At 64.9% G+C, this 53,843-nt stretch carries 62 protein-coding genes, 2 tRNA genes and 4 pseudogenes (2 of these 68 running past the window's edge); 25 read left to right on the top strand and 43 right to left on the bottom strand.

The window, feature by feature from the left end; all coding sequences use genetic code 11:
* A protein-coding gene (locus IT41_RS08140; RefSeq protein ID WP_231564716.1) for a group III truncated hemoglobin crosses the window boundary here: on the bottom strand, positions 1–210 show its 5' end (the start). Its footprint begins 222 nt before the window's first position; 210 of the gene's 432 nt are visible here — the first part of the coding sequence; it begins with the start codon at positions 208–210; its stop codon lies beyond the left edge, outside the window.
* 213 nt (positions 211–423) lie between these two features.
* On the opposite strand from IT41_RS08140, the gene ileS reads away from it, so the two are divergent.
* Positions 424–3,390 (top strand): isoleucine--tRNA ligase, encoded by a 2,967-nt coding sequence (ileS, locus tag IT41_RS08135; protein WP_036740162.1) that lies wholly within the window; start codon positions 424–426, stop codon positions 3,388–3,390.
* A 148-nt stretch (positions 3,391–3,538) separates the two neighbouring features.
* Here the strand turns inward: ileS and IT41_RS08130 are convergent, their stop codons facing one another.
* The gene (locus IT41_RS08130) at positions 3,539–4,840 is read right to left on the bottom strand and encodes an NCS2 family permease (RefSeq protein ID WP_036740161.1); all 1,302 of its coding nucleotides are present in this window, start codon (positions 4,838–4,840) and stop codon (positions 3,539–3,541) included.
* A 219-nt stretch (positions 4,841–5,059) separates the two neighbouring features.
* Here IT41_RS08130 and puuE point away from each other — a divergent pair, with 219 nt between their 5' ends.
* Both puuE and IT41_RS08120 read left to right on the top strand, forming a co-directional pair.
* Entirely contained in the window at positions 5,060–6,466 is a 1,407-nt protein-coding gene (gene puuE, locus IT41_RS08125) for an allantoinase PuuE (RefSeq protein WP_036740160.1), read from the top strand.
* A complete protein-coding gene (locus IT41_RS08120; protein WP_081967498.1) occupies positions 6,463–7,350 on the top strand; it encodes a bifunctional allantoicase/(S)-ureidoglycine aminohydrolase in 888 nt (295 codons plus the stop codon). Before puuE ends, IT41_RS08120 begins: the two co-directional genes overlap by 4 nt.
* A 178-nt stretch (positions 7,351–7,528) precedes the next feature.
* On the opposite strand, the gene IT41_RS21865 is transcribed toward IT41_RS08120, so the two are convergent.
* Both IT41_RS21865 and IT41_RS19430 read right to left on the bottom strand, forming a co-directional pair.
* Entirely contained in the window at positions 7,529–7,660 is a 132-nt protein-coding gene (locus IT41_RS21865) for a hypothetical protein (protein ID WP_269429304.1), read from the bottom strand.
* 314 nt (positions 7,661–7,974) lie between these two features.
* Positions 7,975–8,277 carry a hypothetical protein gene (locus tag IT41_RS19430; RefSeq protein ID WP_052081345.1) on the bottom strand — a complete coding sequence of 101 codons (303 nt, stop codon included), beginning with the start codon at positions 8,275–8,277 and terminating at the stop codon, positions 7,975–7,977.
* Between IT41_RS19430 and IT41_RS08110 the strand changes: the two genes are divergently transcribed.
* The 3 genes from IT41_RS08110 (at position 8,276) to IT41_RS08105 (ending at position 9,944) form a co-directional block, all read left to right on the top strand.
* On the top strand, positions 8,276–8,833 hold the full coding sequence (locus tag IT41_RS08110; RefSeq protein WP_036740158.1) for an aldehyde dehydrogenase family protein: 558 nt from the start codon (positions 8,276–8,278) through the stop codon (positions 8,831–8,833). The two genes, IT41_RS19430 and IT41_RS08110, sit on opposite strands and share 2 nt — an antisense overlap.
* 154 nt (positions 8,834–8,987) lie before the next feature.
* A complete protein-coding gene (locus IT41_RS20670; RefSeq protein ID WP_139221587.1) occupies positions 8,988–9,185 on the top strand; it encodes a hypothetical protein in 198 nt (65 codons plus the stop codon).
* Complete coding sequence (locus IT41_RS08105; protein ID WP_081967497.1) at positions 9,186–9,944, top strand: sodium:solute symporter family transporter; 759 nt, start codon at positions 9,186–9,188, stop codon at positions 9,942–9,944.
* Positions 9,945–10,135: 191 nt separating this feature from the next.
* On the opposite strand, the gene IT41_RS08100 is transcribed toward IT41_RS08105, so the two are convergent.
* Positions 10,136–11,014 carry a LysR family transcriptional regulator gene (locus IT41_RS08100; protein WP_036740222.1) on the bottom strand — a complete coding sequence of 293 codons (879 nt, stop codon included), beginning with the start codon at positions 11,012–11,014 and terminating at the stop codon, positions 10,136–10,138.
* Between the two features lie 97 nt (positions 11,015–11,111).
* Here IT41_RS08100 and IT41_RS08095 point away from each other — a divergent pair, with 97 nt between their 5' ends.
* Positions 11,112–12,095: an aldo/keto reductase gene (locus tag IT41_RS08095; protein WP_036740156.1), complete on the top strand. Its 984-nt coding sequence runs from the start codon at positions 11,112–11,114 to the stop codon at positions 12,093–12,095.
* A 112-nt stretch (positions 12,096–12,207) separates the two neighbouring features.
* Here IT41_RS08095 and IT41_RS08090 read toward each other — a convergent pair whose 3' ends face one another.
* From IT41_RS08090 to IT41_RS08075, 4 genes and pseudogenes are all read right to left on the bottom strand, one after another.
* Complete coding sequence (locus IT41_RS08090; RefSeq protein WP_036740155.1) at positions 12,208–13,428, bottom strand: phenylacetate--CoA ligase family protein; 1,221 nt, start codon at positions 13,426–13,428, stop codon at positions 12,208–12,210.
* A gap of 11 nt (positions 13,429–13,439) precedes the next feature.
* On the bottom strand, positions 13,440–14,261 hold the full coding sequence (locus IT41_RS08085) for an ABC transporter ATP-binding protein (RefSeq protein ID WP_036740154.1): 822 nt from the start codon (positions 14,259–14,261) through the stop codon (positions 13,440–13,442).
* 57 nt (positions 14,262–14,318) lie between these two features.
* Complete coding sequence (locus IT41_RS08080; RefSeq protein WP_036740153.1) at positions 14,319–14,666, bottom strand: hypothetical protein; 348 nt, start codon at positions 14,664–14,666, stop codon at positions 14,319–14,321.
* A gap of 71 nt (positions 14,667–14,737) precedes the next feature.
* A pseudogene (locus IT41_RS08075) lies at positions 14,738–15,901 on the bottom strand (IS3 family transposase).
* Between the two features lie 391 nt (positions 15,902–16,292).
* Between IT41_RS08075 and IT41_RS08065 the strand changes: the two are divergent.
* Both IT41_RS08065 and IT41_RS08060 read left to right on the top strand, forming a co-directional pair.
* Positions 16,293–18,170, top strand: coding sequence for a hybrid sensor histidine kinase/response regulator (locus IT41_RS08065; RefSeq protein ID WP_036740151.1), 1,878 nt, complete (start codon positions 16,293–16,295; stop codon positions 18,168–18,170).
* Positions 18,167–18,868: pseudogene (locus IT41_RS08060) on the top strand (response regulator transcription factor). The gene IT41_RS08065 and the pseudogene IT41_RS08060 overlap by 4 nt, the downstream one beginning before the upstream one ends.
* Before the next feature lie 49 nt (positions 18,869–18,917).
* Here the strand turns inward: IT41_RS08060 and IT41_RS21280 are convergent.
* Positions 18,918–19,082, bottom strand: a complete 165-nt coding sequence (locus IT41_RS21280; protein ID WP_175496369.1) for a hypothetical protein — start codon at positions 19,080–19,082, stop codon at positions 18,918–18,920.
* Positions 19,083–19,188: 106 nt separating this feature from the next.
* Between IT41_RS21280 and IT41_RS08055 the strand changes: the two genes are divergently transcribed.
* Together IT41_RS08055 and IT41_RS08050 are read left to right on the top strand one after the other, a co-directional pair.
* Positions 19,189–20,313 (top strand): Ppx/GppA phosphatase family protein, encoded by a 1,125-nt coding sequence (locus IT41_RS08055; RefSeq protein WP_036740150.1) that lies wholly within the window; start codon positions 19,189–19,191, stop codon positions 20,311–20,313.
* Between the two features lies 1 nt (position 20,314).
* A complete protein-coding gene (locus IT41_RS08050) occupies positions 20,315–21,091 on the top strand; it encodes an RlmE family RNA methyltransferase (protein WP_036740149.1) in 777 nt (258 codons plus the stop codon).
* 123 nt (positions 21,092–21,214) lie between these two features.
* Here the strand turns inward: IT41_RS08050 and IT41_RS08045 are convergent, their stop codons facing one another.
* The gene (locus tag IT41_RS08045; RefSeq protein WP_036740148.1) at positions 21,215–22,555 is read right to left on the bottom strand and encodes an ATP-binding protein; all 1,341 of its coding nucleotides are present in this window, start codon (positions 22,553–22,555) and stop codon (positions 21,215–21,217) included.
* Positions 22,556–22,613: 58 nt separating this feature from the next.
* Here IT41_RS08045 and IT41_RS08040 point away from each other — a divergent pair, with 58 nt between their 5' ends.
* A complete protein-coding gene (locus IT41_RS08040) occupies positions 22,614–23,480 on the top strand; it encodes an MBL fold metallo-hydrolase (protein ID WP_036740147.1) in 867 nt (288 codons plus the stop codon).
* Between the two features lie 113 nt (positions 23,481–23,593).
* A tRNA-Asn gene (locus IT41_RS08035) sits at positions 23,594–23,668 on the top strand.
* A gap of 98 nt (positions 23,669–23,766) precedes the next feature.
* On the opposite strand, the gene IT41_RS08030 is transcribed toward IT41_RS08035, so the two are convergent.
* The 13 genes from IT41_RS08030 to IT41_RS07980 all read right to left on the bottom strand — a co-directional run bounded on the left by IT41_RS08030 (position 23,767) and on the right by IT41_RS07980 (position 31,789).
* Positions 23,767–24,000 carry a hypothetical protein gene (locus IT41_RS08030; protein WP_036740146.1) on the bottom strand — a complete coding sequence of 78 codons (234 nt, stop codon included), beginning with the start codon at positions 23,998–24,000 and terminating at the stop codon, positions 23,767–23,769.
* Positions 23,997–24,341 (bottom strand): hypothetical protein, encoded by a 345-nt coding sequence (locus tag IT41_RS08025; RefSeq protein WP_036740145.1) that lies wholly within the window; start codon positions 24,339–24,341, stop codon positions 23,997–23,999. The genes IT41_RS08030 and IT41_RS08025 overlap by 4 nt, the downstream gene beginning before the upstream one ends.
* Complete coding sequence (locus IT41_RS08020) at positions 24,338–24,562, bottom strand: hypothetical protein (protein ID WP_139221586.1); 225 nt, start codon at positions 24,560–24,562, stop codon at positions 24,338–24,340. The genes IT41_RS08025 and IT41_RS08020 overlap by 4 nt, the downstream gene beginning before the upstream one ends.
* A gap of 1,095 nt (positions 24,563–25,657) precedes the next feature.
* Positions 25,658–25,891 (bottom strand): hypothetical protein, encoded by a 234-nt coding sequence (locus IT41_RS08015; protein ID WP_036740142.1) that lies wholly within the window; start codon positions 25,889–25,891, stop codon positions 25,658–25,660.
* Between the two features lie 272 nt (positions 25,892–26,163).
* Entirely contained in the window at positions 26,164–26,361 is a 198-nt protein-coding gene (locus tag IT41_RS08010) for a hypothetical protein (RefSeq protein ID WP_036740141.1), read from the bottom strand.
* Positions 26,348–27,064, bottom strand: a complete 717-nt coding sequence (locus IT41_RS19425) for an HK97 family phage prohead protease (RefSeq protein WP_052081344.1) — start codon at positions 27,062–27,064, stop codon at positions 26,348–26,350. Before IT41_RS19425 ends, IT41_RS08010 begins: the two co-directional genes overlap by 14 nt.
* Before the next feature lie 4 nt (positions 27,065–27,068).
* Positions 27,069–28,037, bottom strand: a complete 969-nt coding sequence (locus tag IT41_RS08000; protein ID WP_036740140.1) for a phage major capsid family protein — start codon at positions 28,035–28,037, stop codon at positions 27,069–27,071.
* A gap of 86 nt (positions 28,038–28,123) precedes the next feature.
* Complete coding sequence (locus IT41_RS07995; RefSeq protein ID WP_036740138.1) at positions 28,124–28,471, bottom strand: hypothetical protein; 348 nt, start codon at positions 28,469–28,471, stop codon at positions 28,124–28,126.
* Entirely contained in the window at positions 28,468–28,776 is a 309-nt protein-coding gene (locus IT41_RS20665; protein ID WP_139221584.1) for a hypothetical protein, read from the bottom strand. The genes IT41_RS07995 and IT41_RS20665 overlap by 4 nt, the downstream gene beginning before the upstream one ends.
* Positions 28,766–30,265 (bottom strand): YfjI family protein, encoded by a 1,500-nt coding sequence (locus IT41_RS07990; protein WP_036740137.1) that lies wholly within the window; start codon positions 30,263–30,265, stop codon positions 28,766–28,768. Before IT41_RS07990 ends, IT41_RS20665 begins: the two co-directional genes overlap by 11 nt.
* Positions 30,262–31,140: a DUF7146 domain-containing protein gene (locus IT41_RS07985; protein WP_036740136.1), complete on the bottom strand. Its 879-nt coding sequence runs from the start codon at positions 31,138–31,140 to the stop codon at positions 30,262–30,264. Before IT41_RS07985 ends, IT41_RS07990 begins: the two co-directional genes overlap by 4 nt.
* A 10-nt stretch (positions 31,141–31,150) precedes the next feature.
* Complete coding sequence (locus tag IT41_RS19885; protein WP_074948000.1) at positions 31,151–31,336, bottom strand: helix-turn-helix transcriptional regulator; 186 nt, start codon at positions 31,334–31,336, stop codon at positions 31,151–31,153.
* Between the two features lie 81 nt (positions 31,337–31,417).
* Entirely contained in the window at positions 31,418–31,789 is a 372-nt protein-coding gene (locus IT41_RS07980; RefSeq protein WP_036740134.1) for a hypothetical protein, read from the bottom strand.
* 69 nt (positions 31,790–31,858) lie between these two features.
* Here IT41_RS07980 and IT41_RS07975 point away from each other — a divergent pair, with 69 nt between their 5' ends.
* Positions 31,859–32,080: a hypothetical protein gene (locus tag IT41_RS07975; protein WP_036740132.1), complete on the top strand. Its 222-nt coding sequence runs from the start codon at positions 31,859–31,861 to the stop codon at positions 32,078–32,080.
* 118 nt (positions 32,081–32,198) lie between these two features.
* Here IT41_RS07975 and IT41_RS07970 read toward each other — a convergent pair whose 3' ends face one another.
* A complete protein-coding gene (locus IT41_RS07970; protein ID WP_036740131.1) occupies positions 32,199–33,434 on the bottom strand; it encodes a tyrosine-type recombinase/integrase in 1,236 nt (411 codons plus the stop codon).
* 412 nt (positions 33,435–33,846) lie between these two features.
* Between IT41_RS07970 and IT41_RS07960 the strand changes: the two genes are divergently transcribed.
* On the top strand, positions 33,847–34,278 hold the full coding sequence (locus IT41_RS07960) for a hypothetical protein (protein WP_139221583.1): 432 nt from the start codon (positions 33,847–33,849) through the stop codon (positions 34,276–34,278).
* A 41-nt stretch (positions 34,279–34,319) separates the two neighbouring features.
* Here IT41_RS07960 and IT41_RS07955 read toward each other — a convergent pair whose 3' ends face one another.
* The 10 genes and pseudogenes from IT41_RS07955 to IT41_RS19870 all read right to left on the bottom strand — a co-directional run bounded on the left by IT41_RS07955 (position 34,320) and on the right by IT41_RS19870 (position 40,831).
* On the bottom strand, positions 34,320–34,586 hold the full coding sequence (locus IT41_RS07955) for a hypothetical protein (protein ID WP_036740128.1): 267 nt from the start codon (positions 34,584–34,586) through the stop codon (positions 34,320–34,322).
* Positions 34,587–34,715: 129 nt separating this feature from the next.
* A pseudogene (locus IT41_RS20660) lies at positions 34,716–34,814 on the bottom strand (IS5/IS1182 family transposase); the annotation flags it as partial.
* A 14-nt stretch (positions 34,815–34,828) separates the two neighbouring features.
* Positions 34,829–35,387, bottom strand: a pseudogene (locus IT41_RS22170) (transposase); the annotation flags it as partial.
* Positions 35,388–35,831: 444 nt separating this feature from the next.
* Positions 35,832–36,356, bottom strand: a complete 525-nt coding sequence (locus tag IT41_RS07945) for a PAS domain-containing protein (RefSeq protein ID WP_052081343.1) — start codon at positions 36,354–36,356, stop codon at positions 35,832–35,834.
* Positions 36,357–36,422: 66 nt separating this feature from the next.
* Positions 36,423–36,881: an arsenate-mycothiol transferase ArsC gene (locus IT41_RS07940; RefSeq protein WP_036740126.1), complete on the bottom strand. Its 459-nt coding sequence runs from the start codon at positions 36,879–36,881 to the stop codon at positions 36,423–36,425.
* Between the two features lie 3 nt (positions 36,882–36,884).
* Positions 36,885–37,373 (bottom strand): UPF0262 family protein, encoded by a 489-nt coding sequence (locus IT41_RS07935; RefSeq protein ID WP_036740125.1) that lies wholly within the window; start codon positions 37,371–37,373, stop codon positions 36,885–36,887.
* The gene (gene hisD, locus IT41_RS07930; RefSeq protein WP_036740124.1) at positions 37,374–38,681 is read right to left on the bottom strand and encodes a histidinol dehydrogenase; all 1,308 of its coding nucleotides are present in this window, start codon (positions 38,679–38,681) and stop codon (positions 37,374–37,376) included.
* A gap of 208 nt (positions 38,682–38,889) precedes the next feature.
* On the bottom strand, positions 38,890–39,369 hold the full coding sequence (locus IT41_RS07925) for a DUF2948 family protein (RefSeq protein WP_036740123.1): 480 nt from the start codon (positions 39,367–39,369) through the stop codon (positions 38,890–38,892).
* Positions 39,362–40,645, bottom strand: a complete 1,284-nt coding sequence (gene murA, locus IT41_RS07920; RefSeq protein WP_036740122.1) for a UDP-N-acetylglucosamine 1-carboxyvinyltransferase — start codon at positions 40,643–40,645, stop codon at positions 39,362–39,364. Before murA ends, IT41_RS07925 begins: the two co-directional genes overlap by 8 nt.
* Positions 40,646–40,831 carry a hypothetical protein gene (locus tag IT41_RS19870; protein ID WP_074947995.1) on the bottom strand — a complete coding sequence of 62 codons (186 nt, stop codon included), beginning with the start codon at positions 40,829–40,831 and terminating at the stop codon, positions 40,646–40,648.
* 273 nt (positions 40,832–41,104) lie between these two features.
* Here IT41_RS19870 and IT41_RS07915 point away from each other — a divergent pair.
* A tRNA-Thr gene (locus IT41_RS07915) sits at positions 41,105–41,179 on the top strand.
* Between the two features lie 188 nt (positions 41,180–41,367).
* On the opposite strand, the gene IT41_RS07910 is transcribed toward IT41_RS07915, so the two are convergent.
* Entirely contained in the window at positions 41,368–41,619 is a 252-nt protein-coding gene (locus IT41_RS07910) for a DUF2312 domain-containing protein (RefSeq protein ID WP_036740121.1), read from the bottom strand.
* 127 nt (positions 41,620–41,746) lie between these two features.
* Between IT41_RS07910 and IT41_RS07905 the strand changes: the two genes are divergently transcribed.
* The 4 genes from IT41_RS07905 (at position 41,747) to IT41_RS07890 (ending at position 44,719) form a co-directional block, all read left to right on the top strand.
* The gene (locus tag IT41_RS07905) at positions 41,747–41,974 is read left to right on the top strand and encodes a hypothetical protein (protein WP_175496368.1); all 228 of its coding nucleotides are present in this window, start codon (positions 41,747–41,749) and stop codon (positions 41,972–41,974) included.
* Position 41,975: 1 nt separating this feature from the next.
* Positions 41,976–42,425, top strand: a complete 450-nt coding sequence (gene dtd / locus IT41_RS07900) for a D-aminoacyl-tRNA deacylase (protein WP_036740120.1) — start codon at positions 41,976–41,978, stop codon at positions 42,423–42,425.
* A 201-nt stretch (positions 42,426–42,626) separates the two neighbouring features.
* The gene (locus IT41_RS07895; RefSeq protein ID WP_036740218.1) at positions 42,627–44,066 is read left to right on the top strand and encodes a DEAD/DEAH box helicase; all 1,440 of its coding nucleotides are present in this window, start codon (positions 42,627–42,629) and stop codon (positions 44,064–44,066) included.
* 74 nt (positions 44,067–44,140) lie between these two features.
* Complete coding sequence (locus IT41_RS07890; RefSeq protein ID WP_036740119.1) at positions 44,141–44,719, top strand: thymidine kinase; 579 nt, start codon at positions 44,141–44,143, stop codon at positions 44,717–44,719.
* Between the two features lie 102 nt (positions 44,720–44,821).
* Here the strand turns inward: IT41_RS07890 and ndk are convergent, their stop codons facing one another.
* Both ndk and IT41_RS07880 read right to left on the bottom strand, forming a co-directional pair.
* Entirely contained in the window at positions 44,822–45,244 is a 423-nt protein-coding gene (ndk, locus tag IT41_RS07885) for a nucleoside-diphosphate kinase (RefSeq protein ID WP_036740118.1), read from the bottom strand.
* A 114-nt stretch (positions 45,245–45,358) separates the two neighbouring features.
* Positions 45,359–46,132, bottom strand: coding sequence for a hypothetical protein (locus IT41_RS07880; RefSeq protein ID WP_036740117.1), 774 nt, complete (start codon positions 46,130–46,132; stop codon positions 45,359–45,361).
* 92 nt (positions 46,133–46,224) lie between these two features.
* Between IT41_RS07880 and IT41_RS07875 the strand changes: the two genes are divergently transcribed.
* The 3 genes from IT41_RS07875 to IT41_RS07865 all read left to right on the top strand — a co-directional run bounded on the left by IT41_RS07875 (position 46,225) and on the right by IT41_RS07865 (position 49,349).
* On the top strand, positions 46,225–48,075 hold the full coding sequence (locus tag IT41_RS07875; protein WP_036740116.1) for an ABC-F family ATP-binding cassette domain-containing protein: 1,851 nt from the start codon (positions 46,225–46,227) through the stop codon (positions 48,073–48,075).
* Positions 48,076–48,175: 100 nt separating this feature from the next.
* The gene (locus tag IT41_RS07870; RefSeq protein ID WP_036740115.1) at positions 48,176–48,919 is read left to right on the top strand and encodes a MipA/OmpV family protein; all 744 of its coding nucleotides are present in this window, start codon (positions 48,176–48,178) and stop codon (positions 48,917–48,919) included.
* Between the two features lie 70 nt (positions 48,920–48,989).
* Positions 48,990–49,349 carry an SUF system Fe-S cluster assembly protein gene (locus tag IT41_RS07865; protein WP_036740114.1) on the top strand — a complete coding sequence of 120 codons (360 nt, stop codon included), beginning with the start codon at positions 48,990–48,992 and terminating at the stop codon, positions 49,347–49,349.
* A gap of 13 nt (positions 49,350–49,362) precedes the next feature.
* On the opposite strand, the gene IT41_RS07860 is transcribed toward IT41_RS07865, so the two are convergent.
* Both IT41_RS07860 and hemF read right to left on the bottom strand, forming a co-directional pair.
* Positions 49,363–49,920, bottom strand: coding sequence for a histidine phosphatase family protein (locus IT41_RS07860; RefSeq protein ID WP_036740113.1), 558 nt, complete (start codon positions 49,918–49,920; stop codon positions 49,363–49,365).
* Positions 49,921–49,922: 2 nt separating this feature from the next.
* Complete coding sequence (gene hemF / locus IT41_RS07855) at positions 49,923–50,783, bottom strand: oxygen-dependent coproporphyrinogen oxidase (protein WP_036740112.1); 861 nt, start codon at positions 50,781–50,783, stop codon at positions 49,923–49,925.
* Positions 50,784–50,865: 82 nt separating this feature from the next.
* On the opposite strand from hemF, the gene IT41_RS07850 reads away from it, so the two are divergent.
* Entirely contained in the window at positions 50,866–51,285 is a 420-nt protein-coding gene (locus IT41_RS07850) for a hypothetical protein (protein WP_036740111.1), read from the top strand.
* Here the strand turns inward: IT41_RS07850 and IT41_RS07845 are convergent.
* The 3 genes from IT41_RS07845 to clpS are packed head-to-tail and all read right to left on the bottom strand — an operon-like array spanning position 51,282 to position 53,431.
* Positions 51,282–52,094, bottom strand: coding sequence for an SDR family NAD(P)-dependent oxidoreductase (locus IT41_RS07845; RefSeq protein ID WP_036740110.1), 813 nt, complete (start codon positions 52,092–52,094; stop codon positions 51,282–51,284). The genes IT41_RS07850 and IT41_RS07845 overlap by 4 nt on opposite strands.
* Positions 52,091–53,110, bottom strand: a complete 1,020-nt coding sequence (locus tag IT41_RS07840) for a class I SAM-dependent methyltransferase (protein ID WP_036740109.1) — start codon at positions 53,108–53,110, stop codon at positions 52,091–52,093. Before IT41_RS07840 ends, IT41_RS07845 begins: the two co-directional genes overlap by 4 nt.
* A gap of 3 nt (positions 53,111–53,113) precedes the next feature.
* Positions 53,114–53,431 (bottom strand): ATP-dependent Clp protease adapter ClpS, encoded by a 318-nt coding sequence (clpS, locus tag IT41_RS07835; protein WP_036740108.1) that lies wholly within the window; start codon positions 53,429–53,431, stop codon positions 53,114–53,116.
* A gap of 308 nt (positions 53,432–53,739) precedes the next feature.
* Here clpS and IT41_RS07830 point away from each other — a divergent pair, with 308 nt between their 5' ends.
* On the top strand, positions 53,740–53,843 hold the 5' portion of the coding sequence (locus IT41_RS07830) for a D-alanyl-D-alanine carboxypeptidase family protein (protein WP_052081350.1). Its footprint extends 1,501 nt past the window's final position; the window shows 104 of its 1,605 coding nt (coding positions 1–104); its start codon is at positions 53,740–53,742; its stop codon lies off the right edge, out of view.

Below are 53,843 nucleotides of genomic sequence, written 5' to 3'. Positions count from 1 at the left end.
ACGCTCGTACAGGATCGCGTTCTTCCAGAAACGGGCGATCTTGTCCTCATGCTCGGGCCAGTCGGTGACGTGATTGGCGAATACCGGGCCAAGCACCTCGTGCCGGCGGATCGCGGCGTAGAACACCGCGACGACGCGGTCGATCTGAGCGGGCGTAACGGGAAAGCGGGGGGGCATCATGCCAAGAATATGGGGTGCCAGCGGCGCCATGGCAATGCCGCAGCCTGCCCCTTGTGATCCCGTCTCGGGCCGGCACCCGCCCGGACAGGCGCAAGCGCGCTTGCAGCCCTTGTCGCCGTTTCCTATAAACCGGCGCATGTTCAGCACGGGCCGGATCATTCGAATTACCCGCCCGGCGGCGTAGGGCCTTTCCTCGCCGCCGGGTTACGCATGCCTGCCCTGCCACCGAAGGATCCCCGCCCGATGAGCGACACGACCCGGACCGCGCCCGATTACCGCGACACCGTTTTCCTGCCCAAGACCGATTTCCCGATGCGCGCCGGCCTGCCCGCGCGCGAACCCGAATGGCTGGCCCGCTGGGAGCGGCTGGGCATCTATGACCGGCTGCGCGCCGGGGCCGGGGACCGCAAGCCCTTTATCCTGCATGACGGACCGCCCTATGCGAACGGGCATCTGCATATCGGCCACGCGCTGAACAAGGTGCTCAAGGATTTCATCACCCGTTCGCAGCAGATGATGGGCCGCGACGCGCGCTATGTACCGGGCTGGGACTGCCACGGTCTGCCCATCGAATGGAAGATCGAAGAGGAATACCGCAGCAAGGGCCAGGACAAGGACGCCGTCGACACGGTCGAGTTCCGCCAGGAATGCCGCCGTTTCGCCGAAGGCTGGATCGACATCCAGCGCGAGGAGTTCAAGCGCCTGGGCGTCACCGGCAAATGGGACGCGCCCTATCTGACCATGGATTACCATGCCGAGGCGGTGATCGCGGCCGAGTTCATGAAGCTTTTGATGAATGGCAGCCTTTATCAGGGGTCCAAGCCGGTGATGTGGTCGCCGGTCGAGAAGACCGCGCTGGCCGAGGCCGAGGTCGAATATCACGACCATACCAGTCATACGATCTGGGTGCGGTTTCCGGTGGTAGGCAGCGATATTAAACCGCTTGTTCGTAGGTCTGGCGATGAACAGGGCGCACTAGATCGACGCGGAGAGCTTCAAGACGCGTCAATCGTGATCTGGACGACGACACCATGGACAATTCCCCAGAACCGTGCGGTAGCCTTCAATCACCAAATTCCCTATGGACTTTACAAGGTTAAAGCTGTTGCAGAGGGAGCATCTGCCGTTCCCGATGAGACGCTTGTGCTAGCGAATGCCTTGGCTGCTTCGGTAATGCAGTCGGCTAAGGTCGAAGAATTTGATAAGCTTCGTGATATTGCGGGACATGAGCTTTTGGGGCTGGTTTTAGCCCACCCCCTGCGCGGCGTCGAAGGCGCCAAGGGCGAATGGGATTACGACGTCCCCATGCTGCCCGGCGATCACGTCACCGACGATGCCGGCACGGGCTTTGTCCATACCGCCCCCAGCCATGGCGATGACGATTACAAGCTGGGCCTCGAACACGGTCTGCCGATGACCTATAACGTCGAGCCGGACGGCACCTATCGCCCCGACCTGCCAATCTTTGGCGGCGAGGCGATCATCCTGCCCGATGGCAAGGATGGCCCCGCCAATGTCAGCGTCATCAAGAACCTGGCCTGGGCCGGGGCGCTTCTGGCCAAGGGCAAGATCAAGCACAGCTACCCGCATAGCTGGCGCTCCAAGGCGCCGCTGATCTATCGCAACACGCCGCAATGGTTCGCCGCCATCGACCGCGATCTGAATGATGGCATGGACGATTACGGCAAGACGATCCGCGCCCGCGCCCTGACCTCAATCGACAAGCTGGTCAAGTGGACGCCGCAGACCGGGCGCAACCGGCTGTTCTCGATGGTGGAAAACCGTCCCGACTGGGTGCTGTCGCGGCAACGCGCCTGGGGCGTGCCGCTGACCGTCTTTGTCAGGAAGGGCGCGCGTCCCGACGACCCCGAGTTCCTGCTGCGCGACCAGCGCGTGAACGACCGTATCATCGAGGCATTCGAGGAAAGCGGCGCAGATATCTGGTATCAGGACGATTTCAAGGCCCGCGCCCTGGACGGCGTCGCCAATCCCGACGATTACGAACAGGTGATGGATGTGCTGGATGTGTGGTTCGACAGCGGCTCAACCCATGCTTTCGTGATCCGCGACCGCGAAGACGGCGCGCCCGACGGAATCGCGGATCTGTATCTCGAGGGCACCGACCAGCATCGCGGCTGGTTCCATTCCTCGCTCTTGCAGGCTTGCGCGACCAGGGGGCGCGCGCCCTATCGCGGCGTGCTGACCCACGGCTTCACGCTGGACGAAAAGGGCATGAAAATGTCCAAATCTCTGGGCAATACCGTGGCGCCTGCCGATGTGATCAAGGATTACGGTGCCGATATCCTGCGGCTGTGGGTGGCGCAGTCGGATTACACGGTCGATCTGCGCATCGGCAAGGAAATCCTGAAAGGCACCGCCGACAGCTATCGCCGGCTGCGCAATACGCTGCGCTTCGTACTCGGCAATCTGGACGGCTTCTCGGATGCCGAACGGCTTGCGCCCGAGGACATGCCCGAACTGGAACAATGGGTGTTGCACCGCCTTGCCCAGATCGACCATATCCTGCGCAAGGGCTATGACGCCTATGATTTCCAGGGCGTGTTCCAGGCGGTGTTCCAGTTCGCGACCGTGGATCTGTCGGCCTTCTATTTCGACATCCGCAAGGACGCGCTTTACTGCGACGCGCCCGACAGCCGGCGCAGGCGGGCGGCGCGGACCATTCTGGACATCCTGTTCCACCGGCTGGTCACCTGGCTCGCCCCGATCCTGCCCTTCACCATGGAGGATGTCTGGCTCAGCCGCTTCCCCTCGGACGAGGACAGCGTGCATCTGCACGATTTCCCCGCCACCCCCGCCGACTGGCTGAACGAGCCGCTGGCCGGCAAATGGGAGGGCATCCGCCGCGCCCGCCGCGTGGTCACCGCCGCGCTTGAGATCAAGCGCAGCGACAAGGTGATCGGCGCCAGCCTCGAGGCCGCGCCCGTGGTCCATATCCGCGACGAACAGCTGCTCAAGGCGCTGAAATCGGTGGATTTTGCCGATATCTGCATCACCTCGGACCTGTCACTGACCGCCGATCCGATCCCGGCCGAGGCCTTCCGCCTGCCCGACATCACCGGCATCGGCGTCGTGTTTGAGTCGGCCGAGGGCGAAAAATGCCAGCGCTGCTGGAAGATCCTGCCCGATGTGGGCACACATGACCATCCGGGCAGCTGCGCCCGCTGCAACGAGGTGCTGAGCCAGGGTTAGGCCCCGGCCCCGCACTCGCCCCCTTCGCCCGCGTCACCACGGGCATCCTCCAATCCCGACGGGAAAGGGCCCGCCAAACGGCAGGCCCTTTCTTCTTCATGCAAATATCCCGCGGGGGTCCGGGGGCGCGAAGCCCCCGGCGCCTCGTTCACTCCACGAAGAAGGCAAAGCGGATCACGAACAGCGCCGCCACGATCCATGTCGCCAGATGCACTTCGCGGCCGCGGCCGGTCAGCAGCTTGATCGCGGCATAGCTGATGAAACCGAATGCCAGCCCGTTCGCGATGGAATAGGTGAAAGGCATCATCAGCGCCGTCAGAACCGCCGGCGCGGACTCGGTCACGTCGCTCCAGCTGATTTCCTCGAATTCGCGCACCATCAGACAGGCGACATAAAGCAGCGCCGGCGCGGTGGCATAGGCCGGAACCGAACCCGCCAGCGGCGCAAAGAACATCGCCAGCAGGAACAGCACCGCGACGACCAGGGCGGTCAGCCCCGTGCGCCCGCCCGCCTGCACGCCCGAGGCGCTTTCGACATAGGCGGTCGTGGACGAGGTTCCCAGCACCGAGCCGGCCAGAATCGCGGTCGAATCCGCCATCAGCGCGCGGCTCAGGCCCTTGTTGGTATGCGCCGGCCCCTCGGTCAGCAGACCGGCGCGCTTGGCTACGCCGATCAGCGTGCCGGTTGCATCGAACACCTCGACCAGCACCATGACCAGAATGACATGGAAAATCCCGACCGTCAGCATCCCCGCCAGATCAAGCTGCATGAAGGTCGGCGCGATCGACGGCGGCATCGACAGCACGCCTCCAAAGGCACTGGCGCCAATGGCGATCGAGATCACCGTCACCACCAGAATACCGATCAGGATCGCGCCGCGCACCTTCAGCGCATCCAGCGCCGCAATGATGAAAAAGCCCAGAATGGCCAGCAGCGCGCCGACCTGGGTCAGATCGCCCATCCCGACCAGTGTCGCGGGGTTGTCCACCACGATGCCCGCATTCTTCAGCGCGATCAGCCCCAGGAACATGCCGATCCCCGCCGCGATCGCGCTGCGCATGGATGTCGGGATGCCCGCGATCAGCCAGCGCCGGATACCGGTCGCCGACAGGAACAGGAACACAAGGCCGGAAATGAAGACCGCGCCAAGCGCCTGTTGCCATGTGAAGCCCAGCTGGCCCACAACGGTAAAGGCGAAAAAGGCGTTCAGCCCCATGCCGGGCGCCATGCCGATCGGCCAGTTCGCCCAGATCGCCATGATCGCCGACCCGAGCGCCGCGGCGAGACAGGTCGCGACGAAGACCGCGTCCCGGTCCATGCCGGTCACCGACAGGATATCGGGGTTCACGAAGATGATGTAAGCCATCGTAAGGAAAGTGGTAATCCCTGCGATCACCTCGGTTCTCACGCTGGTGCCATGGGCCGTCAGCCCGAATTGCTTGTCTAGCATATGTCCTCCCTTGGACGGAACCTCCGCCGCGGCGGCCAGAATAGAATCCCGGGCACAAGACGACCATGCAAGCATTAATGACAGAGTTTCAAAGCATTATTTAAAGAATTGGTCAATTATCAACAAAATCTTGTTTCAGATTATAGAAATACAGGATTGTCTGGCGGACGTCAAAATGGTGACTCTTGGTCTGGCCTGATAATCGAAAGGATGCCAGCGATGCGATACAGCCGCGACATGATCGGATACGGTGAGAACACGCCCGATCCAGAATGGCCGGGCGGCGCGAAGATCGCGGTGCAGATCGTCATCAATTACGAGGAAGGCGGCGAAAACAGCATCGAGCATGGCGATGCCGCATCCGAGGCGTTCCTGTCGGAAATCATTGGCGCCCAGCCCTGGCCCGGCAAGCGCCACTGGAACATGGAATCGATCTATGAATATGGCGCGCGCGCGGGTTTCTGGCGGCTGCACCGGCTGCTGAAGGACACGCCCGTCACCATCTATGGCGTCGCCACCGCGCTGGAGCGCAGCCCCGAACAGGTCGCCGCGATGAAATCCGCCGGCTGGGAAATCGCCACCCACGGGCTGAAATGGATCGAATACAAGGATGTCCCGCGCGAGATCGAGGCCGAGCATATCGCGCGGGCGGTCGAACTGCATACCCGCGTCACCGGCCAGCGCCCCTACGGCTTCTACCAGGGCCGCACCTCGATGAACACGGTCGAGCTGGGCTGCGAGGAGGGCGGCTTCGAATATCTGGCCGATACCATCGCCGACGACCTGCCCTATTGGCACGTCCATCACGGCCGGCCGCAGCTGATGGTGCCCTATACGATGGACGCCAATGACATGCGCTTTTCCAGCGGTCAGGGCTTCGGCACCGGGGTCGAGTTCTTCGACTATCTGCGCGACAGTTTCGACATGCTCTATGCCGAGGGTCAGGCCGGCGCGCCCAAGATGATGTCCATCGGCCTGCATTGCCGACTGGCCGGCCGCCCCGGCCGCGCCATGGCGATCAGGCGCTTTCTGGATCATGCCCGCGCGCATGAGGGCGTGTGGTTCGCCACCCGGCTCGATATCGCGCGCCACTGGGCAAAAACGCATCCCTGGCAGCCCCGCCCGCGCCCCAGCCAGATGGAGCGCGACGAATTCGTCGAAAAGTTCGGCAGCATCTACGAGCACTCTCCCTGGATCGCGGAACGGGTCTGGGACGCCGAGATGGGCCCCGTGCACGACACCGCCGGCGGCCTGGCCGGGCGCATGGCGCAGATCTTCCGCGCCGCCAGCGATCAGGAACGGCTGGGCGTTCTGGTGGCCCACCCCGATCTGGCCGGCAAGCTGGCCGAGGCCAAGCGTCTGACCGCCGAAAGCACCTCCGAGCAGTCCAGCGCCGGGCTGGACGCGCTGACCGATGCCGAAAAGGCCGAGTTCACCCGCCTGAACGAGGCCTATACCTCGAAACACGGCTTTCCGTTCATCATCGCGGTCCGCGATCACGACAAGCCGGGCATCCAGCGCGCCATGCAGGCGCGCGTGGACAACGACACCGCCACCGAGCGTGACGAGGCCGAGCGCCAGGTCATGCGCATTGCCGAACTTCGCCTGAAAGAGGCCCTGAAATGAACGATCTTCCGCCCAAGGGCGCCCCCACCGGCGAGGTTCCCGTGATCCCGGAATCCCAGGCCCGCGCCACCCCCTATGCCGGTCCGGTCGCCGGCCTGCCGCCGCAGACCGGCCTGACCACCGACACGGCGGTATTCACCAGCGCCTATGCGGTCATCCCGCGCACGGTGATGCGCGATATCGTCACCTCCTACCTGCCCGGATGGGAAGGCATGCGGATGTGGATGCTGGCGCGGCCGCTGTCCGGCTTTGCCGAGACCTTCAGCCAGTATGTGGTCGAACTGGCCGAGGGCGGCGGCAGCGACCGGCCCGATGACGACCCGGAAATCCAGCATGCGATCTTTGTCACCGGCGGCGACCTGCAGGTGGTGATCGACGGGCAGGAGCATCTGCTGACCCCCGGCGGTTTCGCCTATATCCCGGCCGGCATGGACTGGCAGGTTCGCAACCGCACCGCCGGCCCGGCCGGTTTCCACTGGTGGCGCAAGCGCTGGCAGCCCTGCAACGGGGTCGATCGCCCCGATCCGATCGTGGTGCAGGAACAGGACATCGCGCCCTCGCCCATGCCTGACACGGATGGCGCCTGGGCCACGACGCGCTTCATGGATCCGGCCGATCTGCGCCACGACATGCATATCACCGTGGTCACCTTCAAGCCCGGCGGCTCGATCCCCTTTGCCGAGACCCATGTCATGGAGCACGGGCTTTTCGTGCTGGAGGGCAAAGCCGTCTATCGCCTGAACCGCGACTGGGTCGAGGTGGGACCAGGCGATTTCATGTGGCTGCGCGCCTTTTGCCCGCAGGCCTGCTATGCCGGCGGGCCGGGGAATTTCCGCTATCTGCTCTACAAGGACGTGAACCGTCACGCGCCGATCTGGCGCTAGCTGCTCGGTCCCGGCAGTTGGTGGATCGGGCCGGGGATGGAGCTTTCCGGCCCGGAGCGGCGTTGTTGCGCAAATCCGTGGGGGGATTCATCTTGTGGATCCAGCATGAGCAGACCCCCGAAGACGACCTGCAAGACCACCAACTGGCGCGCGTATAATCAGCCGCTTATCTGCCCGATCACATCGCCGCGCAATGGGTCAGCAGCAGCCCGCTGCGCGCCATCCGCCCCGCCAGGCGATCCTCGAGGCGCATGCCGCCGGCTGAGATCAGGACAGCGGAAAGCCCATCGCCCGGACCAGCCGCAGCCATGCCTTGCGCCAGCCGCCCTTCTCGTCGGCGGTATCCAGCGCATAAAGCGTGATCCGCGAGCCCAGCCAGCGGAACGGCTGGTCGAAATTCCGAAACCGGAATAGCCGCCCGCCCAGATCATGTCGCCCGCCCTATATTCCTGAAAATGCACCGCCATACGCGTGGTCAGGGCGATCGGCCCCGACCTGCCATGGCTGAAGCGGATGTCGTCAAGCTGCGGGAAGGTGCGGAAAAACGCCTCGGCCAGCCGGATATAGGGGTCGAGCACCCGCTTGCCGCCGGGTCGGTATTGCTGGTGCCGTCGTGATAATAGGTCAGCCCCCGCCAAAGGTGATGCGGTTTTCCCGGGTCATGCGCATGTAGTTCAGTTGCGTGCGGGTGTCGTAGATGCCCTGCCGGTTCTTCCAGCCGATCCGGTGCAGTTCCTCGTCGCTCGGCGGCTCGGTTGCGATGATGCGGTCGCGAATGCCGGCGACGCGCTGCTTGATCCGCGCATGTTTTTCTGGCCCAGCCGCTCCAGCTCGGCGATATCCGTCGATGAAAGACATCGCGTCTTTGTAATTCTTTCCGCTGCGCTCGTGCCGGATTCTGGCGCAAAGCAGGACGGGGGCGCACATGTGCGAGGCATTGCTGGAGCGCGAGCATACGATCTTTCTGGCCGGGGAATGGCGGCATGGACACGGCGCCGGGCCGCTGGAGGTAATCGACCCCGGCACCGGCGCGGTCCTGTCGCGACTGCGGCACGGCAGCGCCGCGGATGTGGACAAGTCGGCGCGCGCGACCTATCTGCGCGACTTTGCCCGTGGGCTGGAGGCGCGCAGGGATTATCTGGTCGGCGTCCAGATGCACAGCAATGGCAAGCCCCGGGCCGAGGCGCCGGTCGCGAAAACACGCGCGCTCAGGATCGGCTCGCCCGTCGAGGAAGGCACCGAGATCGGGCCGATCACCACCAGCGCGCAATGCCACAAGGTCCTGTGGATGGTCGAGGAAGCGAAATCCGACGGGCTGGACTGCCTGACCGGCGGCGCCATCGACCGCGACGGCCAGTTCGTCAAACCGACGATATTCCGCGACGTGCCGCGCGATCACATGATCTGGCACACCGTGCCTTTCATGACCGTCTTTGAGGAAATCAACAGAAATTCTCCTATCACATTGAAATATAATCAATGAACACCAGATACGGTCGCACAAATTTACCCCTATTTTTCCAGAGGTTAACATTTCGGTTTCCGTGATTTTTCAGAACACCCCTCTCCTTCAAGGCTGAAGACCGGACAGCGCCGCTGTCCGGAAGGGGAGCCTGCCAGGCGAATAGGGAGAGGATATGGAACAGGTTTATCAGAACGAAGGCTGGGTCACCGCCGGCCTCATCATATATCATTCTGCTGGTCGTCGGCTGGTGGGCGTCGAAAAAGGTTTCCGACGAAACCGACTTTCTCGTGGCGGGCCGCTGATGGCGGGAGCGCTGGTCGCCACCTGGTTCGTCGCGGGCACCACGATGGGGGCCGCGGGGGCTACCTAGCTGTTCGGTTTTCAGGGCGTGGTCTTCGATCCGTTCGGCGCGGCGCTGTGCCTGATCCTGCTGGGGCTGTTCTTTGCCCGCGTCATCCGCCGCTCGAAATACATGACGCTGGTGGATTTCTTCGACAGCCGCTATGGCGGCAAGGTCGCCGGCCTTTCGGCCTTTATCATGCTGATCGCGGAAATGGGCTGGATCGGCGCATTGCTGTTCGGCTTCGGCGCGATCGTCAATTTCTTTACCGGCGTTTCCTTGGGCTGGGGCATCGGCATCTCGACACTGGTGCTGATCCTCTACACCCATATGGGCGGGATGTATGCGGTCACGCTGACCGACTCGGTACATATCGCGGTGGTGACGGTGTCGATGATCGCCGCCTTCAAACTGTATCCCGGCATGGATTTCGACAAGGTGCAGAACCAGATGCTGCTGTATCTGGCGGCCGATTACCTGCCGTCATTCTTCGTGATCATCTTTGCCTGCGGGCTGGTCGCCGCGCCGATGTCCTCGGCCGCCGCCGCGTCGCTGGTCGTGGCGCTGAAATTCACCACCATCTACAACCTGATGGTCGTCGCATGGACGCTGCTGGTGTCCAACTTCCTTCCCTATGCTGCCGGATCTTTCTGGGAAAAGGCCAATACACCGGGATCTCTGGCGGCGATGATCGGCGGTTTCATGGGCTGGACCGCAGACTATTTCCACTATCTGCCGCTGACCTCGCGCGCCAATACCGGGATCGTGCCCGATGTCGAAGGCGTCTAAAAGGACCGGGCGAATTGGGACGCGGTCTGTATCGGTTCGGTCTGGGGCGTCATTGCGTCGGTCACGCTGCTGGTCGTGGTGTCGCTGGCGTCGCAGAATGCGCACCCGGCCCGTCCGCTACATCTTTCCCTGCGGTCGGGCTTTCCGAACATTGCCGGCGCCAGTGCCGAAAGCACAGGGAGCGCCCCCGGTCAGGACGCGGGCGCTTCCAGAACCGCCTTTGAGCGGTGGATCAGCCCGGCCAGAAATTCGCCCACCGCCCGGACCCGGCGCGACCGGGCGAGATCGGAATGGATGGCCAGCCAGATCTCCTGATCGATGCCGATATCCGTCTGCAGGCAAACGAGCCCGTTCCTCTGGCCCAGGAAATGCGGCAGGACCGCCAGGCCGAGCCCGGCGATGGCAGCCGACACCTGCGCCGAGAGAGTCGTCGTCACCAGCGCCGGCGGGCGGCCGTGCGACACCCGCTCGATCCACTGCGCGGCGGGCAGATGCGAACATGTCTCGCACCATGTGATGAAGCGATCCTGCCCGTCCCGTTGCCGGGTCTGCCGCTCGCGCGCATGCTCTGGCGCGGCGTAAACGCCAAAGCCCAGCGTGCCAAGACGCCGGATCGTCACATTGCCGCGCTGCGGCTTGGCCATGCGCAGCGCAAGATCGGCGTCGCGCCGGTGCAGGTTCACCGACTGCACCCCCGTCACGATTTCCAGCGTCAGATCGGGATACTGACCGCTCAGCACCGGCAAGGCGGGAATGATGATGTGATTCGCCAGCATCTCGGCCGTGGCAAGACGCACCCGGCCGGCGATCTCGGTCTGCGCCGCCGAGCCCTCGGCAAAGGCCTCGGCCGCCTGCTCCAGCGCTTCGGCACGTGGCAGCAGGGCGGCGCCGTCATCGGTCAGGCGATAGCCGGTCTGATGGCGGCTGAACAGGGTCAGGCCAAGCGCCGCCTCAAGCCGCGCGATCTGGCGCGACACGGTGGCCAGACCCGTGCCACGCAGGGCGGCGGCGCCGCTCAGCGATCCGCTGCGGGCAATGGCCAGAAAGACCCGGGCATCATCCCATCGCAACCCATTTCCGTTTTCGGAAATCGGATTGCGATTCTTTGCGATACTTTTCATCACAAAAGGAAAGCACCTTTGCCCGCGACAAACAAGGAGCAAGGCAATGCAGCGACGAACTCTTGGCGACGGACTTTCAGTTTCGGCAATCGGTCTTGGATGCATGGGCATGAGCGAGTTCTACGGCCCCCGCGACGACGCGGAATCGCGGGCGGTTCTGGCGCGCGCGCTCGATCTGGGGATCGATTTCCTCGACACGGCCGACATGTACGGCCCGCATCACAATGAGGAGTTGATCGGCGCTTTCCTTGCCGGCAACAAGACAGGCGTCAAGGTCGCGACCAAATTCGGCATTGTGCGCAAGCCCGGGGAATACGCGCGCAGCATCGACAACAGCGCCGGGTACATGCGCCGCGCCTGCGAAGGATCGCTCAAGCGGCTGGGGATCGAGCGCATCGATCTGTATTATGTCCATCGGGTCGATCGCGAGCAGCCCATCGAAGAGACGATGGAGGCGCTGGCCGACCTGCGCCGCGCCGGAAAGATCGACCATATCGGGCTGTGCGAGGTCAGCGCCGCAACCCTGCGCCGCGCCCATGCCATCCATCCGGTGACGGCGGTCCAGACCGAATATTCGCTGTGGACCCGCGATGTCGAGGCCGGGATCCTGCCCACCTGCCGCGAGCTGGGCATCGGATTCGTGCCCTATTCGCCGCTTGGCCGTGGCTTTCTGACCGGCCGGTTTCAGGCGGGCACATCCTTCGCGGAGGGCGATTTTCGCGCCAGCCTGCCCCGTTTCTTGCCCGAGAACGCAAAGCTCAATGGCAGCATGGTCGAGGTGCTGCGCGCCATGGCCGCACACAAGGGCTGCACCCCCGCCCAGATCGCGCTGGCATGGCTGCTGGCCAAGGGCGAGGACATCGTGCCGATCCCGGGCACCCGGCGGATCGGCTATCTCGAGGAAAACACCGCCGCGACGACGATGCCATTGAGCCACGAGGAGATGGCGGCGCTGGAGCGGGCCATCGCCGGGATTCCCGTCGCGGGAGAGCGCTATACCGATGAGGGGCTGAAGGGGGTCAATGCCTGAAGGCGGCGCCGCTTCCTTGCCGGCGGGCCGGCGCGATTATTCCCGGCCTGCCGCAAGGCGGTATCACGGGCGGAAGCCGGGCGCGCGGCAATGCCCGACCGGCACGCCATGATCAGTCATAGCTGCGGCGATCCTCGATGACCTTGCCGTCATTGGGCAAACTGCCCGGCGGGACGATCTGCACCCTGCCCCGGAGCTTCAGCATATCGACCACCGAGGCGGCATAGGCCTCGGCCCCGCCGGTCGCCGATTCCAGCTGCACGGTCATCACATCCACCTCGCCATCACGCTCGGCGATGACGCGGGCGCGGGCGATCTCGGGGTGGCGGGCGACCAGTGCGGCGACCTGTTCGGGGCGCACGAACATGCCCTTGATCTTGGTGGTCTGGTCCGCCCGGCCCATCCAGCCCTTGATGCGCATGTTCGTGCGCCCGCAGGGGCTGGTGCCGGGGATCACTGCGGACAGGTCGCCGGTGGCGAAGCGGATCAGCGGATAGTCCGGGTTCAGCGTCGTGACCAGCACCTCGCCGACCTCGCCCTCGGGGACCGGATCGCCGGTGCCGGGGCGGACGATTTCCACGATCACGCCCTCGTCCACGACCAGCCCCTCCAGAGTCTCGGTCTCGTAGGCGATCAGGCCCAGATCGGCGGTGGCATAGCATTGCCGCGTGACGATGCCGCGATCCGCATAGCCCTGCCGCAACGATGGAAACAGCGCGCCGCCGCTGACCACGGCACGGGTAATGGCCAGGGTTTCGCCCATCTCGTCGGCGCGGTCCAGGATCACCTTCAGGAAATCGGGCGTGCCGGCATAACAGGTCGTGCGGACATCGACGGCGGCGCGGACCTGCAATTCGCTCTGCCCGGTTCCGGCGGGCAGCACCGTCGCACCGACCGCACGGGCGGCGGAATCGAACATCATCCCCGCCGGCGTCAGATGGTAGCCGAAGCAGTTCTGCACGATGTCACCGCGGCCGACACCCGACGCGTGAAGAAAGCGGCCCAGCCGCCACCAGTCGGGCGCGCGCCGGCCGGGCTCGTAGATCGGGCCGGGGCTCTGGAAGACATGATCGAACTCGGCCGCGGACCTGGAGGTGTAGCCTCCGAAGGGCGGCGATTTCGCCTGCCCCTCGGACAGGGCCGCCTTGCGGATGACCGGCAGCCGGGCCAGCGCGGCGCGATCCGTCACCGCCCCGGCATCGACATCGCGCAGAAGCCGGGCCAGCGCCGGGGCCGTCCGGGCGCGGGCGATCGCCGAGGGCAGGGCCGAGGCCAGATCGGCGGCGCGGCGATCGGCACTGCGGGTTTCAAGGTCGTCGTAATGGCTTGTCATGGCAGAGCTCCTCAGGCCAGCCAGCGCTTGCGGCGGCGATAGCTGCGCACGTCGCGGAAGGATTTGCGCCCCTCGTCCGACATGCCCAGGTAGAATTCCTTGACATCGGGATTCTCGCGCAGCTGCGCGGCGGGTCCGTCCATCACCACCCGGCCATTTTCGAGGATATAGCCGTAATGGGCATAGCGCAGCGCGACATTCGTGTTCTGTTCGGCCAGCAGGAAGGTCACGCCCTCGCCCTCGTTCACGGCCTTGACGATCTCGAAGATCTGCTCGACCAGTTGCGGCGCAAGGCCCATGCTGGGCTCGTCCAGCAGGATCGTCTCGGGACGCGACATCAGCGCGCGGCCCATCGCCACCATCTGCTGCTCGCCACCCGAGGTATAACCGGCCTGGCTCTTGCGGCGCTCTTTCAGGCGCGGGAAATAGTCATAGACCATGTCGAGATCGCGCCTGACCGCCGCCGCGCCGTCGCGCCGCGTATAGGCTCCGGTCAGAAGGTTTTCTTCGACCGTCAGATGCTCGAAACAGTGCCGCCCCTCCATCACCTGGATGACGCCCTTCCTGACCAGCGCGGCGGGGTTCAGATCGGCCACCCTTTCTCCGCGATAGGTGATGCTGCCCTTGGTCACCTCGCCGCGTTCGCTGGCCAGCAGGTTCGAGATCGCCTTGAGCGTCGTGGTCTTGCCGGCGCCGTTGCCGCCCAGCAGCGCGGTGATCCCGCCCTTGGGCACCGACAGGCTGACACCCTTCAGCACCAGGATGACGTGGTTGTAGATCACCTCGATATTGTTGACTTCCAGCAGGCCTTCGTCGTTCGCGGCATCCAGCATGTCGGTTCTCCGGTTCGGAAGAACCCGGCGGCGCGAAAGGCCGCCGGGCGCAGGGGATCAGCAGTCGCGCGGGGTGATGCCGGCTTCCTTGGCATAGGCCTCGCTGTCCTCGGCGATCAGCGGCGCGAGGATGTCCTGATCGGGTTCGGTGAACTCGGTGATCAGGGTCCATTTCTGCGCGTCCGCGTCCCATTGCTGGACGCGGGCCATGCCGTTGCCGCCGTGGTTCTCGCAGCTCATCGCGAAGGCCGGGCCGAAATCGGGCAAGCCGATCTCGGTCAGTCGCTCGGCGGTGATCTCCAGCTGCTCGAAGCCGTCGCGCAGCTGTTCGGGATTGATGGCCGAGGTGCCGGCCAGGTCCTGCGCCTTGCGGATCGCCTCGGCGATGACGACGGCGGCATACATGCCGCGCGAATAGACCGCCGAGCCGAGATGCTGGCCGTGATCGGCCCCGCTTTAGTGGTCCAATTTGAAAGTTAGTGCATGACCGGCCTTTGGTCCATCGGGACGATGGTTTCGGGGGCCGGTGGGCGGTAGCCCAGAGCGCTGTGTGGCCGTTGTGTGTTGTAGTGCTTTCTCCATGCTTCGATGATGATTTGCGCCTCGCTGAGGCTGTAGAAGACCTCTCCGTTCAGCAACTCGTCGCGGAAACGGGCCTTGAAGCTCTCGCATTGAGCGTGTGAACGCCACTGGTCCGAGTGAGCACGCGAAACCGTTCTCGCAGGGTGAGCCGGGTTCGATACAGGCCGTCTTCGCCCCGACGGCTGCGATCCAATCGCGGACGGCCTGGGCGATGAATTCCGGGCCGTTGTCTGAGCGGATGAAGGCAGGGACGCCGCGCAAAATGAACAGGTCGCTCAACGCATCTATCACGTCGGTTGAGTTCAACCTGCGCCTGACCCGGATCGTCAGGCATTCGCGGCTGTGTTCATCCGGGATGTTCAGCGTCCTGAACGCTTTGCCATCGTCGGTCCGGCAATGGACGAAATCATAGGACCAGGCATGGTCGCGGTATTCCGGCCGGAGCCGGACGCAGGGTCCGTCATTCAGCCATAGCCGACCTTTCTTCGGTTGTTTTGTTGGCACTTTCAGCCCCCCACGACGCCATAAGCGCTCAACACGCTTGTCGTTCACCCGCCAGCCGGCATCGCGCAACAGCGCCGCAATCCTGCGATAACCATAGCGGCCGTATTGCCGCGCCAGTTCGATCATGTCCGCGACCAGCCGGTCTTCGTCTGCCCGACCTCTCGGCAGCTTGCGCTGCGTTGAACGATGCTGCCGAAGCACCCGGCAGGCCCGGCGTTCGGAAATGCCCAGCTCACCACGAACATGATCGATGCACGCCCGGCGGCGCGAGGGGCTCAGTAGTTTCCCCGTGCAGCTTCCGTCAAGATCAGCTTGTCCAGCGTCAGGTCCGACACCGCACGTCGAAGTCGATCATTTTCCTGCTGTAGCCGCTTCAGTTCCTTAAGCTGGTCCACGCCCATCCCACCATACTTCTGGCGCCAGCGGTAATAGGTCTGTTCGACAACGCCAATCCTCCTGATCGCATCCAGACGAGACATCCCTTGCCCCATCAGAACCTCAACTTGCCGCAACTTCGAAACAATCTCTTCCGGCTTCGGTCGCTTGTTTGCCATCTCTGATCCTCCGTTTCCTCATAATAACGGCGGACCACTTCAACGGGGGAGGATCAAGATGCCGAACTCCTTTTCACGCCAGGCGGGCCGGTTGCCAAAGCGGCTGGCATTCCGCACCAGCAGCGCCGGAATCGAATGCAATTCGCCCTGCGGCGCCTGCCGATCCGTCATAACCCCTCCCATATCGCACGGCTTTCGGGCCGCGGCGTCCGGCCCCCCGTGCCGGACGCGGCCACTGTTGCCGGCAATCCTTGCGGCAGTTTTTCAGCAATCCAACGAAATGTTACAAGGCTTTCGCGCCCCCCCTGCACAATGGTATCGCTGCCTGCGGGAGGATGAGGATGGCCGCTGGTGACAGGCAGGAAAGCGCGATCGCGGGTCGGTGCCGCCCGTGACCCCCGAGGAATTGCGCGCCGATCTGACCCGCTCTGGCCTCAACCTCATCGGTCAGGCGCTGTCGATCTTTGACGCCGATCTGCGCCTTGCCGTATCGAACCGGCAATACCGGACCATGTTCGCCCTGCCCGACCACCTGACCCAGCCCGGCACCAGCTTCGAGGATACCATCCGCTACATGGTCGGGCGCGGCGAATACGGCCCGCAGGACGATCCCGAGGCCGCCGTCCGGATGCGGGTCGAGCAGGCGCGCGCCTTCCAGCCGCATTATTTCGAACGCGCCCGCCCGGACGGCAGCTGGATCGCGGTCGAGGGCGCGCCGCTGGATCAGGGCGGCTGGATCGCCGTCTATACCGACATCACCGGCACCAAGCGACAGGAGGCGCTGCTGCGCGCGCGTTCGGAAAAGCTTAGCGGTCAGGTGCTGGACCATGCCGAGCGGCTGGCCGCCGCCAACCGCCAGATGGCCGCCGCCAACGCCGCCCTGCAAGAGGCGCAGCACATCCTGACCCGGACCGAGGCGCGCACCCGGCAGGTCACCGAAATGTTGCCCGCCCATATCGCCCATGTGGATGCGGATTACCGCTACAGCTTCTCGAACCGGCGGCAGCCCTCGATCTTTCCGGGCGCCGCCGAGCGGATCATCGGCCGGACGGTCGAGGAGGCCCTGGGCGCCGAGACCTTCACCGCGCTGAAACCCCATATCGACCGCGCCCTGGCAGGCGATCCGCAGGTTTTCGAGATCACGCATCCGGTCTCGGGGCGGCGCATCCGCATCGCGCTCACCCCCGATTCGGCCGGCAATGGCGTCTATGTCCTGTCCACCGATGTCAGTGACGAGGTACAGGCCCGCGAGGCCCTGTCCCATGCCAGCAAGCGCAGCATCGCCGCGCAACTGACCTCGGGGCTGGCGCATGATTTCGGCAACCTGCTGACCATTATCCTGGGGCTGCAGGGCCGGCTGGCGGCCATGGATCTGCCCCAAGACGCGGCTGACGATGTGCAGGCGACGCTGGCCGCCGCGCGGCGCGGCGCGACACTGCTGGGTCGGCTGTCACGAATCAGCCTGCCGCGCGAGGTCAGCCTGCAGCCGGTCGACCTGCCGCGGCTGCTCGCGGAGGTGGTGGCGCTGGCCACCCCGTCGCTGGACGAGGGGACGCGCCTGACGGTCAGCACCGACCTGCCCGCATTGCCGCTGCTTCTGGACCCCGAGGGGCTGCAGGACTCGTTGCTGAACCTGATCCTGAACGCCAATGCGGCAATGGCCGGGCCGGGCCAGATCGAGATTCTCGCCCGCGCGCGTGGTGACTGGATCGGCATCTCGGTGGGCGATACCGGCCCCGGTTTCTCGGACGAAGCCCTGCGGCGCGGCACCGAACCCTTCTTCTCGACCAAGAAAGCTGGCGGCGGCTCGGGGCTTGGCCTGTCGATGGTCTATGACCAGACCAAGCTGGCCGGCGGTACGATGCGGCTGAGCAATACCGCACAGGGCGCCCGCGTGACGCTGCGCCTGCCGCTGCGCCCGGTCACGCGCCAGATGCTGCTGCTGGTCGAGGATGACGACGCGGTCCGCCATGGCATCCGCAGTCAGCTGACCGGCCTCGGACATGCGGTGATCGAGGCGGCCAGCCTGACCGAGGCGCGCGGCATGACCGACCTGCCCGGCCTGACCATGATTCTGTCGGATATCCAGCTGGGCGATGGCATGGGGTTCGACCTTGCCGGGCCGCTGCCGCTGGTGCTGATGACCTCGCTGCCGCCGGGCGATCCGCTGCGCGCGCGCGCGCCGGGGCCGGTGCTGACCAAACCCTTCACCCCGGCCCGCCTTGCCGCCGCGCTTGCCGAGGCCGCAGCAGCCACGGACCGCCCATGACCGACGCGCCCCTGATCGCCATTCTCGACGACGAGCCGGAGATTCGCCGGCTGCTGGCCGCCGCCCTCCAGGAAGCCGGATTCCGCACGGCGGGTTTTGCCCGCGCCACCGAGTTCGAGGCGGCGCTGCGCCGCATCACCCCCGATGCCTGCCTGATCGATCTGGGCCTGCCCGACCGCGACGGGCTGGCGCTGGTCCACCGGCTGGCGACCGAATCCGGTGCCGCGATCATCATCATCTCGGGGCGGGCGCAGGTGCAGGACAGGGTGACCGGGCTGGAACTGGGCGCCGACGATTACATCATCAAGCCCTTCGAGCCGGCCGAGGTGGTGGCCCGGATCCGCGCCCGCCTGCGCTAGCCCGCGCAGCCGCAGGGTCGCGCCGGCGGGACGGTCCGTTTTGCCGGCTGGACCGCCGATTTCGACCGCTACGCGCTGACCGCCCCCGACGGCGCCGAGACCCCGCTGAGCCATGCCGAGGCCGAGGTGCTGCGCATGTTCACCGACAACCCGCGCCGCCTGATCACCCGCAACCAGATGCTTGAAACCCTGGGCGGCGCCGCCGGCGACAGTTTCGACCGGGCCATGGATGTCCGAATCTCACGGCTGCGCACCAAGCTGGGCGAGGATCCGAAAAACCCCCGCCTGATCAAGACCATCTACGGCGCGGGCTATATCTTTCTCGCCGAGATCGGGTGAATCGGGCCGCAGGTTGCGGCCGGCCAGCCTTGGGGAAAGCGCCGGAACCTCAGCCCAGCCGGCTGACGAGAACGGTCAGGAACAGGCCCAGCACGGCCAGAGCCATGCCATGGGCGAGGGCATATTGCAGCTTGTCGGCCCGGTTGCCGCCGCGCTTCGCGGCCCGTCCCCAGCCGACCGCTGCGCCAAGAATGAAGGCGGCGATCATGATCATGGCGCATGGCATAGCCCCGCCGTGCCGCGGTGTCGAGAGCCAGCCCCTTGAACGCGCCCCGGCCCCACGTTAGTTTGAAGGCAACTTGTAATCGGAGGGCGTGACCATGGCGCCCAGGCGTCCTGCGGGTGCGGACGCGTTCCCGAAAAAGACGGTCGAGCCTTTCGTCACCCGCACGGCCGAGGACGGGCCGCTTTATGCGGCCTTGGATCTTGGCACCAACAGTTGCCGGATGCTGATCGCCCGTCCCTCGGGCGGGCAGTTTCAGGTCGTGGACAGTTTCTCGAAGCCGGTCCAGCTGGGCCACGGCCTCGAGGCGTCCGGCAGGCTGTCGCGCCCCTCGATGGCGCGGACGGTGCATGCCCTGCAGGTGTGCCGGCGCAAGCTGGAATCGCATAAGGTCACGCGCATGCGCCTGGTCGCGACCGAGGCCTGTCGCCGTGCCCGCAACAGCCGCGACTTTCTGCGCATGATCCGGCGCGAAACCGGCCTGCCGGTGGAAATCATCGGCGCCGAGGAAGAGGCGCGGCTGGCGGTGATTTCCTGCGCGCCGCTGGTCAGCCAGCGCACGGAACAGCTGCTGATCGTCGATATCGGTGGCGGGTCGACCGAACTGGTCTGGATCGATCTGGAAGAGGTCGATCCCAAGGACCGCCCGCGCGCCATCATGCGGCTGGGCGAAGGCTTCGGCGATCCGCGACCGGGCGGCGCGCGGGTCGTGGACTGGATCAGCGTGCCGCTCGGCGTGGCGACGCTGCGCGACCAGTTCGAGGATGTCGAGGACGACCAGGGCCGCTTTGCCCTGATGTCCTGGCATTTCGAGGAAATGCTGGCCGATTTCTCGCCCTATTCGCTGATCCAGGAGGTCGAGGAAAACTTCCAGATCATCGGCACTTCGGGCACCGTCACCACGGTTGCCGCCAGCCATCTGGGCCTGCGCCGCTATGACCGGACCAAGGTGGACGGGCTGACCATGACCACGGCCCAGATCGACCGGGTGATCCGCGACTATCTGGCACTGGGCCCCGAGGGGCGCCGCACCGATCCGCGCATCGGGCGGGAACGTCACGCGCTGATCATGTCCGGCGCGGCGATCCTGCAGACCTTGATGCGGGTCTGGCCGACGCGGCGGCTCTCGGTCGCCGATCGCGGCCTGCGCGAGGGGCTGCTATATGCGCAAATGGTCAAGGATGGGGTGCTGGCCCCGGACGATATGAACGGGGTTGCATGAGATGACTGAGGGCAGAAAGCCGGGCGCGGGGCGGAAAAGCTCGGGCCGGGGGCAGCGCGATCTGCGCGTGCGGGTGAAATCGGCCAAGGGGCGCAAGCTATCTAGCACATTGTGGCTTGAGCGGCAGCTGAACGACCCCTATGTCGCGCGCGCCCGGCGCGAGGGCTATCGCGGCCGCGCCGCCTACAAGATCCTCGAGCTTGACGACAAGTACCGATTTCTCGTGCCCGGCGCGCGGGTGGTCGATCTGGGCTGCGCGCCGGGTGGCTGGTGCCAGGTGGCGGTGGCGCGGGTAAACGCGCTTGGCGAGAAATCCGGCAAGAAGATCGGCCGGGTGCTGGGCATCGACCTGCAGGAGGTCGATCCCATCGCCGGGGCCGAGATCCATCAGCTGGATTTCCTCACCGAAGGCGCCGACGATCAGGTCAAGGCATGGCTCGGCGGCCGCGCGGATGTGGTGATGTCGGACATGGCGGCGGCGTCCTCGGGGCATAAGGGCACCGATCACCTGCGCATCGTCGCGCTGGTCGAGGCGGCCGCACAGCTGGCCTTTGACGTGCTGGAACCCGGCGGCACCTTTGTCGCCAAGGTGCTCGCCGGAGGTGCCGAGAATGACATGCAGGCGCTGCTCAAGCGCAATTTCCGCAAGGTCGCGAATGTGAAACCGCCGGCGAGCCGCGCGGATTCCTCGGAGAAATTCATCGTGGCGCAGGGCTTTCGCGACCGCTCCGGCGAAGAGACCGCGATGGAGGGCGGCGGAGACGACAGCCAGGACTGACCGCCCCGGCGCCGGAACCCGGAAAACGCAGAGCGGGCGGCGGCTGCGAGGACCAGCCATGTTCGCCGGGCGCGTGGCACCCGGCCCGAGTCCTGCGCGACATGCTCTGCGACCGGATCAGTCTTAACGCGGAATCACGATCTCGGCGCGCAGGCCGCCCAGGCGCTTGCCGTCGCCCAGCCGCAGCTGACCGCCATGGGCGCGTGCGATATCGGCGGCAATGGCCAGGCCCAACCCGACGCCCTGCCCGCGATTCTGGTTCCGCGCGGGGTCGAGCCGGGTAAATGGCCTGACCGCCTCTTCCCGCCGCTCGGGCGGGATGCCCGGTCCGTCATCCTCGACCGAGACCCGGAACCAGCCCGGCCCCAGGGCGCCCTCGATCTCGGCCCGCTCGCCATAGCTGACGGCATTGCCGATCAGGTTCTCGATCGCGCGCCGCAGACTGTCGCGGCTGAAGATCGCAAGCTCGCTTTCATCACCTTCGATGGTCAGCAATTGCACCTGCTGCCCGCCACGCCGCGCATCCGCAACAATGCCGCGCAGGAATTCCAGCGCAGCCACGGGCTCGGGCGGATTGTCCTGCGCGGCTTCGCGCGCATGGTCCAGAAATGCGTCGATCATCGTCGCCATGGCCGCGACATCGCTTTCCAGCGCCGCCACCTCGTCGCGCTCGGGCGGGGCATCGGCGCTCAGCATCGACAGGCCCAGCCGCAGCCGCGTCAGCGGCGTGCGCAGATCGTGGCTGACGCCGGACAGCAGCTGATTGCGCTGCTCGATCTGGCGCTCGATCCGGGCGCGCATCTCCAGAAAGGCGGTGCCGGCGCTGCGGATCTCGATCGCGCCGGCGGGGCGATAGGGGACGATCCGGCCCTTGCCATATTCCTCGGCCGCGCGGGCAAGCCTGCGAATCGGGCGCAGCTGATTGCGCAGAAAGATCGTCGCGATCGCCGTCATCAGCAGCGAGGTCCCGATCATCAGCACCAGCAACTGATGCGGATTCGAGGCGCTGACCCGCGTGCGCGGCACGATCAGCCGGTATTCGCCCCATTTGCCGGCCAGCGTGATGCGCACCTCGCGCAACTCGCTCAGGTCGATGGCGCGCAGTTCCGGCACGCGCTCGTAAAGCTCGGCCGAGACGATCCGGCCCGACAGATCGTAAAACACCCGCGCATCCCGCCCCGCCTGCGCGGCCGGCAATTCCAGCGTCAGGCCCAGAGGCCCGGTCAGCCGCTCGGCCGCGATCCGGGCCGCGACGAGATCGGGGGCGGTCTCGATCCGCTCGGCGACCAGCGCCACCTCGGCCGCGACGCCCCGGGTCAGTTGCCGCGTCACATCCTCGAAGTGGCGCTGCAGGAACATGACCGTCACCACGATGGTGATGACCACCACCGGCAGAAACAGGATCAGCGCCGCGCGCCCGTAAAGCCCGCGCGGCATGATCTGTTTCAGCCACTCGAAATTCATTTGCCTGCGCCCTGTTGCGACCGTGGATTTCCGGCCGGTCGGCGGCTAGGTTAGCCCCATGACCAGCGCCGCGAAAGCCCTGCGGGTGATTACCGCCGACAATCCGTCGCCCCTGACCGGGCGCGGCACCAATAGCTTTCTGCTGGGCCGCGAGCGGATCGCGGTGATCGACCCCGGCCCCGATCTGCCCGCGCATCGCGCCGCCTTGCTTGCTGCGGCAGATGGGGGACGCATCACGCATATTTTCGTGACCCATGCCCATCTGGACCATTCCGGCGGCGCGCGGGCGCTGGCGCAGGCGACCGGAGCGCCGATCCTTGGCTTCGGCCCGGCCGAGGCCGGCCGCTCGCCGGTGATGGCGCAGCTCGCGCGCGAGGGCGGCATTGCCGGAGGCGAAGGGCTGGATCGCGATTTCGCACCCGATATCGCGCTGACCGACGGCGCGACCGTCGCCACGGATGAATGGTCGCTGACCGCCCTGCATACGCCCGGCCATTTCGCCGGCCATCTGAGCTTTCAGCACGAGGACCGGATTTTTTGCGGCGATCTGGTGATGGGCTGGTCCTCGACCCTGATCTCGCCGCCGGATGGCGATCTGGGCGATTATTTCCGCAGCCTCGCGCGGCTTGATTCGCTGGCGGCGCGCGAGTTTCTGCCCGCGCATGGCGACCCGATTCGCGACCCGGCCAGCCGGATCGCCGAGCTTGCGGCGCATCGCCGCGATCGCACCGCGCAGATCCTGGCCGCCCTGCGCAACGGACCCGCGACAGCCGAGTCCCTGGCCCGCGGCATCTATGAGATCAGCCCGGCCCTGATCCCCGCCGCGACGCGAAACGTGCTGGCGCATCTGATAGCGCTGGTCGAGCTTGGCGCGATATATGGCGAACGCCCGATCGCTACGGATACCGTCTTTGCCATGGCCTGATGATCCCCGACAATCGCGGCGCCGTGTCATCCACAGGTATTTTCATCAGGATGTAAAAAAACCGTAAAGGTCTCTGGACGACCTCGGATCGGGTTGCTATATGCGCCCCGTGTTCCGGCGTAGCTCAGCGGTAGAGCAGTTGACTGTTAATCAATTGGTCGTAGGTTCGATCCCTACCGCCGGAGCCATAAAAACAAGGGCTTAGCCAAATAGGCTAGGCCCTGTTTTCATTCCGGGGAACGCTGGGGGAACACGACGCCCCCGACCTAAGCCGGGCGCGCTCTGGTCAGGCTCTCCGGCTCAAGCCCTCGGTGCCCTCGATAATCGTCGCCATCAGCGCCTCGGCGACTGCAAGCGTTTCCTCGACAGACGCGATTGATATGCTGTCGTGCGGCCTGCACTCGTTTTCCAGTGATCGCCGGGCCGTGCGGATCAGTGACGCGACGGCATAGGAAAGCTGATAGGCGCAGCTTTGCGGATCGTCTGTTTTGATGATCGCTTCTATGGTTTCTCTGGTCATGCTGCACCCCTGATTAGCGCGCGGACCTCGGCTTCAAGGCGTTCCCGATAAGGGTTGCCGTAAAGCGCCTCGTAATCCATCGTCACGACAAGAAACTTGATCGCGGTATCCGCAGGACGTTCCGGCGGGATCGCCACCAGATCACGCAGCATTTCCTCGGCTTTGACGTTTGATGCGTCTATTTCATCATCGGACAGATCGGTGGCTTCCGCCCATTCCCGGTGAGCGATGAAGGCGCGATAGGCCTTTTCAACCCCGGTTTCGCCAGCCGCAGCCGGTAGCGGCACGCAGGCCGCAAGAGCAACGGCCGGGCCGGATTTCAGAACGGCGCGGCGGTTCATTTTCCACCTCCGTTCATCAGATCCATGCGGCGATGGCTGGCGCGCAGGGCTTCGCGCTGGAAACTGACGGCATTGCGGATCGACACATAGTCGTCCGCGCCAGTCTCGATCTCGTCCAGAGCGAGGCGCAACTTTTCGGCGATCATGGCCCGTTCGGTGGCCGGGGCGATATTCGGGATTTGTCCGGGCAAGCCGGGGGTGTTATGGCAAGTGTCAGCCATTCGCTTAACTCCATAGGTTAGCGTTTCGGTTAGGGCCGGGGGTTTGGGTGGTGCCTTCCCCCGGCCCGAATACTGTGTTAACAGGGTTAATAGTGCTTCGCAAGGAAAAACTGTGATAACACGAACAGGCAAACGCGGACCTGCGCCCACCGGCAAGGGCACGTTGATAGGCGTTCGCCTTCAACCCGACATGCTGGCATGGCTTGACGATCTCCGCGGGCAGCAGGACGATCAGCCCAGCAGGCCGGAAATGATCCGGCGGGTGCTGGAAGAGCGGAAAGGTTGACGAATCTTCCAGTTGCGTTAAAGTTCGGAGTGTGGCCGGGGACTTTCGCCCCCGACCTTTCTTCACTTCCTGCGGCTGGCGTTTATCAGAATGGCTACCGATACTGCCAGTTGCAGGACTTGAAGCGCTAATCCGATGTAATCCATTCTGATCGGCGTTTGCGGCGGCCCACATGGCTGCGGCGCGTTCCATCTTGTCGTTCTCGCTCAGTCGCAAGTCGCTACTCACGACCCATTCGCCACACCACGCGCGCGCGGGCGAGACTGATCTTAGCCAAGTTGGCCAAGATCGCCACACCACGCGCGTGCGGGCGAAGGTCAAAGGGCCAATTTGATCTTTTGATTCAGGGCCGCCACCCCACGCGCGCGCTTCACTGTCGCTTCGCTGACGCCGTGTTCCGTGGCTAGCTTCGCGGCGGTATTGGTTGGCGCAGATGGGTCATTTTGACCTATCTGCTTGTGCTGATTTGCGCCGGTCCCACCCTGAGTTTTTTTACCCGATTATACCGCCGCCCCAGCAGCAGCTTGAACGCATCCGGCGTCAGGTTCCGGCGGCCAAGCTGGTTGTAGCCGGTCCCTGCGCAGATGCTGGCCATGGCTACAACCAGTCGGATATCCTAAATGCGCGCGAACCATACTGCGCACCTTTGATTTTTGCGACGATCAAAAAGCCCAACAATTGCGGGATTTTCTCGCAAGTGCGCAGCCTAGTGCGCACCCTCCAAGTCCCCATCTGGGGAAAAAATCTGCGGATGAGAGGGCGGCGGGTTGCCGGAAGCCGACCGGCATTTTCTCGCAAGGTGCCCCCCCTCAATGCACATCGAAAGCCGCGAAGGGATCGGCCCGATCATCTGGTTCAGCCGGGGCAATTTTGTGGCGATCAGTCGGAGTTGCCCCAAGGCTCGATAGCGCCTGCTTGTAGGCCCGCAGGAATGCCATGTTCTGCCCCATGCCGTCGGTCATCAGTGCCGCACGCTGGCAGGCCGTCGCCTCAACAATCCCGCGATCCGCGAATGTCAGCCAGGGCAGTTCCTCGGCCAGCAACGCCCATGCCCGCTTGGCCAGGGGCGACAGGTAAGCAGGTGGCCGCCCCAGCGGCCGGGCAATGACAGGTTCAGACCTGCCCCGGTAGCGTTGGGGGTTCTTTCGATCAGCGCCGGTCAGGCGGGCTTTAGCAAGCGGTGTTCTATGCCTGGGCATCACGACCTCGAATGTTTGAATTGGGGATGCGTGAAAAGAGCGGGGCCGCGGGTTCCCAGAGCCGACCGGCACTTCCTGCAATAGCCCCCCTCCGGGGCTGGGCAGGTCAAGGCGGGCTATTGGCACGCCCTCCGCCAATGCACCGCTGGCAGCGGCAAGGTGGCGATATAGACTTCATCGGGATGAGCCGTGTAGCCGTATAGCACGACGCTTTCGCCCTCATCGCAGATTACGGCATCGACCTGCTCTATCCCCAGCAGATCCTTTGCCAGCGCCCGCTGGAACGCCGCCTTGATCTGCTCAAGCTGATCCATCGGCCTTGCCCTCCAACTCCTCGACCCGCTCGGCCAACCAACGCTGCTGGACTAACAGTTGAGCAAAGGACTTGAACAACAGTTCGCTGGCGGTGTCGATCTTCACGCCCGCCTTGGCCGCTCCGGCCAGAACGTTGCCAGCCCATTGATCGGCCGCGCCTTGCGCCAAAAGGCTGCGATCTGCTTTTGACAGGCTGCGCGGAAAGGCGGGGAGTACATTTTCGCCTCCGGGGATTGGCGCGTTGTCCTGCACTTGATCCAGTCGCTTCACCTCAAGGATTGCCGCCTCGGCATTTGCTGGCACCGTGACAGCGCTTAGCTCTATAACTTCCCATTCCGTAAACCGCCGGCCGCCGCCTTGCAGCGTGTCCCATTCCTTGCCGATGAACCCGACGCTCAGCCCTCGTATCAACCCGGAGCGGATTGCTCGCCAGCCCTCATCCGCCTTTGCGGTCGTGCCCTCCGGTGCGATCTGGCAGGTGACATAGATACCTTGCGGCGTCGCCCGTGCCTCGATGACTTCACCAATGGGCGCGTTGTGGTCGTGGCCCAGCAGTAGCGGCAGCGGCAACCTGAACCGGGCGCCCATGGGGTCAAGCTGGTCGCCTTGGCGATCTGTTGCCGGCGTGCTGGCGATTCCGGTAATGCGGCGGGCCTCTGCGTTGGCCCGCTTGATCTGTATGAACGCATGTGCTCGCTGCATCAGCCTACTCCGTCAGGGTCAGCCGGGCGGCGACTGTGGCGCGCATCGGCTCAAGGCCAAAACCCACGATAACGCGACTGGCGATAGAATGAGTCTGGAACAACGAGATTAGCGGTGCGCCGGCCAGTGCGACCGCGCCCTCACTGCTCGTGTCGATCCGCACATCCGTCATGTTCGCCGCAACGTCGCTTGCGGATACCAGCAGCAGATCGCCGGCCGGCAGGGCGTTGGAAACGGCAACCGGCGCGCCGAAAATTTGGCCAGTGCCGTCCAGGTTGACGGTTATCCGATCATCGGCCGGTGTGGGGGCCAGGAACGCGACCGCCCTGGGCGACAGCACCCAGCGCAGGCGCTGGCCAGCCTCGCGGATCAGCAATTCGGCCATGGATTGAAACCCGGCACGGATCGCTGCGATATCGTCCTTCGGGGCGGTGAAGCCGGGAATCGTGCCCAGGCCGGCAACCATCTGCGCATCGACCGCCTGCCCGACCGCTTTACGCAGCAGCGCATTTATGTAGGCCTGACCCTCGGAAGAAATATCGCCCCACGCTTGTTCAGTGGCAACGATGATCGCTGCCGCCTTGCGCAGGGTCAACTTTGCCCCGTCAAGATCAACGTCCATCGCCGGAATGGGCGCGCCGTCCTCGACCAGTGCCGCCGACCCGTCAGCCGTCGCATGGATTAGCGGCTTGTCCATCGGTGCCAGTTGGAAAGATCGGTCGGTAATGAACCTGAAAAAAGCCGATTGCGTGGCGGCCGCCTCTGCGAAAGCCTTGACCGGGCCAGGACCAGCAGCTTCCACAACCCCCGAGGTCAGCGTCTTTCGGATTTGGATCGCCTTTGCCGGGGCGCCGAGTTCGGCCATCCGGTCGGGCGTCAGGTCAAGCGCTTTGCCGCGCAGCGCCCATGCCAGCGCCGCGCCATCTTCGACGCGGTTCGCCAGCGCCGTAACTGTCTTGATGTGATCGTTCATTGATTTGGCTCCGTTATTTTGCTCTGCCCCAAGAGTCGCACGGGCGGATTTTTCTAACCACGGGGCAGGCGACTTTCCGGCGGAAGTCACCGGAATCGCCATAGGATGCCGTCGCGGGTTTTATTCGCGCGCTCGACGACCTCCGGCGGAAGGCTCGCGAGCCAGTGCCCAAGGCTGCGCGTTGTTGTGATGCCCAGATCGTCAAGCGCTGCCGCGACCGGCGGCACAGGATCGCCCGTCGCCTCGCATGCCCGGCGCACCGCCTCAATCGCGGCGCTGGCTTCGCGGACGGCGAACCAGTCGCGCGCGGTTAACGCGGCCAGCGCCGCGACCAGATCGCACTCGACCGGATCGGGCCGACCGTTTTCGAGAAGCGCAACGATGCGCTCAAGGGCCTGCTCGATGCGGCTCAGTTGCTCGGCAACCCCGGTCATGCCCAGGCCCTCGGATCGTGTGGATCATCGGTCGCGGCGTAATCCTTGAACGCCTCGGCCAAGGCGGCGGCGATGCGTGGCGACAGCGGGATGACATTTTCGGCTTCGGGTGCCCGACCCGTGCTAATCGTGCTATTCGTGCTAAACGTCATGGCGGCAGCATTTTCGCCCGGCGCACCCTGATCCGTGCTAATCGCGCTAATTGTGCTAATCGATCCGTCTGGATTAGCACGAATAGCATGATTAGCACGCCCCCCGCTCTCTGCGCGCAGTTTCGCAAGGGTGCCATATGCGTCAAATTTCATGGCCCGACCTCACGATGCGATAAGCCTCGCGGCGGGATTTGCCGCGAACCTCCGATCCTTCGGGCAGGACAGTCAGCCAGCCGTGCTTGACCAACATGGCGATTGCAGATTTCGCGGCCGGGCTTTCGCGAAGGGCGCGGATCGGGGCGCGCTGCAACACGTCGCTCGGCAGCACCTCGGAATGCGGCCAGCTGGTCAACAACCACTTGCGCAGAGCCTCGGCCCTCTCGATCTCGGCCGACACTGTGGCAGCATCCGCCAATCGGGCAGCTTCGCCCAGGTAGAACCCGGCCAGCGTGATCGCATGCGCCATGACCTCGCCCGAAACCTCGGGCGCGTGCAGATCATCCCATGCGGTCAGTGTCCCGGCGATCCGGCAGGCCTGTTCGGCCGCCTTGGACGCATAGCCGGTGACATGGGAAAACTCCCCGCCGGATGCCTGCGCCGCCTCGACCGCATCCGAGAAATGCATCAGCAGCGCCCGCGCCTCCCGGGACAGCGGCAGGATGCGGGGTTCCAGTTCCCGCGTCTCGGCATCCATCGGCAGCGGCGTGTCGAGGATAGCGCGCAGGCGATCCGCGAAGGCGGGAAGCGCATGGTCATCATGTCGCACCGCCGATTGCAGACGGGTGCCGATGGTGCTGGCCGGCTCACAGATCAGAAAGCGCGGCAAAAATCCGGTATCGGCGGCCATCGGGTCAGCCATGAAAGCGCGGGCCACGCCGATCTGCACCATCAGGTGAACGGCCAATCTGCGCCCGTAGAGCGTGAACGAGCCTTCCCCCTGCCGCGTGCGGCGGATCGGGTTGCCCTGCCAGAGGTCATTAAGCGCCGCCAAGGTCTTTTGGCGGTTTTCATTCGCCATCGCGAAGCCGCCCAGGAACTGCCCGCCTTCGTCCGAGAAAATGCCAAGCGTTGGCATCCCCTCCGCGAACTTGCGCGTCAGGCCCTCATAGGTCGGCTCGGTCACCGTGCGGTCGGGCGACGGCGGTGCGGCAGGCTCCTTGCCCAGCGCGTTCAGATCGGCCTCGGCAGCGGTTCGCTTCTCGCCCTTGCCCCTCTTGGCCTCTGAAAGGATCCGGTCGCGCTCGCCTTTCCACAACGCATGGGCATTTTCCCACGACGCCATATCATTCCGCCTGGCTTTGGCTTCATCCTTCTCGAAACTGCGCAGGGCGGCCATCAGCGGCGCATCGCAGGATGACTTCCGTTCGCCTGACTTCGCGATGGTCAGGGCATAGAGCGAAACGGGACGCGGCCCGCCCAACGTCTCAACATCGACAAAGCCCTGCACCGCCAGAGAGGCGACGGCCAGCGCCGAAGCGGCGGGGATCGCCACGGGGGCGAGGGTCATGCCCTGCACCGCCTCGACTGCGGATTGCAGCGGCCCCAGCGCCTGAACGGGATAAGGTTCCCCTGCGGGAATCTCGCGCAGCAGCGGTTGCGGCCCCTCGGCCTTGAACGGAATCGGTTCGGCCATCGCGTTCATGCTGCGGCCCCTTTCATAATGAGAATATCGTTCCAGTCTTTGCCCTCGGGCGCGGGCAGGATGCTGACGGTCCAGCCTAGGGCGGCAGCGCGTTCGGCCAGCTTGTGCCCGGCGGCCCTGCCGGCGTCATCGCCATCGGTGGCGATGGTCAGGCGATGCGGGCGATCAGGCAGGCGCAGCCCAGCCATGCCCGAAGCTGACAGGCAAGCCCAGACGATCGCAGGTGCCCGCAGCAAGCCGCTGCACAGGCTCAAGGCTGTCTCGATGCCCTCAGCCACGACCAACGGCCCATCGGCCTGAGATAGACGCACCGCGCCGCCGGCGGTTGCGCCCAGCATCATCTTGTTCGGCTCGATCCGGGCTTTCGCAACGCCGTCCAGATAGGTGCGGTGCACTGCGGGTAGGTCCGCGCCCTGAACCGCCGCGATCATCGCCGGGAAGCGCTTGGCGCTCGGGCCGTGCCAGCAATCGGCACGAAAGCGCAGCGCGTTCGGCAGGTCACAGGTGATGCCCCGAGAACGCAGGTAGTTTTCCGCAAGCGTTCCGCTGATCGGCACGGCCTCTTTCCAGATCGCACGGGCCTGATTTGCCCGCTTCTCTGCTTCGGCCCTGTGCTCGGCCTTGCGCTTGGCGATTTCGGACGGATTGGGGGGCGAAAAGCTGCCCCGGCCCTCGACCAGCCCCAAGCCGCGCAGCGCGTCCATGATGTCCTCGAAGCGGCATCCGGCATGACAGTGCACCAGCAGGCGACCGTCACGGCCTTCGCTGATCGAAAGCGCCGGCGTCCGGCTGTTTGCGTGCGCCGGGCAGAAGCAAAGCCCGCCATCGCGTCCGGGGCGACCGCGTAGCGCTGTGACGATCTCGCGCGCGCTCATCGTGCCGCCCTCACGCCGCCGGGCGAGAAGCGAGCCAGTCCGTCACTTCCGCCTCACGCCAATAACGGCGTGGGCCAATATAAATCGGCCTCGGGAAATCCAGCGCCGGATTGTTCAGCCAGCGCCACATGGTCATGTCGGAAATGTCACCGCACAGAATACGGACAGCGTTTGCCGAGATAAGTTTGCGTTCCATTGGGTCGCCTTTCGTTAAACGATAGGCCCCCTATTGATGACTGTTTTTCAGACGAAAAAATCCTGCGGCAATTTCTTTTTTTCAGTCTAGGGCTTTTTTGGGCCTCCCGCGCCGTTTTGCGGGCTTCGCCAACAATTTCAAACCCTCTTGTTCTCGAACTCGGGACAGCCTCAGACCCAGCGCGGCAATCGCGAGGCTGTTGGCCTCTAATAAATAATCCAGGGCTAAATCATAATTTTCGTCATCCAGTGCGCGGATGCCAGACCGCGCGCGGGCGAGCGCTGTGGTCCAATGTGTGCGACCGCTCGCAAGGTCATCTTTTAGTTGGCGCTCAGTGACAACATCGCCCACCCAGTAGCTCGTGGTGGCTCCATATCCGACTGCCTCGATCTGTCGTATGAGCGTCTCAAGCCTCGCTTGGATCATCTCGCCCGACGTCTTGCCAAAATCCATCACCGCCCCCCGATCCGCAGGGCATTGCCCGGCTTGCCAAAGGCTCGCCGGCATCGCATAGCGAGAGCCATGAGCTTGATCCGTAACGAACGTACGAAACTGACGGCAACATTCATCAATGGCATCGCCATCGCAGTCTTTGCGGTCGGCGGGCTGACGCAGGCCGTGAAGGCGCTCGATCCTGCGGCCAAGATGTCCGTCGCCTCTGTGATCGTCACGTTTAGTTGCTTTTTGGGGGCCTTTGCCCTACATATGATAGGTAGATGGATGCTTGGAAGGCTTGAAGAATGACCACGATGCAGATCATCGCCGTTCTTATGACGCCCGTTGCCGGCTTGGCGATTGCTGGTGCCCTTGCGTATATCGTGCGGCGCGACACTTCCCACGACCATCACCCTGCTAAATAGCATTACCGCGCCCCCGACAACTGCACGACGTTGACCGCACTGCCTTCGACAAGCTGCGTGACGCGGCTCGCCCACGCCTCCAAAGCGGCCCGCTTCTCGTCGGCATAGTCGTGGCGCTGGTACACTCCTACAATTCCGCCTCCCGTTCCGCTCACATGGTTTAGCACGGCCTCGGTGACGCGCACCGGAATGCCGAGCCGCGCCATGCCGGTTGCGGCAGTCCTGCGAAGGTCGTGGAAGGTCCAGCGGGGTATCTCAACCGACTCGCCCCGATCTTCTGACGCAGCCTTTTCCATCGCCTCGGCCAATGTGGCCCGTGCCTTGTAAAAGCCGCTGACAGGCGTCGTGCCGGTGGTAGTGAAGATATAGCCCGGCTTACCGGCGATGCGATCCACGCCCGCCAGAACGTCGCGCACGGCCACAGACAGCGGCACGTCGTGCGCCCGTCCATTTTTCGTTCGGTCGGCTGACAGATGCCATAGATCGCCCCGGATTTCGTTATCCGTGATCTGCGCCGCCTCATTCAACCTCTGGCCGGTCAGCAACAGCACCTTGCCAAGCGGCCCCCAGGGGAAGCCCTCGGCATCGCAGGCATTCCAGAACCAGCGGATTTCGTCGTCAGTCAGAACCCGGTCCCGGCTGGCTTCCTTCGCCGCCGGCTTGACGCCCGTTGCTGGCGACATGGGGATAATGTCACGCTCGACACACCAGTTCAGGAACTTGTTCAGATAGGCTCGGACACGGTTTGCCGTCACCACGCGCCCGCTGTCCGCGATGCCGTCCAGCAGGTCGATCACGTCGCGCCGGGCAATGTCGTGAATGTCCCGGTCGCCCCATTCGGCGACGACAAAGCGATCCAGTTCCCTGCGTACCAGATGGCCGCTTTTCAGGCTGGACAGGTGGCGCTTGTGATATTGGCCGATCAGAACCCTGATCTTGTCGCGGTCATCCTGGGGCTTGGGGGCTTTCGCTGCCCTTACTTCCTCGGCCGGGTCGCGCCCCTCTGATGCGGCCGCCAGTGTGTCCCGTGCCCGCTGGCGCGCATCAGCCAGCGAAAGGACAGGATAAGCGCCCAGGGACATACGGCGGTGTGTGCCGCCATGCCGGTATCGCACCTGCCACCCCTTTTTGCCGGTGGGCTGCACCACAAGGTAAAGCCCCGTGCAAAGGCTGTCGGGAACTTCTTGGCGCTTGTCGGTCGGTTGCATCTTATCGACGGTCGCGGCGGTCAGCTTCATGTCAATTTGTCCTCTGGGGAACAGTCTGGGGAACAGGGTAGCGGATAGCCACCGTTCCCCGGTGTTAGACAATGAGAACCGAAAATGTCAATAAAAGCTGTGATTTCTGGGTATTTTGTGGAATGACCGTTTTACACCGTTATGGCGTGATATGTGGTGAAAATAGACTGTTAATCAATTGGTCGTAGGTTCGATCCCTACCGCCGGAGCCAAAATCACCGAGTGAATCAATAATTTGCGAGAGACCTCAGCGAGCTGGTTCGGGGTGTTTGGCGTTAGTAGGCAAATAGTAGGCACCATTTCCGATGTTGCCGTTAAGCCTCAAAGCAAATCACTTGATCTGGGGATAAGAGCGAGCGACGTTCTGCCTACGTGATGAACGTGTTTGAAATCGAGATATTGGGGGCAAATCTTGGCACAGCTAGGCTATCGACTTCTCGGGGCAATGGTTGGCTTCTTGCTCGGCTGTTTGGCGCTGGCGGCTCTTTACTTCATTCTTCAGTTCGCCTTGGCGCTTTTTGACGTAAACCACGTTCGGTTTCGGGCACCCATCGCCGTGTTCTTCTTACCGTTCATAGCCGCATTCGTCGGCCTAAAAGCTGGCCCCGAGATATTCCTTTTGGTCCAAGACAACCTCGGCAGAGCTGGACCGTGGGCAAGGCTTATCTTGATTGGGCCAGTCTTCTGGGCGGTTGTGGTCGTCGCTTATGTGCTTGTTTTCGAGCCGTTTGGTTATCGTATCTCAGAAGACGAATGGCTCCTTGTCGCCAAGATCGTCCTCTTTCCCACGGCAGTCCTTTGGGCCGGTGTCTGGGTGGTTGCAAAGTTCATCATAGGCAAATGACGGCCCAACATGGGGAATTGTCGTTACTCTCACCCCGCATTTCAAGCCGGTTTTCTGAACACGTCCACGTTGTCCAGCTTCCCGGCAAGGTCGTGGATCGTCGCCAGAGTTTCGGGGCCAAACTCCCCCTTGCGGTAATCGTCGGCCACCCGCACCAGCTTGAACACGTCGGCATGGGAGAGCCCGGCCTCTAGGAGGTCGGCAATACGGGCTTTCACGATCCAGTCCAGAAGCGCGGCAAGGGTCCGGCCGAGTTCATCGGCGCTTGCTCCCTCTCGGGGCATGGTGGGCGGTGCCAGCTTACGCATTGCGGATCACCGGGGCATCGGTGGTGCTGAGAGAGGTGCAATCATAGGTGATCGCGGTGCCCAGCACGTTGGCAGGACTCTGTTGCACAAATCGGCTGCTGAGCGGACTTCCCCTTTCCCCGGACAGTTCTATCCCGCGACCTCTGTGATGGGCGTGCCGCGCGCGGTGAAGCCGTTCAGGACGGCGACACGGACCTGGAACTCTGCGACCTGGCGGTCGAAGTACCGTGGCGTCTTGCAGGCTTGCCCTTCATCGCCGGGCTGTCGGCATCGCGGACATTCACCCGCAGCGCGTCGAAGATCACGATCGGGTACATCCGCTCCAGCGACCGGCTCTGCCATTCCCGGACCTGATCCATGACAGCATCGGCGACCCGGATGATCACAGGTCGGGCGGAACCTTCGGGCCATAGAGGTCGAGCAGATGGGCCTGGATGTCCCGCACCGTCAACCCGGCGGCGGAGAGTTCGGTGGCCCTGTCATCCATACCGTCGATCCGGGTCTGGCCTGTCTTCACCAATTCAGACTCTAGGCTTCTGCGCGGTCGCGGGGCGCTGCCACCGGCATCTCGCCATCCTGCCGCTCCAGCACCTTGGTCGAGGCGCCATTCCGGCGGCTGGCCGAACCCGGTGGGGCTTCCTTGCCGTCCTCGTAGCCGAGATGCGTCTTCAGTTCGGCACCCAGCATCCGTTCGATGAGCTTGATCTTCGGCTCTTTCATCAGCCCGGCGTCGCCCAGCAGATCCTCAGGACGCTCCACGCCGTTGAGAAGTTCGTCAAGCAGTTCCTTCGAGATCGGCATGCATGCTTTCTTTCGAAAAAGGATGGACCGGATCCATCATGCACAAAAGGAACAGACACTCTCGTAGTAGACCGCCCAGACCTGCGCAATGTCATGGCTTCCGGCTAAGAGCGAGTCTTTCTCCGTCAACGCGATCCCGCGGATACAGCGTTCGACCCCGTTGTCGTCGATTTCTAGGCGGCCTGATCGGCCCCACTTGAGTTTTCCAGTTTGATCGTTAGTGCATGACCAAGCTCGGATTCCTCCGGATAGACCCAGAGAGCGCAGTGCTGCTTGGGCGCATTCCGCATCCTTGTGCCCCAGTGCTCCGGAAACCCCGTTTCCCCCTATGCGATCGACAACCAGCAGACTCGCGCGAGGCTGTTATGTCGGACAGAATTCGCATCTGGCACTTCGACCGGCGCAGGCGACGCGGTGCGGCCTCCCTCATCCCCGGCACAGCCTTCAGCTTCCGCAGCGGGCGAAGACTTGGCCATAACCCGCCGCGCATGCCAATTCGTCAAACTGTTTCGGGGAATCCTGCCGGGGCAAGGAAAGTATCCAGTCGCCGCCGGTCGCGAATTGCGGCGCAAGGGCACGCAGCGGTCCCTCCTCCTCGGCCGATTCGCTCATGAACAGAGCGATCAGGCAGACCCCGCCCTGATCGTCGCGGATCGGGCAGATACGGACATCCACCCTGAAATGACGCCCTGCCTTTGACACCTGCCCCAGACCGTCGATCCGGCAATCCTGTCCCGCCTGCATATCGAGCATCCGTGCCAGCCGGCCGGGTCTTCGTTCGAACCGGTCGAGCAGCATGTCCACCGGTTCGCTGATCAGTTCGTCGCGGCGATAGCCGCACATGTTCAGATAGGATTGGTTCGCAGCCACGATACGCCCTGCCGGATCGAGGATCAGAACGGCGCGATGCGCCCTGCCGGCGCGAATCGCCAGTTCAAGGTCGCTGGGTAGCATCTGGGTATCCGACATCGGAAAACTCCTGACAGAATTTCCCATACCATCGCAGCGATAGGCTAATTTTCCGTTAGCGCCGCCTCAGATTTCGGTCGGCGGGCCAAAACGCTCGATCATGCGCTTGTGAATCTGGTCGCGCGTGCTGCGATAAAGCGCCAGCTTGGCCTCGCGGCCCTCGGCCAGACCCGCGGGATCCATGATCGCCCAGTATTCCACCTCGAGATGCGCGACACGCGTTAGTTCCAGCGCCATGCGCTGGCTGGCCGGGGACAGTGCCACGATCAGATCGAAACTGCCCAGATCGTCGCCCCATGCCTGCATTTCCTCGAACGAGCGCGAGCGGTGGCGTGACAGCTCCACCCCCATCTCCTGGCAGACCGCGACGGCGAAACCGTCGATCTCCATGTCGTTTTTCACCCCGGCGGACTGCACATATGCGGCCCGGCCGTAGAATTTCTTCATCATCCCCTCGGCCATGGGCGAGCGAATCGCGTTGTGATCGCAGCAGAACAGTACCGAATTCGGGATCGGTCCGGCCACGAATCACTCCTGAAGCAATGCGCAGATCAGGGTGAAGAGCCGGCGCGCGGTATCGATATCGACCGTGGCCTTGCCCTCAAGACGTTCCTGCAGGGTCCTTGCGCCTTCGTTGTGGATACCGCGCCGGGCCATGTCGATCGCCTCGATCTGCGCCGGCGGCAGACGCTTTACCGCGTCGAAATAGCTGGCGCAGATCTGGAAGTAATCCTTGACCGTCTGACGGAACGGGCCCAGCGACAGATGGAATTCCGCGATCCTGTCGCCGGATTCGGTCGCGATGTCGAAGACCAGCCGCTTGTCGCGAATCGCCAGAGCCAGCGCATAGGGGCCTTCGGGGGCGGGCTGATCCTCGCGCCCGGGCAGGCTGAGGCTGTTATCCTCCAGCAGGTCGAAGACCGCGACACGGCGGTCCTGCTCCATCTCGGGGGTCGGCGGCGGCAGGGCACTGTCGTCGATGTCGATCCGACAGATGCGGTTGCTGTGCGTGCTCATTCACCCCTCCCCGTTCAAGGTCGCCAGCCGGGCCGATATCGACATGCCATGCGCCGACAACCCCTCCGAGGCGGCCAGCCTGACCGCGGCGGGGCCGATCGCCGCCAGCGCGGCGGGCGACATGCGCGCGATTGTGGTGCGTTTCAGGAAATCCATGACGGAAAGGCCGGATGAAAACCGCGCCGAGCGCGCCGTCGGCAGGACATGGTTCGGCCCGCTGACATAATCTCCGACCGCCTCGGGCGTCCAGCCGCCCAGAAAGATGGCTCCGGCGTGATGCGTGCGCCCGGCCAGGGCCTCGGGGTCGTCCACGCATAGCTCGAGATGTTCGGGCGCGATCCGGTCGGACAGCGCCGCCGCCTCGTCCAGATCACGGGTCACGATCACCGTGCCATAGTCGCGCCAGCTGGCCGCCGCCACCTCGGCGCGCGGCAGGCCGGGCAGGATGCGCTCGACCTCGGCCACGACCGCGCGGGCCAGGGGCTCGTCGGGGGTGATCAGGATCGCCTGGGCATCGGCGTCATGTTCGGCCTGGGCAAGCAGGTCCAGCGCCAGCCATTCCGGATTCTGCGCACCCTGCGCGATGATCAGCACCTCGGAGGGTCCGGCGATCATGTCGATCCCGACCCGGCCGAAAACCTGCCGCTTGGCCGCCGCGACATAGGCGTTGCCCGGGCCGGTGATCTTGTCGACCGGGCGGATGGTTTCGGTGCCATAGGCCATGGCCGCGATCGCCTGCGCGCCGCCGATGCGGTAGATCTCGTCGACGCCGGCCAGGTCCGCAGCCAGCAGAACCAGAGGATTTACGATCCCGTCCGGCGTCGGCACGCATATGACCAGCCGTTCGACCCCCGCGACCCGCGCCGGAATCGCATTCATCAGCACCGACGAGGGATAGCTTGCCTGCCCGCCGGGCACATAAAGACCGGCCGCCGAAACAGGCGTCCAGCGCCAGCCCAGCGTGGCGCCCTCGGGGTCGGTCCAGCTGAGCCCCTCGGGCATTTGCCGCGCATGATAGGCCCGGATCCGATTGGCGGCCAGGGACAGCGCGGCGCGATCCTCGGGCGAAACCCTTGCCGTTTCGGCGGCAATCTCCTCTTTCGAGAAAATCAGGCTGCCCGGGGTCAGATCCAGCCTGTCGAAACGCGCCGTCAGATCGACAAGCGCCGCATCCCCCCTGGTCCGCACCTCGCTGATGATCGAGGCGACGGCCTCATTCACATCCGTCGCATCCTCGCGCTTCATCGCAAGCATCCCGGCGAAACGCCGTTCGAAATCTGTCTGGAGAGTGGATAGATGTATCGGCATGCTCGGACTCGATGGGATTGGACCTTGGTAACGGCTGCATCACGGGCGCTCAAGCGGCGATAACAGAGCAGGATCCGCCGCCACCGCGCCTCGTCCCGGCCGGATTTGGATATTTGAGTGAAGAAGAAGCATGCGCCGGATCGGTAAGCCGCTGTCTTTCTTCTTCATATAAATATCCATTCCGACATCGCCGGCAGCGGGCGATCGCTCATGCCCCGGGATGGCTGGGTTCCTTTCGCGATGGTGCGATATAGGGACGCGTGACATCGCGCAGTTCAAGATTCAGGCATTCCGCATCGACCGCCAGCGTACCGTCGCCCGAGAATTCCAGCAACAACCGCCCGGCGCCATCCTGGCCCGGCTGCCATTTCAGTGCCAGAAGCGCGAGAATCAGATCGCCGTCCTTGCGGTCAATGCCATCGCTTTGCACCTTTTGCACATCCGAGATCAGCAGCACCGAGCGCACCCGTTCATAGGCGCGTTCCTCGCGGCGGGCATGTTCGGCATCCTCCCAGCGAAAGCGGTTCAGCAGCAACGCAAGCTGACGGTGACGCCGATCATAGGCGATCTCGGAGACCGGCAGGACGGAATCCTGCACCAGCGCCGAAATCACCGTCAGATCGTCGGCATCGCTTGCCATCAGCGCCAGCGGCGCCGGGTCGGCATCGGCGAAACGCGCGTCATTCATGCCGGGGGGTCTCCTTGATGCGTTCGATATCGGCGCCCACGCCGCGCAGCTTGCGCACGACCTTTTCATAGCCACGATCCAGATGATAGACGCGGCTGACCGTGGTTTCACCCTCGGCCGCCAGCCCCGCCAGAATCAGGCTGACCGAGGCGCGCAGGTCGGTCGCCATGACCGGCGCGCCACGCAGCTTGCCGACGCCCTTGACCGTGGCATGGCCACCATGGACATCGATCTGCGCCCCCATGCGGGCCAGTTCGGGCGCGTGCATGAAGCGGTTCTCGAAAATCCGCTCTTCCAGAACCGAGGTGCCCTCGGCGGTGCATAAAAGCGCCATCATCTGCGCCTGCAGATCGGTCGGAAAGCCGGGAAAGGGCTCGGTCACGACATCGACCGCGCGGATAGGGCCGTTCTTGCGCGCCACCTTCAGGCCGCGATCGGTCTCGGTCACGTCGATCCCCGCCTCGTCCAGCTTTTCGCAGAAAGCGGCCAGAAGGTCGATGCGGCCACCCAGACACTCGACTTCGCCGCCGCAGATGGCAGGCGCGAGCATATAGGTGCCAAGCTCGATCCGGTCGGTCACCACCGGATGCGTGGCGCCGCCCAGCACGCGGACGCCTTCGACGGTGATGGTCGAGCTGCCCTCCCCCTCGATGCCGGCGCCCATGCGACGCAGGCAGTGGGCCAGATCGACGATCTCGGGCTCGCGCGCGGCATTCCTGATCACGGTGGTGCCGCGGGCCAGCGTCGCCGCCATCAGCGCGTTTTCCGTCGCGCCGACCGACACCAGCGGGAATTCGATCACCGCCCCTTTCAGCCCGCCGGCCGGCGCCTTGGCATGGACATAGCCGTCGCGAAGATCGAGTTCGGCCCCCATCGCCTCAAGCGCCTTGAGGTGCAGATCCACCGGCCGCGCGCCAATGGCGCAGCCGCCGGGCAGCGAGACGATCGCATGGCCATGCCGCGCCAGCATCGGCCCCAGCACCAGGATCGAGGCCCGCATCTTGCGCACGATCTCGTAATCGGCGGTGTGATTGTCCAGATCGTGGCTGGAGAGCGCCAGCACCTGGCCGCCCTGCAGGCTGGCGACCTCGGCCCCCAGCGATTGCAGAAGCGCGGTCATCGTGCGGATATCCGACAGGCGCGGCGCGTTGGTCAGGGTCAGCGGCTGATCCGTCAGCAGGGTCGCCGGCATCAGCGCCAGACAGGCATTCTTGGCCCCGGCAATCGGGATTTCGCCATTCAGGGGCCCGTTGCCCCTTACGATGATCTGGTCCATCTAGTCCTCGTTATTGGGACAGCGCCGGTCTGGCGGCGTCTCTGCCCCGTGCTGCTCGCCCCCTGCCTCGCTGTCGGATGCACGCGCGCGCCCCTGCGCCTTGCGGCGCGCGAGATTGGCCCGCAGCGCCGCCTTGAGCCGCGCCTCGCGTGAATCGTTGTCAGGTTCGCGGGGTGTTTTTGTCATGCTTCCTGTTAGCGGTCTTGACCGCTTGCGTCCAGCGGCGGCGCCTGCCTCTGCGTGCGATTGCCGAGGCATGCGGAATTGCAGTTTTTCGACGCTTCCCCCTTGCACGATCCGCGCAGTCGGTCTAAAGCCCCGCCACGATGCAGTAGCAAGCCGCGGCAGAGCGATACTTTTCGATCGGACCCGGAGCACAAGGCTGCTGAATAGAAAGGGCTTTTCCAGAGCCCGCTTGCGCCGGACCCAGCTTCGGGGTAGCTATCTGGAAGGATGCAGGCTGTGGTAGCTCAGTGGTAGAGCACTCCCTTGGTAAGGGAGAGGTCGAGAGTTCAATCCTCTCTCACAGCACCATCACACCCGGAAAAATCAGACAGTCAGGCGATGTTATGGCGAGCCGGTCCGGTTGACCCGGCAGGCGGTTTGCCGCCGCGACAGGACGTATCGGCGGACCGCAAGGCATACAGGCCCGGCCGGGCGCCTTAGCCCGACCGCGCCGCATCTGCCGGATCATCCGGAAACCGGCCCGCCCCCCGGAGCCGTCAGCCCATGCCGAGCGCGTTCTTGTAAAGCTCGATCAGCGCCTCCTGTTCGGCGATGTCGTCCTTGTCGCGCTTGCGCAGCGACACGATCGAGCGCATCGCCTTGGCGTCGTAGCCACGCGCCTTGGCCTCGGAATAGATCTCGCGAATCTGCTCGGTCAGGTCCTTCTTTTCCGCCTCAAGGCCCTCGATCTGTTCGATGAACTGGCGCAACTCGTCAGCCGCCACATTATAGGTTGCGTCATCGGTCATGTCTGTCGCTCTTTCCTTGCCTTGTCGGGGCCGGCACCGGCCCGCTGCCTGTGGCACGAGGAACTAAGCGGTCTTGCGGGCGGGTGCAATCACCGCTAGGCCGCTGGGCGACAGTCGGAGACGGAATATGACGATCTGGGACGGACTCGTCTGGGGCGGTGCGGCGCTGACCCTGGCGGGGCTTGCGGCGCTGGTCTGGTGCATCGCGACCGCCGCGCGGGCCAAGGCCCGCAAGCTGGAGGACACAGCGATGCGCGCCATCATGCGCCGGGTCGTGGCGGTGAACATGGCAGCGCTGGCGGCTTCGGTCTTCGGATTGATGTTCGTCATCCTGGGCATCGTGCTGGGCAGCTGACATGCGGGCGCTGATCCAGCGGGTCGCGCAGGCCGAGGTCACCGTGGACGGTCGCAGCACCGGCCGCATCGGGCCGGGCCTTCTGGTTCTGGTCTGCGCCATGCGCGGCGACACCGATGACGCGGCCGAGAAACTGGCCGCCCGCGTGGCGCGGCTGCGGATCTTTCGCGACGCCGAGGGCAAGATGAACCGCTCGGTCACCGATCTGCGGGGCGCGGTTCTGGTGGTCAGCCAGTTCACCCTGGCCGCCGATACCCGCACCGGCAACCGCCCCGGCTTTTCCGGCGCCGAGGCCCCTGCGCGCGGCGAGGCGCTCTACCTGCGTTTCGCCGAGACCCTGCGCGGGCTTGGCCTGCCGGTCGAGACCGGCGAATTCGGCGCAGATATGCGCGTCTCGCTGGTCAATGACGGGCCGGTGACGATCTGGATCGACAGCGCCGATCGCGCATGACGCCGCGCAAGGGCTTGACTTTTCACCGCGCAGCCGTCATTTGCCAGTCGTTGCCGCCCGCTGCCGCGTGAGCAGCCCGCGCGATCCGCTTGCGCGAGGTCGGCACATCAATCCGGTTTCCCATTCACGCGGGGAGGCTTGCGGGCAATCCGTATCAAGCCCGCCCCTCGCAACCCGGCCGCCTCCTCGCGGCCCCAGACCATATGCGCCGATACGCGGGCGCCATGGTTGAAAGAGAACATGACGACAGAAAATCCCCGCCCGAACCGTTCGGACAAGCCGCGCCGCCCGCATGGCGGCAAGCCGAGCTTCAATCGCGGCGCCAAGCCCAATACCAACCATCGCCGCCACCGCGACGAGCCCGAGGAGAAATTCATCCGCCGGGCCATCCCCGATATCGACACGCCCTTTACCCGCATGGGGATCGACGCGCGCGTCGCCATCAACCTGCCCGGCCTGGGGATCGAGACGCCCTCGCCCATCCAGGAAAAATCCATCCCCGGCATCGTCGAGGGACGCGACCTTCTGGGCCTGGCCCAGACCGGCACCGGCAAGACGGCGGCCTTCGGCCTGCCGATGCTGACCCGGCTGCTGAATATCGGCCGCAAGCCCGAGCCAAAGACCTGCCGCGCCCTGATCCTGGCGCCGACGCGCGAACTGGCGACCCAGATCGCGGAAAATATCGACGCCTATGCCGCGGGCACGCCGATCCGGCAGTTCCGCGTCGTCGGCGGCGCCTCGATCAATGTCCAGATCCAGCGGCTGGAGCGCGGCGTCGATGTGCTGATCGCCACGCCCGGCCGGCTGATCGACCTGATCGAGCGCGGCGCGATCGACCTGTCCCGGACCGGCTATCTGGTGCTGGACGAGGCCGACCAGATGCTGGATATCGGCTTTATCCACGCGCTGCGCCGGATCGCGAAGATGCTGCCGGGCGAACGCCAGACGCTGCTGTTTTCCGCCACCATGCCCAAACTGATGTCGGAACTGGCCGACAGCTACCTGAACGACCCGCTGCGCGTCGCGGTGAACCCGCCCGGACAGGCGGCCGCCAAGATCGACCAGGGGGTGCATTTCGTCAGTCAGGGCGACAAGGCGGCGCTGCTGGCCGAATATCTCTCGAAACATTCCGGGGAACTGGCGATTGTCTTCGGCCGCACCAAGCATGGCTCGGAAAAGCTGGCCAAGCTTCTGGACAAATGGGGCTACAAGGTCGCCGCGATCCACGGCAACAAGAGCCAGGGCCAGCGCGAGCGCGCCCTCGCCAGCTTCCGCGCCGAGGAGACCCAGGTTCTGGTGGCGACCGATGTCGCGGCGCGCGGCCTCGATATCCCGCAGGTCGCGCATGTCTATAACTACGACCTGCCGAACGTGCCGGAAAACTATGTCCACCGGATCGGCCGCACCGCGCGCGCCGGCCGCGACGGCCGTGCCATCGCATTTTGCGGCCCGGCCGAGCTGGGCGAGCTGCGCGCCATCGAAAAGGCGATGAAGGCGAAAATCCCGGTCGTCGGCGGCGAGGCCCCGGCCGAGGCCCCGCAGCCGGCCCGCGGCAGGGGCGGCCCCGGCGGCGCCAGACCGGCGCGCAAGCGCCCGGCGCGCCGCCCCTCGCGCGCGCCGAAATCGGCGCAGCAGGGCTAGTCCCGGCGCAAAAGCAGGTCGCCGCCGATGCGCGGCGGCTTGCGGGCCGCCGACCGTCGCGGCTATCTGCCGCCATGGCCAAGCTTTACTTTCACTATTCGACGATGAATGCCGGCAAGAGCACGCTCTTGCTGCAGGCATCCTACAACTACCGCGAACGCGGCATGACGACGCTCTTGCTGACTTCGGCGCTGGATGACCGGGCCGGCCCCGGCCGCATCGCCAGCCGCATCGGCATCGCCGAAGACGCGCTGACCTTCGCGGCGGATACCGACCTCTTTGCGCTTGTCCGCGCCAAGGGCGGGGAGGCCGCCTGCATCTTTGTCGACGAGGCGCAGTTTCTGACTGAAACCCAGGTCGGCCAACTGGCCCGTGTCGCGGATGATCTGGGCCAGCCGGTCATGTGCTACGGGCTGCGCGTCGATTTTCGCGGCCGGCTGTTTCCCGGCTCGGCGGCGCTTTTCGCGCTGGCCGACGATCTGCGCGAGGTCCGCACCATCTGCCATTGCGGCCGCAAGGCCACCATGGTGGTGCGGCAGGATGCGCAGGGCCGCCCCCTGCGCGAGGGCGCACAGGTCCAGATCGGCGGCAACGATACCTATGTCTCGCTGTGCCGCCGCCACTGGCGCGATGCCATGAAGGATGCCCGCTAAGGGTCCGGGCTTCGCGCGCGGCCCTCGCCGCATCGGCCGACCGGCCACCAAAAAGGCCGCCCCTTTCAGGGCGGCCTTTGCGGCTTCCAGAACTCCCGGCCTTCAGCCGACCAGTTCCAGCCCCGAGAAGAAGAAGGCGATTTCTTCCCTGGCGGTTTCCGGCGCGTCCGAGCCGTGGACCGAGTTTTCGCCGACCGACAGCGCGAATTCCTTGCGGATCGTGCCCGCCGCGGCATCCGCCGGATTGGTCGCGCCCATCACCTCGCGGTTCGTGGCAATGGCGTTGTCGCCTTCCAGAACCTGGACCACGACCGGCTCGGAGGCCATGAACTCGACCAGTTCGCCGTAAAAGGGACGGTCCTTGTGGACGATATAGAACTGGCCGGCCTGGGCGGGCGACAGGTGGATACGCTTCTGCGCGACGATGCGCAGGCCCGCCTCCTCGAATTTGGCATTGATCTTGCCGGTCAGGTTGCGTCTGGTGGCGTCGGGCTTGATGATCGACAGGGTGCGTTCGGTGGCCATGGGATACTCCGTCAGGTGTTGGCGCGGATGCTGGCGCGGACTGGCCCGCGCGGCTTTGTGCGCGGCTCGTATCACGCGGCCGGGTGGTTGAAAAGACGTGCCGGCCTTCCTGGCTCAGACGCCGGGCTGCAGCGCATCCTCCAGCAGCGCGGCATGGCCGTTTTCGGTCATGTAGCGCCGGACGATGCCGAAATCCTCGAAGCTCTGCTCAAGCGGAATGCTGTTCTGCCGGTAATAGCTGCTTTGCAGTTTCCCGGCCTCGGATCGCGAGCCGATGAAACCCAGCAGCCCGGACATCTTTTCCGGACAGGCCAGATCGCGGTAGTCGATGGTCGTGACCCGCGCCGGCTGGCGGCTTTTCAGCCCCCGGAACCTGTCGCGAAACGCGCGATCGGCCCGCAGCGTATATTCGAACAGCCCGGGATCGAAACGGATGACCCTGTTGTCATGCGGCGCGGGCCCCTGCGCACGTTTGGTATAGCGGCCGGTTTCGCTGGCGCGCTGCGCCGATACATAGATGCGGATCGCATTGCGGGTCAGGAAGATCTTGCGCCAGTCGCGCGACCGCAGGGTGGCCGGGCCAAGCCCCGAGCGCGCGATCCGGTCCAGAAACTCCTTGAAGCCGAAAACCGGGCTGTCGCAGCCTGACATGAGCCGGTCCAGATAGGCCGCGTAATCGGCATTGCGCTTGTCGACATCCCGCAGGCCGTAGCCCGTCTTCAGGGCCATATCCGCCGGCAGTTCGACCTTGTCGGGCTTGAATATCTCGCCCAGGCAGGTGACGTCGCCTGCGCTGTCCAGAAGCGACGTGAGATGATAGGAGCCGCTGCGTGCCTGGGTCACGATGAGAAACCGGCGGCGCATGTTCGGCTGGTCGTTGGCGGTCATGAAACTGGCGCTCTCTCAATCCCTGAAAGACGCCCGCTCTATAAGTACCATCCGCCATTGACGCAATCCGATTACTGGGCCATGCAGCCGCCATGCTGCGTATCGACGACATATCCTATTCCATCGCCGGCAGGCCGCTCTTCGCCCAGGCCTCGGCGGCGATCCCGGCGGGGCACAAGGTCGGGCTGGTGGGGCCGAACGGCGCCGGCAAGACCACGCTGTTCCGCCTGATCCGGGGCGAGCTGTCGCTGGATGGCGGCACGATCGCCCTGCCCGCCCGCGCCCGGATCGGCGGCGTCGCGCAAGAGGCGCCAGGCAATGCGCGCACGGTGCTCGACACGGTGCTGGACGCCGATGTCGAACGCGCCGCCCTGATGGCGGAAACCGCGACCGCGACCGATCCCGGCCGCATCGCCGAGATCCAGACCCGGCTGGCCGATATCGACGCCTGGTCGGCCGAGGCCCGCGCCGCCACCATCCTCAAGGGCCTGGGCTTTTCCGATGCCGACCAGCAGCGCCCGACCAGCGATTATTCCGGCGGCTGGCGGATGCGGGTGGCGCTGGCGGGGGTGCTGTTTGCCCAGCCCGACCTCCTGCTGCTGGACGAGCCGACCAACTATCTGGATCTGGAAGGCGCGCTGTGGCTGGAAACCTATCTGGCCCGCTATCCCTATACGGTCATCGTGATCAGCCATGACCGGGGGCTTCTGAACCGCGCCGTCGGCCATATCCTGCATCTCGAGGACAGGCGGCTGACGCTGTACAGCGGCGGCTATGACCAGTTCGCCCGCGCCCGCGCCGAAAAGCGCGCCCTGCAGGCGGCCGAGGCCAAGAAACAGGATGCCCGCCGCGCCCATCTGCAAGGCTTCGTTGATCGTTTCCGCGCCAAGGCCAGCAAGGCCAAGCAGGCGCAGGCCCGCATCAAGATGCTGGCCCGGATGGAGCCGATCACCGCCCCCGAAGAGGCGAAATTCCACCGCTTCACCTTTCCCCAGCCCGAACAGCTTTCGCCGCCCATCGTGAACACGGAAGGGGTCGCGGTCGGCTATGGCGCCCGCGCCGTGCTGCGGCGGCTGGACCTGCGCATCGATCAGGACGACCGCATCGCGCTGCTGGGCCGGAACGGTCAGGGCAAATCGACGCTGTCCAAGCTGCTCGCCGAGCGGCTTGAGCCGATGGAGGGCCGGATCACCCGCGCGAACAAGCTGCGCGTGGGCTATTTCGCCCAGCATCAGGTCGATGAGCTGGTGCTGACAGACACGCCGCTGGATCATGTCCGCCGCCTGCGCCCCCATGAGGCGCCGGCGAAACTGCGCGCCCGGCTGGCCGGCTTCGGCCTGATGGAGGCACAGGCCGAGACCCGTGTCGGCCGGTTGTCCGGCGGCCAGAAGGCGCGGCTGTCGCTGCTGATCGCGACCATCGACGCGCCGCATCTGCTGGTCCTTGACGAGCCGACGAACCATCTGGACATCGAAAGCCGCGAGGCCCTGACCGAGGCGCTGAACGATTTTCCCGGCGCGGTGGTGCTGGTCAGCCATGACATGCATCTGCTGAATCTGGTCGCCGACCGGCTGTGGCTGGTCGATCAGGGCGGCGTCGCGCCCTGGCCGGACGATCTGGATGATTACCGGCGCATGCTGCTGACCGGCGAGGAAAGGCCCGAGCCGAAGCCCTCGGCCCGTCCCCAGCCCGCCGCGCGCCCCTCGCGCGAGCGGCTTCTGGACCTGCGCGCCGAGGCGCGCAAGGCCGAGGACCGGGTGGAAAAACTGACCGCGATGCTGGAAAAGCTGGATGCGATCATGGCCGATCCCGACACCTATGACGACGCGCAGAAAGCCGAGGCCTATGGCCGCAAACATGCCGAGGCAAGCCAGGCGATGCAGCGCGCGGAATCCCTGTGGCTGGAGGCGCTGGAACGGCTCGAGGCCGCCGAGCGCACATGAATGCCACACCGATCAACTTTCCGGTGAGAATCGGGATTCAGTCTTGCCCGACTCGGCCGGTTGCCCCATGCCATTGGCCAGAACTGTCAAGGAACCGCCAATGATCCGCACCACCGCCCTCGCCCTGCTCGCTGCCGCCGCGCTGACCGCACCGGCCGGCGCCCAGAGTTTCATGGGCATGGATCAGGTCTCTTTCGACGCCGGGCTCGGGGTGACCTATGGCCCGGATTACATGGGCGGCGACGATGGCGAGGCCTCGCCCTGGTTCATCCTGCAGAACCTGACCATCGGCACCGACGAGGGTGAGAAACAGGGCTTCGCCGTGCTGCCCTCGTTCGGCTATCGCGGCGACCGCGAGTCCGATGATATCGACTATCTCGAAGGCATGGACGATATCGACCGTGCCGGCGAGGTCGGCGTGATGCTGCGCTATATCAACGGCCCGTTCACCAGCTACGGCACGCTGCGCAAGGGCTTTGGCGGCCATGACGGCGTGCTGGGCGAGATCGGCACCAAATACCGCTATGACGCCAACGACAAGCTGACGCTCTGGACCGCGGCCGAACTGCAACTGGCCGATGACGAATTCACCGGCACCTATTTCGGTGTCACGCCCGGGGAATCCGCCAGCAGCGGTTTTCGCAGCTATGACCCTTCGGGTGGGGCCTATGCCGCCGAGATCAGCGTCGAGGCGCGCTACATGCTGACGCCCAACACCTCGCTGATGGGCAAGGTCAGCTATGGCCGCCTGCTGAACGACGCCGCCGACAGCCCGCTGGTTCAGGACAAGGACCAGCCCTCGATCAGCATCGGTGTCGCGCGGCGGCTCAACTTCCGCTTCTGAACACGGCCGCACTGGACCCGGCGGCGCCCGGTTCCTATATGAGTGTCAGGTTTTGACAGGACATGCCCGGATGAACAGCGAATCCCTGAAGGAGGGCGATCTGCTGATCGCCCCGTCGACGACGGAACACCCGCTTTACGACAGCGTCGTCGAGGCCTGCAAGACGGTCTATGACCCGGAAATTCCGGTCAATATCTTTGATCTGGGCCTGATCTACACCATCGCCATCGACGATGAGAATGCGGTGCGCGTGGTGATGACGCTGACCGCGCCCGGCTGCCCCGTCGCCGGCGAGATGCCCGGCTGGGTCGCCGATGCGGTCGAGCCGCTGCCGGGCGTGAAACAGGTCGATGTCGAGATGACATTTCAGCCGCAATGGGGCATGGAAATGATGTCCGACGAGGCCCGGCTGGAACTGGGCTTCATCTGAAAGCCCGGCCCGCCTAGACCAGCATCAGATGGCTGCCGCGACCGACCCGGTGCACCGCCCCCTGCGCCACCGGCATTTCCTCAAGCCGCGACAGCGGCAGATCCATGGCGATCAGCCGCAGCATGCGCAGCGTGATGCCATGGGTCACGATCAGCGCCGGCCCCTCCAGATCGTTCAGGAAGTCGCGCACCCGCGCCTCGAGCCCGGCGAAACCCTCGCCGCCCGGGGCATGGTCGTACCAGCCCAGCCCGCCCTGCCGGAACAGGTCGGGCCGTTCGGCGCGCAGGTCCGAGCGAAAGCGCCCGGTAAAATCGCCGATATCTATTTCGTGCAGCCGCGCGTCCTGGCGGAAATCCTGATCGCCAAAGACGATGCGCGCCGTCTCGACGGCGCGGCCGGCGGGACTGGCGAAGCGCGCGGCGTCGATCCCGCGCGCGAGCTGCGCCTGCCGCCGCGCCTGCTGGCGGCCCAGCGGCGTCAGCGGTGAATCGCTGCGCCCCTGCATGCGGCCCTCGGCATTCCACACGGTCTGACCGTGCCGCATCAGATAAAGGTCGGGCCAGCGCGGCATCGTCACACCCACTTGGCCATGGGCGGCAGGCTCATCAGCACGGCCTCGGGGTCATGGCCGGTGGCGAGGCCGAATTTCGTGCCGCGATCATAGACAAGGTTGTATTCCGCATAGAGCCCGCGATGGATCAGCTGCGCGTCCTTGTCGGCCTCGTCATAGGGGCGCGCCATGTGTTTTTCAGCCAGCGGCAGAAATGCGGGCAGGAAGGCCTCGCCCACAGCGCGGGTAAAGTCGAAATCGGCGCGCCAGTCGCCGCTGTTCAGATCGTCGTAGAAGATGCCGCCGACGCCGCGCGCCCGGCCCCGGTGCGGGATAAAGAAATACTCGTCCGCCCAGGCCTTGAACCGGTCATAGTAATCCGCGCCATGGGGCGCGCAGGCGGCGCGCAGCCCGTCGTGGAAATGGGCCGTGTCCCCGGGCTTTTCCAGGCAGGGGTTGAGATCCGCGCCGCCGCCGAACCACCAGGCGCCGGGCGTCCAGAACATGCGGGTATTCATGTGAACGGCCGGGGCGTGCGGATTCTGCATATGGGCCACCAGGCTGATGCCGCTGGCCCAGAAACGCGGATCCCCGTCCAGGCCCGGGACGCCGCGCGCGGCCATGGACTGGCGCGCGGCCGGGGACAGTTCGCCATGCACGGCCGACCAGTTCACGCCGACCTTTTCAAAGACCCGGCCGCCGCGCATGACCGACATCAGCCCGCCGCCGCCATCCTCGCCGCGCGCCGTGGCGCGGACCTCGAAACGGCCGGGGGCCGCCGCGCCGGGGCCGCGATCCTCAAGCACCTCGAAGGCCGCCACGATGCGATCGCGCAGCGCCCGGAACCAGGCCGCCGCCTCTTGCCGTTCATCCAGCATTTCCATGATTTGCCCCTTTGGCGATAGTGAATTGTCCCGCGCCGGCCGCGGGTCTATGCTCGCGCGTAACCAACTAGTGAAGCTTGCCATGACCCGCAATATCCTGCTTGCCATGACATCGGCGCTGATCGTCGCATCCTGCGGCACGCCACAGGAACGCTGCATCCGGCGCAATACCGAGGAATACCGCATCGTGTCCCGTCTGTTGACCGAGGTCGAGGCCAATCTCGCCCGTGGCTATGCCTGGGAAGAGCGCATCGTCACAAGCATCGAATGGGACAGTTGCCCGGTCATCATTCGCGACAGGGACGGAGACCGCCGGATCGTCTATCGTTCATGCCCGCGTCACGTCGCCGACACCCAACGCTACCGCGTCGCCATCGACCCGCAGGCGGAACGGCGCAAGCGCGACGGGCTGGCCGCGCGCAAGAAAGCCCTGACCCCCGGCGCGACCGAGGCCGTCAGGGCCTGCAAGGCAGCCTATCCCGAGGCAAAGGAGCCGGGCTAGAACACGCTGGGCGCCAGCGGATCGCCAAGGCTGCGCCCGCCATCGACGCTGAGGATCTGGCCGGTGATGAAACTGGACGCATCGCTGGCCAGAAACTGCACCGTCGCCGCCAGCTCATCCGCCTGCGCGATCCGCCCCAGCGGCGTCGCGGCGATGATCCTGTCGCGCAGATCCGCGTCCTCGCGCAGCTTCTCCTGCACGAGATTCGACATGATGCTGGCGAAGGCGACACCGTTCACCCGGATCCGTTTCGGCGCCAGCGCGGCCGCAAGCGAACGCGTGGCCTGCGCCTGCGCGGCGCTGGAAATCGAATAGGCAAGCATCTTCGGCGTCGGCCAGTTGGCCGCCAGCGACGAGACATTGACGATGGCGCCGTGCTGCAGCAGCTCGTCGTCGCGATCCTCCTCGGCCTGGGCGACCATGCGCTTGGCGACCATCTGTGTCAGCCGCAGCCCGGAAATCATGTTCTCGCGCAGCATGTCGCCCAGCAGATCCTCGCCCACCATCATCGGGTCGCAGGGCTGGACCATGCGATGGGCATTGACCAGGATATCGATGCGGTCAAAGGCATCGACCGTCGCCGAGACCAGGTTGGCCAGCGTCAGCTTCTGCCCGAGATCGCCGGCAAAACCGCGAATGGCCCCCTCGCCGTTCATATCCTCGCCCAGTTCGTGCTCCAGGGCGCCCTCGTCGCAATCGGCGAACATGACATTGGCGCCCGCCGCCACGAAATGGCGGGCGATGGCCAGACCTATGCCGCGCGCGGCGCCGGTCACGATGGCGGTCTTGCCTTGTATGGAAAGGCTCATCTGCGTTTCCCTTTTTGCTGCATGCGGCGGGGTCCGGGCGTTCTTGCGCCGGTCGCCGTCAATATCTTGAAGCGGGCATCCCCGCCGATCTCGGTGAGATTCGAAAAACACTCGCGCAGCACCTGCTCATAGGGCAGATGCCGGTTGGCCACCATCCATAGCTGTCCGGCCCCGGTCAGAAGCCCGGCCGCCGCCCGGATGAAGCCCGCGCCCAGACGCGGATCGGCCGTGCGTCCCTCGTGAAAGGGCGGATTCATGACGACGCCGTTCACCGGCCCGGGCAGGCGGAAATCCAGCGCATCGGCCCAGTGAAAGCGGGCGCGGTCATCGGTGACATTGCGCCGCGCGCAATCCAGCGCCACCGCGTCCGCCTCGACCAGATGCAGGATCTCGACGCCCGGTCTTTTCAGCAGTTCGGCCGAGAGCCAGCCCCAGCCGGCGCCCAGATCGACAAGCCGGGTCGGCAGTTTCTCGGGCAGATGCGCGAGCAGCGCCTGCGAGGCCGGATCCGGCGCATCGGCCGAAAACACGCCCGGCCGCGTCACCATCCCGGGCGCCGCCTCGTGGTCGCGCGCCGGCCAATCCGGCGGCAGCCAGCCGGGCGCCGGCAGGGTCAGGCGAAAGATCCGGCCATGGGCGCGGGAATGGGCCTCGTCGATTGGCGCCAGGCCGCGCAACTCCTTCATCACCGCGTCGACGCCATCGGTCTTTTGCCCGTCGATCCACAGCGCGGCCCCCGGCGGCAGATGCGCCGCGGCCTCGGCGATGCGCGCGCGCGCCGCCGCCCTCGCCCGTGGCAGAAACACCACCGCCGCGTCGAACATCCCCCCGGGCGCGGTCACGACCTCGAATCCCCGCGTCCGAAGCGCCTGATGCTCCGCGAAATGATGCTGCACGATCTGCAGGCGGGCCGCCTCGAAAGGCGCCAGATCGGTCGCCGTGTCGGCACCGAGAAACAGCATCCGTTCCTTGGGCGGCGTGCCGCCAAAGACAAGTTCCAGCCGTGATCCAGCCAATTTCTACTCTTTTTCCATGGTGCATTGCAGCGGATGCTGCTGGCGTCGCGCAAGCTCCATCACCTGCGCCACCTTTGTCTCGGCGATTTCATGCGAAAAGACGCCGACCACCGCGACCCCCTTGCGATGCACCATCAGCATGATCTCGATGGCCTGCGCATGGGTCATGTTGAACAGGCGCTCAAGCACATGCACGACGAACTCCATCGGGGTGAAGTCATCGTTCAGCAACAACACCTTGTACATCGGCGGCCGCTGCGTCTTCGGACGGGTCTTTACCGCCAGTTCGACATCCTCGCGGTCGCCGGGTTTATTGGTCATCTGCAAAGTGATCACAAGGATTGCAACCGGGCTGTGGACGGGTCGGTGCCGAATATAGGTGTTTTCGGCGCGATTGATAAGACCCGCCCCGACCACCCGCACCCACGGAACCGCATCTGCGGCCAGACCACACCAAAAACGCGAAAACTTACGGTTTTCGTGCCTTCAAATGCGTGTTATTGTCATTTTATCAACGAAGGGTCCGCATAGTGAACGGGTCCTCAGAGGCAGAAGAGACCGGGACCGTGAGCAGAATCACCTTTTACGTCCGTTTGGGACTGATGTTCCTGTTTGCATGGCTGTTGCCCATGGCTGTGGCTGCCGCGCCCTTCGCGGCCCATGTCATGGATGCACGGACCGGCAAGCAGATCTATGCACAGAACGCCGATACGCGCCTGCATCCGGCCTCGCT

Origin of the sequence: Paracoccus halophilus (assembly GCF_000763905.1) — a bacterium.
Taxonomy (GTDB): Bacteria; Pseudomonadota; Alphaproteobacteria; order Rhodobacterales; family Rhodobacteraceae; genus Paracoccus; species Paracoccus halophilus.
The sequence above is the reverse complement of the archived record's forward strand: the minus strand, read 5'-3'. Positions and strand labels throughout refer to the sequence as shown.

Bases quoted from the DNA above. Each gene is read 5' to 3' on its own strand.
- ileS (WP_036740162.1), top strand. From the start codon at position 424: ATGAGCGACACGACCCGGACCGCGCCCGATTACCGCGACACCGTTTTC.
- IT41_RS08130 (WP_036740161.1), bottom strand. From the start codon at position 4,840: ATGCTAGACAAGCAATTCGGGCTGACGGCCCATGGCACCAGCGTGAGA.
- puuE (WP_036740160.1), top strand. From the start codon at position 5,060: ATGCGATACAGCCGCGACATGATCGGATACGGTGAGAACACGCCCGAT.
- IT41_RS08120 (WP_081967498.1), top strand. From the start codon at position 6,463: ATGAACGATCTTCCGCCCAAGGGCGCCCCCACCGGCGAGGTTCCCGTG.
- IT41_RS21865 (WP_269429304.1), bottom strand. From the start codon at position 7,660: ATGGCTGCGGCTGGTCCGGGCGATGGGCTTTCCGCTGTCCTGATCTCA.
- IT41_RS08110 (WP_036740158.1), top strand. From the start codon at position 8,276: ATGTGCGAGGCATTGCTGGAGCGCGAGCATACGATCTTTCTGGCCGGG.
- IT41_RS19430 (WP_052081345.1), bottom strand. From the start codon at position 8,277: ATGTGCGCCCCCGTCCTGCTTTGCGCCAGAATCCGGCACGAGCGCAGC.
- IT41_RS20670 (WP_139221587.1), top strand. From the start codon at position 8,988: ATGGAACAGGTTTATCAGAACGAAGGCTGGGTCACCGCCGGCCTCATC.
- IT41_RS08095 (WP_036740156.1), top strand. From the start codon at position 11,112: ATGCAGCGACGAACTCTTGGCGACGGACTTTCAGTTTCGGCAATCGGT.
- IT41_RS08090 (WP_036740155.1), bottom strand. From the start codon at position 13,428: ATGACAAGCCATTACGACGACCTTGAAACCCGCAGTGCCGATCGCCGC.
- IT41_RS08085 (WP_036740154.1), bottom strand. From the start codon at position 14,261: ATGCTGGATGCCGCGAACGACGAAGGCCTGCTGGAAGTCAACAATATC.
- IT41_RS08080 (WP_036740153.1), bottom strand. From the start codon at position 14,666: ATGTATGCCGCCGTCGTCATCGCCGAGGCGATCCGCAAGGCGCAGGAC.
- IT41_RS21280 (WP_175496369.1), bottom strand. From the start codon at position 19,082: ATGATCATGATCGCCGCCTTCATTCTTGGCGCAGCGGTCGGCTGGGGA.
- IT41_RS08055 (WP_036740150.1), top strand. From the start codon at position 19,189: ATGGCGCCCAGGCGTCCTGCGGGTGCGGACGCGTTCCCGAAAAAGACG.
- IT41_RS08050 (WP_036740149.1), top strand. From the start codon at position 20,315: ATGACTGAGGGCAGAAAGCCGGGCGCGGGGCGGAAAAGCTCGGGCCGG.
- IT41_RS08045 (WP_036740148.1), bottom strand. From the start codon at position 22,555: ATGAATTTCGAGTGGCTGAAACAGATCATGCCGCGCGGGCTTTACGGG.
- IT41_RS08040 (WP_036740147.1), top strand. From the start codon at position 22,614: ATGACCAGCGCCGCGAAAGCCCTGCGGGTGATTACCGCCGACAATCCG.
- IT41_RS08030 (WP_036740146.1), bottom strand. From the start codon at position 24,000: ATGACCAGAGAAACCATAGAAGCGATCATCAAAACAGACGATCCGCAA.
- IT41_RS08025 (WP_036740145.1), bottom strand. From the start codon at position 24,341: ATGAACCGCCGCGCCGTTCTGAAATCCGGCCCGGCCGTTGCTCTTGCG.
- IT41_RS08020 (WP_139221586.1), bottom strand. From the start codon at position 24,562: ATGGCTGACACTTGCCATAACACCCCCGGCTTGCCCGGACAAATCCCG.
- IT41_RS08010 (WP_036740141.1), bottom strand. From the start codon at position 26,361: ATGGATCAGCTTGAGCAGATCAAGGCGGCGTTCCAGCGGGCGCTGGCA.
- IT41_RS19425 (WP_052081344.1), bottom strand. From the start codon at position 27,064: ATGCAGCGAGCACATGCGTTCATACAGATCAAGCGGGCCAACGCAGAG.
- IT41_RS08000 (WP_036740140.1), bottom strand. From the start codon at position 28,037: ATGAACGATCACATCAAGACAGTTACGGCGCTGGCGAACCGCGTCGAA.
- IT41_RS07995 (WP_036740138.1), bottom strand. From the start codon at position 28,471: ATGACCGGGGTTGCCGAGCAACTGAGCCGCATCGAGCAGGCCCTTGAG.
- IT41_RS20665 (WP_139221584.1), bottom strand. From the start codon at position 28,776: ATGAAATTTGACGCATATGGCACCCTTGCGAAACTGCGCGCAGAGAGC.
- IT41_RS07990 (WP_036740137.1), bottom strand. From the start codon at position 30,265: ATGAACGCGATGGCCGAACCGATTCCGTTCAAGGCCGAGGGGCCGCAA.
- IT41_RS07985 (WP_036740136.1), bottom strand. From the start codon at position 31,140: ATGAGCGCGCGCGAGATCGTCACAGCGCTACGCGGTCGCCCCGGACGC.
- IT41_RS19885 (WP_074948000.1), bottom strand. From the start codon at position 31,336: ATGGAACGCAAACTTATCTCGGCAAACGCTGTCCGTATTCTGTGCGGT.
- IT41_RS07980 (WP_036740134.1), bottom strand. From the start codon at position 31,789: ATGGATTTTGGCAAGACGTCGGGCGAGATGATCCAAGCGAGGCTTGAG.
- IT41_RS07975 (WP_036740132.1), top strand. From the start codon at position 31,859: ATGAGCTTGATCCGTAACGAACGTACGAAACTGACGGCAACATTCATC.
- IT41_RS07970 (WP_036740131.1), bottom strand. From the start codon at position 33,434: ATGAAGCTGACCGCCGCGACCGTCGATAAGATGCAACCGACCGACAAG.
- IT41_RS07955 (WP_036740128.1), bottom strand. From the start codon at position 34,586: ATGCGTAAGCTGGCACCGCCCACCATGCCCCGAGAGGGAGCAAGCGCC.
- IT41_RS07945 (WP_052081343.1), bottom strand. From the start codon at position 36,356: ATGTCGGATACCCAGATGCTACCCAGCGACCTTGAACTGGCGATTCGC.
- IT41_RS07935 (WP_036740125.1), bottom strand. From the start codon at position 37,373: ATGAGCACGCACAGCAACCGCATCTGTCGGATCGACATCGACGACAGT.
- hisD (WP_036740124.1), bottom strand. From the start codon at position 38,681: ATGCCGATACATCTATCCACTCTCCAGACAGATTTCGAACGGCGTTTC.
- IT41_RS07925 (WP_036740123.1), bottom strand. From the start codon at position 39,369: ATGAATGACGCGCGTTTCGCCGATGCCGACCCGGCGCCGCTGGCGCTG.
- murA (WP_036740122.1), bottom strand. From the start codon at position 40,645: ATGGACCAGATCATCGTAAGGGGCAACGGGCCCCTGAATGGCGAAATC.
- IT41_RS19870 (WP_074947995.1), bottom strand. From the start codon at position 40,831: ATGACAAAAACACCCCGCGAACCTGACAACGATTCACGCGAGGCGCGG.
- IT41_RS07910 (WP_036740121.1), bottom strand. From the start codon at position 41,619: ATGACCGATGACGCAACCTATAATGTGGCGGCTGACGAGTTGCGCCAG.
- IT41_RS07905 (WP_175496368.1), top strand. From the start codon at position 41,747: ATGACGATCTGGGACGGACTCGTCTGGGGCGGTGCGGCGCTGACCCTG.
- dtd (WP_036740120.1), top strand. From the start codon at position 41,976: ATGCGGGCGCTGATCCAGCGGGTCGCGCAGGCCGAGGTCACCGTGGAC.
- IT41_RS07890 (WP_036740119.1), top strand. From the start codon at position 44,141: ATGGCCAAGCTTTACTTTCACTATTCGACGATGAATGCCGGCAAGAGC.
- ndk (WP_036740118.1), bottom strand. From the start codon at position 45,244: ATGGCCACCGAACGCACCCTGTCGATCATCAAGCCCGACGCCACCAGA.
- IT41_RS07880 (WP_036740117.1), bottom strand. From the start codon at position 46,132: ATGACCGCCAACGACCAGCCGAACATGCGCCGCCGGTTTCTCATCGTG.
- IT41_RS07875 (WP_036740116.1), top strand. From the start codon at position 46,225: ATGCTGCGTATCGACGACATATCCTATTCCATCGCCGGCAGGCCGCTC.
- IT41_RS07870 (WP_036740115.1), top strand. From the start codon at position 48,176: ATGATCCGCACCACCGCCCTCGCCCTGCTCGCTGCCGCCGCGCTGACC.
- IT41_RS07865 (WP_036740114.1), top strand. From the start codon at position 48,990: ATGAACAGCGAATCCCTGAAGGAGGGCGATCTGCTGATCGCCCCGTCG.
- IT41_RS07860 (WP_036740113.1), bottom strand. From the start codon at position 49,920: ATGCCGCGCTGGCCCGACCTTTATCTGATGCGGCACGGTCAGACCGTG.
- hemF (WP_036740112.1), bottom strand. From the start codon at position 50,783: ATGGAAATGCTGGATGAACGGCAAGAGGCGGCGGCCTGGTTCCGGGCG.
- IT41_RS07850 (WP_036740111.1), top strand. From the start codon at position 50,866: ATGACCCGCAATATCCTGCTTGCCATGACATCGGCGCTGATCGTCGCA.
- IT41_RS07845 (WP_036740110.1), bottom strand. From the start codon at position 52,094: ATGAGCCTTTCCATACAAGGCAAGACCGCCATCGTGACCGGCGCCGCG.
- clpS (WP_036740108.1), bottom strand. From the start codon at position 53,431: ATGACCAATAAACCCGGCGACCGCGAGGATGTCGAACTGGCGGTAAAG.